The sequence below is a fragment of the Azonexus caeni genome (assembly GCF_048146105.1).
GTDB lineage: Bacteria > Pseudomonadota > Gammaproteobacteria > Burkholderiales > Rhodocyclaceae > Azonexus > Azonexus aromaticus_B.
Genome location: NZ_JBKJAD010000021.1, coordinates 1 through 57671, shown reverse-complemented (window position 1 = coordinate 57671; position 57671 = coordinate 1). Strand labels below are relative to the sequence as shown.

45 protein-coding genes and 1 tRNA gene (1 of these 46 running past the window's edge) are annotated in these 57671 nt (G+C 65.3%); 23 read left to right on the top strand and 23 right to left on the bottom strand.

What is annotated here, in order from left to right; all coding sequences use genetic code 11:
• The 7 genes in view from hfq to ACLIIZ_RS16955 are tightly spaced (at most 57 nt apart) and all read left to right on the top strand, a layout consistent with a single transcriptional unit that may run on beyond the window.
• Positions 1-128, top strand: partial view of an RNA chaperone Hfq gene (hfq, locus tag ACLIIZ_RS16985; protein ID WP_374328576.1) — the 3' portion only. It extends 109 nt beyond the left edge of the window; the window shows 128 of its 237 coding nt (coding positions 110-237); the start codon falls outside the window, past its left edge; its stop codon occupies positions 126-128.
• 57 nt (positions 129-185) lie between these two features.
• Entirely contained in the window at positions 186-1340 is a 1155-nt protein-coding gene (gene hflX, locus ACLIIZ_RS16980; protein ID WP_416693971.1) for a GTPase HflX, read from the top strand.
• A 37-nt stretch (positions 1341-1377) separates the two neighbouring features.
• Complete coding sequence (gene hflK, locus ACLIIZ_RS16975) at positions 1378-2673, top strand: FtsH protease activity modulator HflK (protein ID WP_416693969.1); 1296 nt, start codon at positions 1378-1380, stop codon at positions 2671-2673.
• Entirely contained in the window at positions 2673-3542 is an 870-nt protein-coding gene (gene hflC, locus ACLIIZ_RS16970) for a protease modulator HflC (protein ID WP_374328573.1), read from the top strand. The genes hflK and hflC overlap by 1 nt, the downstream gene beginning before the upstream one ends.
• 8 nt (positions 3543-3550) lie before the next feature.
• On the top strand, positions 3551-3736 hold the full coding sequence (locus tag ACLIIZ_RS16965) for a DUF2065 domain-containing protein (RefSeq protein WP_374328572.1): 186 nt from the start codon (positions 3551-3553) through the stop codon (positions 3734-3736).
• Positions 3733-4890 carry an ATP phosphoribosyltransferase regulatory subunit gene (locus ACLIIZ_RS16960; RefSeq protein WP_374328571.1) on the top strand — a complete coding sequence of 386 codons (1158 nt, stop codon included), beginning with the start codon at positions 3733-3735 and terminating at the stop codon, positions 4888-4890. Before ACLIIZ_RS16965 ends, ACLIIZ_RS16960 begins: the two co-directional genes overlap by 4 nt.
• Before the next feature lie 3 nt (positions 4891-4893).
• On the top strand, positions 4894-6201 hold the full coding sequence (locus tag ACLIIZ_RS16955; protein WP_374328570.1) for an adenylosuccinate synthase: 1308 nt from the start codon (positions 4894-4896) through the stop codon (positions 6199-6201).
• A 49-nt stretch (positions 6202-6250) separates the two neighbouring features.
• On the opposite strand, the gene ACLIIZ_RS16950 is transcribed toward ACLIIZ_RS16955, so the two are convergent.
• A complete protein-coding gene (locus ACLIIZ_RS16950) occupies positions 6251-6631 on the bottom strand; it encodes a hypothetical protein (RefSeq protein WP_416693966.1) in 381 nt (126 codons plus the stop codon).
• Positions 6632-6816: 185 nt separating this feature from the next.
• Positions 6817-6901 (bottom strand) — tRNA-Leu (locus ACLIIZ_RS16945).
• A gap of 40 nt (positions 6902-6941) precedes the next feature.
• Between ACLIIZ_RS16945 and rnr the strand changes: the two genes are divergently transcribed.
• The 4 genes from rnr to ACLIIZ_RS16925 all read left to right on the top strand — a co-directional run bounded on the left by rnr (position 6942) and on the right by ACLIIZ_RS16925 (position 11445).
• Positions 6942-9173, top strand: a complete 2232-nt coding sequence (gene rnr, locus ACLIIZ_RS16940) for a ribonuclease R (protein WP_416693964.1) — start codon at positions 6942-6944, stop codon at positions 9171-9173.
• Positions 9174-9251: 78 nt separating this feature from the next.
• A complete protein-coding gene (locus ACLIIZ_RS16935; protein ID WP_416693962.1) occupies positions 9252-9761 on the top strand; it encodes a bacteriohemerythrin in 510 nt (169 codons plus the stop codon).
• Between the two features lie 45 nt (positions 9762-9806).
• Positions 9807-10538, top strand: coding sequence for a 23S rRNA (guanosine(2251)-2'-O)-methyltransferase RlmB (gene rlmB / locus ACLIIZ_RS16930; protein ID WP_416693960.1), 732 nt, complete (start codon positions 9807-9809; stop codon positions 10536-10538).
• 4 nt (positions 10539-10542) lie between these two features.
• Positions 10543-11445 carry a DMT family transporter gene (locus ACLIIZ_RS16925; protein WP_416693958.1) on the top strand — a complete coding sequence of 301 codons (903 nt, stop codon included), beginning with the start codon at positions 10543-10545 and terminating at the stop codon, positions 11443-11445.
• 1 nt (position 11446) lies between these two features.
• Here ACLIIZ_RS16925 and ACLIIZ_RS16920 read toward each other — a convergent pair whose 3' ends face one another.
• The 3 genes from ACLIIZ_RS16920 to ACLIIZ_RS16910 are packed head-to-tail and all read right to left on the bottom strand — an operon-like array spanning position 11447 to position 17151.
• Complete coding sequence (locus tag ACLIIZ_RS16920; RefSeq protein WP_416693956.1) at positions 11447-12871, bottom strand: efflux transporter outer membrane subunit; 1425 nt, start codon at positions 12869-12871, stop codon at positions 11447-11449.
• A complete protein-coding gene (locus tag ACLIIZ_RS16915) occupies positions 12868-15987 on the bottom strand; it encodes an efflux RND transporter permease subunit (protein WP_416693954.1) in 3120 nt (1039 codons plus the stop codon). The genes ACLIIZ_RS16920 and ACLIIZ_RS16915 overlap by 4 nt, the downstream gene beginning before the upstream one ends.
• A 9-nt stretch (positions 15988-15996) precedes the next feature.
• Complete coding sequence (locus ACLIIZ_RS16910) at positions 15997-17151, bottom strand: efflux RND transporter periplasmic adaptor subunit (protein WP_416693952.1); 1155 nt, start codon at positions 17149-17151, stop codon at positions 15997-15999.
• A gap of 138 nt (positions 17152-17289) precedes the next feature.
• On the opposite strand from ACLIIZ_RS16910, the gene ACLIIZ_RS16905 reads away from it, so the two are divergent.
• Positions 17290-17907, top strand: coding sequence for a TetR family transcriptional regulator (locus tag ACLIIZ_RS16905; protein ID WP_416693950.1), 618 nt, complete (start codon positions 17290-17292; stop codon positions 17905-17907).
• 4 nt (positions 17908-17911) lie between these two features.
• Here the strand turns inward: ACLIIZ_RS16905 and rarD are convergent, their stop codons facing one another.
• Complete coding sequence (rarD, locus tag ACLIIZ_RS16900; protein ID WP_416693948.1) at positions 17912-18790, bottom strand: EamA family transporter RarD; 879 nt, start codon at positions 18788-18790, stop codon at positions 17912-17914.
• A 2-nt stretch (positions 18791-18792) separates the two neighbouring features.
• A complete protein-coding gene (locus ACLIIZ_RS16895; RefSeq protein ID WP_416693946.1) occupies positions 18793-19485 on the bottom strand; it encodes a DUF599 domain-containing protein in 693 nt (230 codons plus the stop codon).
• Positions 19486-19613: 128 nt separating this feature from the next.
• Between ACLIIZ_RS16895 and ACLIIZ_RS16890 the strand changes: the two genes are divergently transcribed.
• The 3 genes from ACLIIZ_RS16890 to ACLIIZ_RS16880 all read left to right on the top strand — a co-directional run bounded on the left by ACLIIZ_RS16890 (position 19614) and on the right by ACLIIZ_RS16880 (position 21809).
• Complete coding sequence (locus ACLIIZ_RS16890) at positions 19614-20906, top strand: PAS domain-containing protein (protein WP_416693944.1); 1293 nt, start codon at positions 19614-19616, stop codon at positions 20904-20906.
• 149 nt (positions 20907-21055) lie between these two features.
• Entirely contained in the window at positions 21056-21382 is a 327-nt protein-coding gene (locus ACLIIZ_RS16885; protein WP_416693943.1) for a thiosulfate sulfurtransferase GlpE, read from the top strand.
• A 58-nt stretch (positions 21383-21440) separates the two neighbouring features.
• Positions 21441-21809 carry a DUF302 domain-containing protein gene (locus tag ACLIIZ_RS16880; protein ID WP_416693942.1) on the top strand — a complete coding sequence of 123 codons (369 nt, stop codon included), beginning with the start codon at positions 21441-21443 and terminating at the stop codon, positions 21807-21809.
• Between the two features lie 10 nt (positions 21810-21819).
• On the opposite strand, the gene ACLIIZ_RS16875 is transcribed toward ACLIIZ_RS16880, so the two are convergent.
• On the bottom strand, positions 21820-22683 hold the full coding sequence (locus tag ACLIIZ_RS16875; RefSeq protein WP_416693941.1) for an HDOD domain-containing protein: 864 nt from the start codon (positions 22681-22683) through the stop codon (positions 21820-21822).
• A gap of 25 nt (positions 22684-22708) precedes the next feature.
• Positions 22709-23539: a response regulator gene (locus tag ACLIIZ_RS16870; RefSeq protein ID WP_416693940.1), complete on the bottom strand. Its 831-nt coding sequence runs from the start codon at positions 23537-23539 to the stop codon at positions 22709-22711.
• Positions 23540-24014: 475 nt separating this feature from the next.
• Here ACLIIZ_RS16870 and ACLIIZ_RS16865 point away from each other — a divergent pair, with 475 nt between their 5' ends.
• The gene (locus tag ACLIIZ_RS16865) at positions 24015-25679 is read left to right on the top strand and encodes an RNA-binding domain-containing protein (protein ID WP_416693939.1); all 1665 of its coding nucleotides are present in this window, start codon (positions 24015-24017) and stop codon (positions 25677-25679) included.
• 219 nt (positions 25680-25898) lie between these two features.
• Here the strand turns inward: ACLIIZ_RS16865 and cysN are convergent, their stop codons facing one another.
• The 3 genes from cysN to ACLIIZ_RS16850 form a co-directional block, all read right to left on the bottom strand.
• Entirely contained in the window at positions 25899-27170 is a 1272-nt protein-coding gene (gene cysN / locus ACLIIZ_RS16860; RefSeq protein WP_416693938.1) for a sulfate adenylyltransferase subunit CysN, read from the bottom strand.
• Positions 27170-28099 carry a sulfate adenylyltransferase subunit CysD gene (gene cysD / locus ACLIIZ_RS16855; RefSeq protein WP_121458453.1) on the bottom strand — a complete coding sequence of 310 codons (930 nt, stop codon included), beginning with the start codon at positions 28097-28099 and terminating at the stop codon, positions 27170-27172. Before cysD ends, cysN begins: the two co-directional genes overlap by 1 nt.
• A gap of 184 nt (positions 28100-28283) precedes the next feature.
• Positions 28284-29933: a methyl-accepting chemotaxis protein gene (locus ACLIIZ_RS16850; protein ID WP_416693937.1), complete on the bottom strand. Its 1650-nt coding sequence runs from the start codon at positions 29931-29933 to the stop codon at positions 28284-28286.
• Positions 29934-30178: 245 nt separating this feature from the next.
• Between ACLIIZ_RS16850 and ACLIIZ_RS16845 the strand changes: the two genes are divergently transcribed.
• Entirely contained in the window at positions 30179-31927 is a 1749-nt protein-coding gene (locus tag ACLIIZ_RS16845) for a potassium/proton antiporter (protein ID WP_416693936.1), read from the top strand.
• Positions 31928-31934: 7 nt separating this feature from the next.
• On the opposite strand, the gene ACLIIZ_RS16840 is transcribed toward ACLIIZ_RS16845, so the two are convergent.
• Both ACLIIZ_RS16840 and ACLIIZ_RS16835 read right to left on the bottom strand, forming a co-directional pair.
• A complete protein-coding gene (locus tag ACLIIZ_RS16840; RefSeq protein ID WP_416693935.1) occupies positions 31935-32810 on the bottom strand; it encodes a universal stress protein in 876 nt (291 codons plus the stop codon).
• Positions 32807-34456 (bottom strand): cation:proton antiporter, encoded by a 1650-nt coding sequence (locus tag ACLIIZ_RS16835; protein ID WP_416693934.1) that lies wholly within the window; start codon positions 34454-34456, stop codon positions 32807-32809. Before ACLIIZ_RS16835 ends, ACLIIZ_RS16840 begins: the two co-directional genes overlap by 4 nt.
• A 173-nt stretch (positions 34457-34629) precedes the next feature.
• On the opposite strand from ACLIIZ_RS16835, the gene ACLIIZ_RS16830 reads away from it, so the two are divergent.
• Genes ACLIIZ_RS16830 through trkA form a run of 4 tightly spaced genes read left to right on the top strand, consistent with a single transcriptional unit; the run spans position 34630 to position 39656 of the window.
• Positions 34630-36108, top strand: coding sequence for a DUF4118 domain-containing protein (locus ACLIIZ_RS16830; RefSeq protein ID WP_416693933.1), 1479 nt, complete (start codon positions 34630-34632; stop codon positions 36106-36108).
• Complete coding sequence (kdpE, locus tag ACLIIZ_RS16825; RefSeq protein ID WP_416693932.1) at positions 36105-36800, top strand: two-component system response regulator KdpE; 696 nt, start codon at positions 36105-36107, stop codon at positions 36798-36800. The genes ACLIIZ_RS16830 and kdpE overlap by 4 nt, the downstream gene beginning before the upstream one ends.
• Complete coding sequence (locus ACLIIZ_RS16820; RefSeq protein ID WP_416693931.1) at positions 36797-38251, top strand: TrkH family potassium uptake protein; 1455 nt, start codon at positions 36797-36799, stop codon at positions 38249-38251. The genes kdpE and ACLIIZ_RS16820 overlap by 4 nt, the downstream gene beginning before the upstream one ends.
• A gap of 16 nt (positions 38252-38267) precedes the next feature.
• The gene (gene trkA, locus ACLIIZ_RS16815; protein ID WP_416693930.1) at positions 38268-39656 is read left to right on the top strand and encodes a Trk system potassium transporter TrkA; all 1389 of its coding nucleotides are present in this window, start codon (positions 38268-38270) and stop codon (positions 39654-39656) included.
• A gap of 10 nt (positions 39657-39666) precedes the next feature.
• On the opposite strand, the gene trmA is transcribed toward trkA, so the two are convergent.
• On the bottom strand, positions 39667-40755 hold the full coding sequence (trmA, locus tag ACLIIZ_RS16810; RefSeq protein ID WP_416693929.1) for a tRNA (uridine(54)-C5)-methyltransferase TrmA: 1089 nt from the start codon (positions 40753-40755) through the stop codon (positions 39667-39669).
• A gap of 135 nt (positions 40756-40890) precedes the next feature.
• Between trmA and ACLIIZ_RS16805 the strand changes: the two genes are divergently transcribed.
• Positions 40891-42072, top strand: coding sequence for an MFS transporter (locus ACLIIZ_RS16805; protein WP_416693928.1), 1182 nt, complete (start codon positions 40891-40893; stop codon positions 42070-42072).
• Positions 42073-42212: 140 nt separating this feature from the next.
• On the top strand, positions 42213-46274 hold the full coding sequence (locus tag ACLIIZ_RS16800; protein WP_416693927.1) for a CBS domain-containing protein: 4062 nt from the start codon (positions 42213-42215) through the stop codon (positions 46272-46274).
• A 20-nt stretch (positions 46275-46294) separates the two neighbouring features.
• Here the strand turns inward: ACLIIZ_RS16800 and ACLIIZ_RS16795 are convergent, their stop codons facing one another.
• The 8 genes from ACLIIZ_RS16795 to ACLIIZ_RS16760 all read right to left on the bottom strand — a co-directional run bounded on the left by ACLIIZ_RS16795 (position 46295) and on the right by ACLIIZ_RS16760 (position 57371).
• Positions 46295-49348, bottom strand: a complete 3054-nt coding sequence (locus ACLIIZ_RS16795; RefSeq protein WP_416693926.1) for an ATP-binding protein — start codon at positions 49346-49348, stop codon at positions 46295-46297.
• 2 nt (positions 49349-49350) lie between these two features.
• On the bottom strand, positions 49351-50211 hold the full coding sequence (locus tag ACLIIZ_RS16790; RefSeq protein WP_416693925.1) for a PhnD/SsuA/transferrin family substrate-binding protein: 861 nt from the start codon (positions 50209-50211) through the stop codon (positions 49351-49353).
• 70 nt (positions 50212-50281) lie between these two features.
• A complete protein-coding gene (locus ACLIIZ_RS16785) occupies positions 50282-52594 on the bottom strand; it encodes an acetate/propionate family kinase (RefSeq protein WP_416693924.1) in 2313 nt (770 codons plus the stop codon).
• Positions 52595-52711: 117 nt separating this feature from the next.
• Positions 52712-53665 carry a branched-chain amino acid ABC transporter permease gene (locus tag ACLIIZ_RS16780; protein ID WP_416693923.1) on the bottom strand — a complete coding sequence of 318 codons (954 nt, stop codon included), beginning with the start codon at positions 53663-53665 and terminating at the stop codon, positions 52712-52714.
• 19 nt (positions 53666-53684) lie between these two features.
• The gene (locus ACLIIZ_RS16775) at positions 53685-54566 is read right to left on the bottom strand and encodes a branched-chain amino acid ABC transporter permease (protein ID WP_416693922.1); all 882 of its coding nucleotides are present in this window, start codon (positions 54564-54566) and stop codon (positions 53685-53687) included.
• A 58-nt stretch (positions 54567-54624) separates the two neighbouring features.
• Positions 54625-55839 (bottom strand): ABC transporter substrate-binding protein, encoded by a 1215-nt coding sequence (locus ACLIIZ_RS16770; RefSeq protein WP_416693921.1) that lies wholly within the window; start codon positions 55837-55839, stop codon positions 54625-54627.
• A gap of 28 nt (positions 55840-55867) precedes the next feature.
• Positions 55868-56590, bottom strand: a complete 723-nt coding sequence (locus ACLIIZ_RS16765; protein WP_416693920.1) for an ABC transporter ATP-binding protein — start codon at positions 56588-56590, stop codon at positions 55868-55870.
• A 13-nt stretch (positions 56591-56603) separates the two neighbouring features.
• On the bottom strand, positions 56604-57371 hold the full coding sequence (locus tag ACLIIZ_RS16760; protein WP_416693919.1) for an ABC transporter ATP-binding protein: 768 nt from the start codon (positions 57369-57371) through the stop codon (positions 56604-56606).
• Positions 57372-57671 lie beyond the last annotated feature (300 nt).

Here is a 57671-nt window from a genome sequence, read left to right as displayed (position 1 = left end):
TTGAGTCTTTTGACCAGTACGTCGTCCTCCTCAAGAACACCGTCACCCAGATGGTGTACAAGCACGCCATCTCCACGGTTGTCCCGGCGCGTCCGGTCAACATCCATCAAGAGCAGGCCGCAGAATAAGGCGGCTGATCTGGCAGCCTCCGATGTCCGGGGCTGTTTTCTCCGCAGGAATTTCCGATGCTTGAACGGCCGGCTGCCGGTGAGCGGGCCGTTGTCGTACAACTCGATTTCGGCCAGCTCGATGTCGAAGACCAGCTCGAAGAAGTTCGCCTGTTGACCGAATCCGCGGGAGGTGCGGTGGTCGGCGAAGTTCGCGGGCGACGTCAGTCGCCGGACCCGAAGACCTTTGCCGGCAGCGGCAAGGTGCAGGAAATTGCCGCCATGATCGCCGGCTGCTCAGCGCAGCTGGTGATCTTCAATCACGCGCTGTCGCCGGTGCAGCAGCGTAATCTCGAGCGCGACCTGAACTGCCGGGTGGTCGATCGCAACAGCCTGATCCTCGACATCTTCGCGCTGCGCGCGGCGAGCGCCGAGGGCAAGCTGCAGGTCGAACTGGCGCAGCTCGAACATCTGTCGACCCGCCTGGTGCGCGGCTGGACCCACCTCGAGCGGCAACGTGGCGGCATCGGCATGCGTGGTCCCGGCGAAACCCAGCTGGAAACCGACCGCCGTCTGCTTGGCAACCGCGTCAAGCTGCTCAAGGAGCGCCTGGCTCGCCTGGCGCGCCAGCGTGGCGTGCAGCGCAAGGCGCGGCGGCGCGGCGACGTGCTCAACGTTTCACTGGTCGGCTATACCAACGCCGGCAAGTCGACCTTGTTCAACACGCTGACCCATGCCGGTGTTTACGCCGCCGACCAGTTGTTCGCCACCCTCGACACGACCTCACGCAAGCTGTGGGTCGAAGGGGCAGGCAATATCGTCATCTCCGATACCGTCGGTTTCATCCGCGATCTGCCGCACTCGCTGGTCGATGCCTTCCACGCGACGCTGGAAGCGGCGGTCGATGCCGATCTGCTGCTGCACGTCGTCGATAGCGCGAGCCACGCCCGTGACGAGCAGATGGCCGAGGTCGACCGGGTGCTCGACGAGATCGGCGCGCGCGATGTGCCGCGCCTGGTGGTCTGGAACAAGATCGACCTGACCGAGGCCGGGCCCGGGGTCGAGCGGGACGAATATGGTAATATCGCCCGGGTTCGCGTCAGTTCGCGCACTGGCGAAGGCTTGGAACTATTGCGCGAAACCCTGGCCGAATACGCCCGGGCCAAGACCGCGTCGCGGCGCCAGGCGCAAGATGCGGAAGCCTGTCCGGCAAACCCTGATTTCATTGACTGAATCCCCAAAAATCATGATTCCTACGCTAGGTATACTCATGTCGATCAACGATCCGCGCTGGGGCAACCGCGGTGGCGACGACGGCCAGGACGGCGGCGGTCCGCGCCGGCCGAACGATGGTCCCCCGGATCTCGAAGAACTCTGGCGCGATTTCAACCGCAAGCTGTCCGGGATGATGGGCAAGAAACGGGGCGGCGGCAACGGTGGTGGCGACGGGCCGCGCATGCCGCCGGTCGACTTCGGGCCGAAGATGCTGGGTGGCGGGATCGGTGTCCTGCTCGGTCTGGTCGTCCTGGTCTGGCTGGCCTCGGGGTTCTACATCGTCGACGAATCGCAGCGCGGCGTCGTCCTCCAGTTCGGCAAGCGTTACGAGACGACCGAGCCGGGCCTGCGCTGGCGTCTGCCGTATCCGATCCAGTCGCATGAACTGGTCAATCTGACCGGTGTGCGCACGATCGAAATCGGTTATCGCGGTACCGAGCGCAACAAGGTGCTCAAGGAAGCCCTGATGCTGACCGACGACGAGAACATCGTGAATATCCAGTTCGCGGTGCAGTACATCCTCAAGGACCCGGTCGAGTACCTGTTCAACAACCGTCATCCCGACGAAGCCGTGGTCGGCGCCGCGGAAACCGCGGTGCGCGAGATTGTCGGCAAGAGCAAGATGGACTTCGTGCTTTACGAAGGTCGCGAACAGATCGCCAGCGAAGCGGCGAAACTGATGCAGGCGATCCTGGATCGCTACGATGCTGGCGTCTTGATCTCCAAGGTGACGATGCAGAACGCTCAGCCGCCGGAACAGGTGCAGGCTGCCTTCGACGACGCCGTCAAGGCCGGACAGGATCGGGAGCGCCAGAAGAACGAAGGTCAGTCCTACGCCAACGACGTGATTCCACGGGCGCGCGGTACGGCCGCGCGTCTGCTTCAGGAAGCGGACGGTTACCGGCAGCGGGTCATTTCGAACGCCGAGGGTGACGCCTCGCGCTTCCGCCAGATCGTCACCGAATACGCCAAGGCGCCGGAAGTGACCCGGCAGCGCATGTATCTCGACACCATGCAACAGATTTACGCCAATACCACCAAGGTTCTCGTCGACACCAAGGGGCAGGGCAATCTGCTCTACCTGCCGCTCGACAAGCTGATGAACGTCGCCGCCGGGACGGCTGCCCAGCAGGCTGGCGACGCGCACAATACGGCGGCGGCTGGCCGTCAGTCCTCGGCCTTCGCCGGCCAGGTGCCGCCGCAGCTCGAACAGGCGCCGGCGGTAACGAGCAAGTCATTGTCGTCCAGCGAACGTTCGCCGCTGGGCTCGCGTGATCGGGAGGCCCGCTGATGAATTCGCGTCTCAACCTGCTGGGAGGTGTCGTCCTCCTGATTCTCGTGGCGGTCTCGATGTCGGTGTTTACCGTCGATCAGCGCCAGTACGCCCTGGTGTTTCAACTGGGTGAGGTGAAGCGCGTGATCACCGAGCCGGGATTGAACTTCAAGGTGCCGATGATCCAGAACGTGCGTTTCTTCGATCGTCGTATCCTGACGCTCGACAGCGCCGATCCCGAGCGCTTCATCACCTCGGAAAAGAAGAACGTCCTGGTCGATTCCTACATCAAGTGGCGGATCATCGATCCCAAGCTCTATTACGTCTCGGTCGGTGGCGATGAAACGCGGGCCCGTACCCGCCTCAGCCAGACGGTCAATTCCGGCCTGCGCGAGGAATTCGGCAAGCGTCTGGTGCACGACGTGATTTCCGGCGAGCGGGACAAGATCATGGACCAGATGCGGGAAAAGGCCGATGTCGACGCCCGCCGCATTGGCGTGCAGATCGTCGACGTGCGCCTGAAGCGCGTCGAGTTGCCGGAAGAGGTCAGCGGCGCGGTCTATAGCCGGATGGAAGCCGAACGCAAGCGGGTCGCCAACGAACTGCGTTCCGAAGGTGCGGCCGAAGCAGAAAAGATTCGCGCCGATGCTGATCGGCAACGCGAGGTGATCATTGCCGAAGCCTATCGCGATGCCCAGAAGGCAAAGGGCGAGGGTGATGCCAAGGCGGCGGCGATCTATGCCGAAGCCTTTGGCAAGAATCCCGAGTTCTACGCCTTCTACCGCAGCCTTGAAGCTTACCGGAACAGCTTTGCCAACAAGAGTGACGTTCTGGTGGTCGAGCCTTCGTCCGATTTCTTCAAATACATGAAGAACGTCGGCCGCTGAGTTCGTCAATGGCTTCCAACCTGTTGCTGGCGTTCGCGCTGATGCTGGTGCTCGAGGGCCTGATGCCCTTCGTGGCACCGGCTGCCTGGCGTGAAACCTTTCGCCGCCTGATCCAGATGTCCGACGGCCAGATCCGTTTCATCGGCCTGACCTCGATGCTGGTCGGGCTCATTCTCCTCATTCTCTTCTCATGAACTGGCTGCTCCCCGAATATATTGCCGACGCGCTGCCGTCCGAAGCGGCGCGTATCGAAACCCTGCGCCGCTCGCTGCTCGACCACTGCCGTCTCCGTGGCTTCGAGCATGTGATGCCGCCGCTGCTCGAATATCTCGAATCGCTGCTCACCGGTGCCGGTCAGGATCTAGACCTGCGCACCTTCAAGCTGGTCGACCAGCTTTCCGGGCGCACCCTAGGCGTGCGCGCCGACATGACGCCACAGGCGGCGCGCATCGACGCCCATCTGCTCAACCACCAGGGGGTCACCCGCCTGTGCTACTGTGGCAGCGTGCTGCACACTCTGCCGGCGAACATTTCGGCTGGCCGCGAGCAACTCCAGCTAGGTGCGGAAGTCTATGGCTACGCCGGCGTCGAGGCCGATCTTGAAATCGTCCGCCTGATGGCTTCCGCCTTCGAGCGGGCGCGTCTGCCGCTGGCGCGCATCGACCTCGGGCACGTCGGAATTTTCCGCGCGCTGGTCGAAGCGGCCGCGCTGACTGACGACGCTGAAGCCGAATTGCTGGCCCTGCTGCGCGACAAGGATGTGCCCGGCCTGGCAGCGGCGACGGCGCAACTGCCGTCGCCCTACCGCGAAGCGCTGCTCGCCTTGCCGACGCTCTATGGCGGCAGCGAGGTGCTCGACCGCGCCGCCGAAGTGCTGCCGGCGTCGCTGCCAGCCTTGCGCGCCGCGCTGGAGCAACTGCGCCACCTGATCGAGAGCGCGCCGGAACTGCCGTTCTCGATCGATCTCGGCGACCTGCACGGTTACCATTATCACAACGGCATCGTCTTTGCCGCCTACGTGCCGGGCTATCCGGCGGCGATCGCTCGTGGCGGCCGTTACGATGGCGTTGGCAAGGCTTTCGGTCGGGCCCGTCCGGCCACCGGCTTCTCGCTCGACCTGCGCGAACTGGCGCGACTGCTGCCGCCGGTCAAGCCAGCGGGAGGCATCCTGGCGCCGTATGCCGGCGCTGACCGCGTGCTGGCCGGACATATCGCCGCCTTGCGCGAGCGCGGCGAGATCGTCGTTGAACTGCTGCCGGGCGAAATCGCCTGCGAAGGTCCGCAATGCGACCGCAAGCTGGTGCTGGTCGGCGGACACTGGATTATCGAAGCTATACAAGAGGACTAGAAAATGGCCAAGAATGTCATCGTCGTCGGCACCCAGTGGGGCGACGAAGGGAAGGGGAAGATCGTCGACTGGCTGACCGACCATGCCCAGGGCGTGGTGCGTTTCCAGGGCGGTCACAACGCGGGCCATACGCTGGTCGTCGGCGACAACGTCTACAAGCTCAACCTGGTGCCCTCGGGCATCGTCCGCGATGGCGTCGATTGCTACATCGGTAACGGCGTCGTCCTTGACATCCACCACCTGATCTCGGAAATTGCCGAGTTGGAAAAGGGCGGCATCAATGTCCGCTCGCGCCTCAAGATCAGTCCGGGCTGCCCGCTGATCCTGCCTTACCACTCGGCGATCGACAAGGCGCGCGAGGGGGCCAAGTGCGCCGACAAGAAGATCGGCACCACCGGCAAGGGTATCGGCCCGACCTACGAGGACAAGGTGTCGCGGCGCGGCCTGCGCGTCTATGACCTGTTCCATCCGGAGCGCTTCGCCGACAAGCTCAAGGAGGTGCTGGAGTATCACAACTTCGTGCTGACCCAGTACTTCAAGGCCGATCCGGTCGACTTCCAGACCGTCTACGACCAGGCCATGGCCGACGCCGAAATCATCCGGCCGATGGTCGTCGACGTCTCGGCGGCGCTGTACGACGCCAACAAGGCCGGCCAGAACATGCTGTTCGAAGGAGCTCAGGGTACCCTGCTCGACATCGACCACGGCACCTATCCCTTCGTCACCTCGTCCAACTGCGTAGCCGGTCAGGCGGCCGCCGGTGCCGGCGTCGGCCCCGGCATGCTGCACTACGTGCTGGGCATCACCAAGGCCTATTGCACCCGTGTCGGTGGTGGTCCCTTCCCGAGCGAGCTGGATATCGACACCGAAGGTACACCCGGCCACCAGATGTTCTCGGTGGGCAAGGAATTCGGCACGGTGACCGGGCGCAAGCGTCGTTGCGGCTGGTTCGACGCCGCGCTGCTGCGTCGTTCGGCGCGCATCAATGGGCTGACCGGCCTGTGCATCACCAAGCTTGACGTGCTCGACGGCTTGAAGGAAATCAAGATCTGCACTGGCTACAAGCTGGGCGACAAGGTGGTCGACCTGCTGCCCATCGGTGCCGATGACGTCGCCCTGTGCGAACCGATCTACGAAACCCTGCCCGGCTGGGAAGGCACGACTTTCCGCGTCAAGCGCTGGGAAGACCTGCCGGTCAATGCCCAGGCCTATCTGAATCGTCTCGAAGCGCTTTGCGAGGTGCCGATCGCCATCGTGTCGACCGGCCCCGAGCGTGACGAAACCATCCTGCGCGATCACCCGTTCAAATAGGACGGTAGCGCGCTGATACAGTAACGGGGCCGTTTGGCCCCGTTGTCGTTTAACGGGCCGGAACCGAAACCCAGCCTTCGGGGCAGGCGTTGGTATAGGGATAGTACTGGCCGGAAGAGCGGCAGTAATACCAGTTGCCGGCGGGCGGCGGGGAAACGATGTAGGCCGGTGGCGGGGCCGGCGGTGCTGCGCTGTTGATTGCCGCACCAATGGCGATGGCGCCGAGGGTGACGACGGCGGCTGGAGCGATCCAGTCGTAATGGCGATGCCGGTACCGGGGGGGCGGCGGCGGTGCGTAGTGGTAATGCCTCTGGATGTGGCGTGGCCGGTAGTTGTCGTAATAGCCGTAATGATCCGGACGGGCGTTGGCCTGACCGACCGCGCCGAGCGCCAGGGAAACGGCGATCAGGGTGCTGGCGATTGCTTTCATGATTGATCTCGCAGGGTGGTGTATGTGCTCAGGATAGCGAGCCGGCACCGCCCTTGCTGCAACCAGATGTTAGTAATTGTTAAGCGCCCGCATTCCCTGTGCTGTGAGACAATGCGCGCCATGCAAAGAAAGCGTCCGGAAATGAAAAAAGGCCTTGCCGAAGCAAGACCTTTCAACAAAATCGCTGGTGCCCAGGAAGGGACTCGAACCCCCACGGAGTTACCCGCTAGTACCTGAAACTAGTGCGTCTACCAATTCCGCCACCTGGGCACAGGTGCGAAGAGCCGCCATTATAGGGAAGAGAAAACCGATGTCAAGAAAAAAGATCAGCAAGATTCGCCGTGCCGACCCCTTCTACGAGCGCGAGGCACAGCGCTACGAATTTCCCCTGCCGTCGCGCGAGTACATCGCGCAGGTGCTGGCCGACGAGGGGCGGCCGCTGTCCTTCGATGAACTGTGCGGATTGCTCGACATCGCCAAGGATGAACGCGAGATGTTCCAACGCCGGCTTGGGGCGATGGAGCGCGAGGCGCAGCTGATGCGTAACCGCAAGGGCGACTACATCCTGCCCGAACGCGCTTCGCTGACCGCCGGGCGTATCCAGGGCCATCAGGACGGCTACGGCTTCCTGATCCCCGACGACGGTAGCGCCGACATCTTCCTCGACCAGCGCCAGATGGGCAAGGTGCTGCATGGCGATCGCGCCCTGGTCCGGGTCACCGGCCTCGATCGCAAGGGGCGCCCGGAAGGCAGCATCGTCGAGGTCACCGAACGCGCCAACAGCCGGGTCGTCGGCCGCGTCTTCGTCGAGCACGGTGTCGTCTTCGTCGTTCCGGAAAACAAGCGCATCGCCCAGGACATCCTGGTTCCGCCGGAAAAGAAGAGCAAGCTCAAGGCACAGTCCGGCCAGGTGGTGATGGTCGAGATCATCGAGCAGCCGAGCAAGCATTCGCAGCCGATCGGGCGCATCGTCGAGGTGCTGGGCAATTACGCCGATCCGGGAATGGAGATCGAGATTGCGCTGCGCAAGCACGATCTGCCCTTCGAATTCCCGAAAGCAGCGCTCGAGGAAAACAGGAAGATGCCCGACAAGGTGCGCAAAACCGACCTCAAGGGGCGCGAGGACTTGCGTGCATTGCCGCTGCTGACGATCGATGGCGAGACGGCGCGCGATTTCGACGACGCGGTTTTTTGCGAGAAGCAGGGGCGCGGTTGGCGGCTGGTCGTCGCCATCGCCGACGTTTCGCATTACGTGCAGCCGGGCATGGCGCTCGACCGCGAAGCGCTGGCGCGCGGCAACTCCGTCTATTTCCCGCGCCGCGTCATCCCGATGCTGCCGGAAAAGCTGTCCAATGGCATCTGTTCGCTGAATCCGGACGTCGAACGGCTGGCGATGGTTTGCGACGTGGCGATCAGCGCCGCCGGCAAGATCGGCAAATACCGCTTCTATCCGGCGGTCTTCCGTTCGCACGCGCGGCTGACCTACAACCAGGTCTGGTCCTGGCTGAGTGGCGAGAAAACGCCGGAAACCGAGGCGCAGCGCAACGTTTTGCCGCAGGTGCAGAACCTCTACAAGCTCTACCAGGCGCTGCACAAGGCGCGCGGCCAGCGCGGGGCGATCGATTTCGAGACCACCGAGACGATGATGCTGTTCAACGACCAGGGCAAGATCGAGAACATCGTGCCGGTGGTGCGCAACGATGCCCACCGCATCATCGAGGAATGCATGCTGGCCGCCAACGTCTGCGCCTCCGATTTCCTGGCCCAGCACAAGCAGACCTGCCTCTACCGCATCCACGAAGCGCCGTCTGAGGAGAAGCTGCGCAACCTGCGCAGCTTCCTCGGCGAATTCGGGCTTACCCTCGGCGGCGGCGACGATCCGCGGGCCAAGGATTACGCGCTGCTGCTCGAGAAGATCAAGCCGCGGCCGGATTTCCAGCTACTGCAGACAGTGATGCTGCGTTCGCTGAAGCAGGCGATGTACAGTCCCGACAATGTCGGTCATTTCGGTCTCGCCTACGAGCATTACACCCATTTCACCTCGCCCATCCGGCGCTATCCGGACCTGCTCGTCCACCGGGCGATCAAGGCTGTGCTCAGCGGCGGCAAATACGAACCAGGCCAGGCCTGGGACGAGATTGGCCTGCAGTGCTCGGCGACCGAGCGGCGTGCCGACGAGGCGACGCGCGATGTCGAGAACTGGCTGAAGACCTTCTTCATGAAGGAGAGGATCGGCGAAGTCTTCGACGGCACGATCTCGGCGGTCACCGCCTTCGGCATCTTCGTGGCGCTCGACCAGGTCTATGTCGAGGGCTTGGTGCATGTCTCGGAGCTGGGGCAGGACTATTTCCAGTTCGACAACGTCAAGCACCAGATGCTCGGCGAGCGTACCGGTGAGCGCTTCCGGCTCGGCGACCGGGTACGCGTCAAGCTGGTGCGTGCCGACCTCGAGTCGAACAAGATCGATTTCGTGCTGGTCCGCGAGGAGCGGGCAGTGGCTGCCGGCAGCAAGGGCAAGCGCAACCCGGCGCGCAAACGCTGAATCGCCTCCGCTCCCCGGCCTGGTTTAGAATGAATGCTCGGGGAATCGCCAGGAATAAGGATGATGGGGGAAACAAGCGTGCTCACCAAGCGGCTCGGGATCGATCCGCTCGCAGGTGAACTGCCGGCTTCGTTGGAAACAGGGCATGTCAGGATTGATCGCGACCATCGCCAGTTGCTGGCGCTGCTCGGCGAGTTGCGGCGCATCTGCCGCGATCCGGGTGGCTTGCCGGACTGCGCGACATGTTCGGCAGATCAGCAGTTGGCCTGCGAGGGAAGATTGATCGTGCTGCTCGGAGATTTGTTCTCCTGCATACTCGAACATTTCGCCGGCGAGGAACTGCTGATGCGCGACGCGCAGATGCAGCTCGCCGAAGGCGAGCACTACGCGGCGCACATCGAGGATCACGCGGCAATCGCCCAGAAGGTTCAGGAACTGGTCGCCCGTCTCGACATCGTGCATACGGTGGAGCGCATTCGCGAGCTGGATGGCTTGCTGGCCCGTTGGGTTGCCAATCACATCGAAATGCACGACGACCTGCTGGTTCGCTGGCTGGCGAAGCGCGGCATTCCGGGGGCTGCGGTATGAAGGTGGGCGGGGTAAAATGCGCCTCCCTGTCTGTTCGAGTTGCCCATGTCTTCCCGCCTGATCTACGGCTTTCATGCCATCACCGCCAAGCTGCGCCAGGACCCCGAATCCCTGCGTGAAATCCTGATCGATGGCGACCGCCAGGATGCGCGCGCCCGCGATCTGCTGCGCCACGCCGAACTGCAGGGGGTCCGTGTCATTCTTGCCGACGGCAAGCGGCTCGACGATCTGGCCGGCGGTGGCCGGCACCAGGGGGTGGTTGCCCGTCTCGACGGCGAGCGCAAGGCGGCCCACCTCGACGACGTACTCGATACGCTGGAGGAGCCGGCTTTTCTGCTCGTCCTCGATGGCGTCACCGATCCGCGCAATCTCGGCGCCTGCCTGCGCGTCGCCGACGCCGCCGGCGTCCATGCGGTGATCGCGCCGAAGGATCGCTCCGCCGGCCTCAACGACGTCGCCATCAAGACCGCCTGTGGCGCCGCCGAGAGCGTACCCTACGTGATGGTTACCAACCTGGCGCGGACGCTGCGCGAACTCAAGGAACGCGAAATCTGGGTGGTCGGTACCGCTGGCGAAGCCGCGCAGGACCTTTACGCCGCCGAGTGGCCGCAGGCCACAGCCTGGGTGATGGGCGCCGAAGGCGAGGGCATGCGCCGTCTGACCCGGGAAAACTGCGACCAGCTGGTCAGCATTCCGATGCACGGCAGCGTCGACAGTCTCAACGTTTCGGTCGCCGCCGGCGTCTGCCTGTTCGAAGCGCGGCGCCGCCGCGGTTGAGTTGATGTCGCATCGTCGCGCGGTCTGGCTGATGGTGCTGGTGACGCTCCTGTGGAGCATCGCCGGCGTCGTCGCGCGCCACCTTGAGGCGGCTGCCGGCTTCGAAGTCAATTTCTGGCGCAGCGCCTTCAATGCGCTGGCGCTGCTCGCCGCGCTGCGCTGGCTGCGCGGCGCTGCCGTCTGGTCGGCGCTACGCCAGGCGCCGCGCGTGGTCTGGGTGTCCGGGGTGTGCTGGGCGGTGATGTTCACCGCCTTCATGCTGGCGATCACGCTGACCACGGTGGCGATGGTGCTGGTGACGATGGCGATCGGGCCGATGGTCACCGCGCTGTTCGCCCGCATCTTCCTGAAGCAGCGCCTGCCGGCGCGGACCTGGGCGGCGATCGTTGTCGCCGCGCTCGGCATTGCCTGGATGTTCGGCGGCGGTGCCGGCGACGGCAGTCTGTTCGGGGCGCTGGTTGCCTGCGCGGTGCCGGTGGCGGCGGCGGTCAACTGGACGCTGCTGCAGAAGATCGGCCGGGCGAGCGCGGAGGGACCGGACATGCTGCTGGCGGTGCTGATCGGCGCCGTCCTGTCGGCTTTGTGCACCCTGCCGCTGGCCTGGCCCTGGCAGGCGACGGCGCACGACCTTGGCCTGCTGGCCTTGCTCGGCGTCGTTCAACTGGCGATTCCCTGCCTGCTCGTGGTAACCCTGGCGCGCGTCCTGCCGGCGCCGGAAGTGGCCTTGCTGGCTCTGCTCGAAGTGATTTTCGGTGTTGCCTGGGCCTGGCTGTGGGCCGGCGAGACGCCGTCGACCAGCGTGCTGGCCGGCGGTGCGCTGGTGCTGGCGGCACTGGTCGGCAACGAGGCGCTGGCGATGCGCCGGCGCCATGCGGACGGCGTCGCCGCCGTCCGTTCCCAAGTCTGAATCAGCCGGCGACTGGTTTCCAGCCGCCGCCGAGCGCCTTGAACAACTCCACCGCCGCGTTGAGGCGGGCCTGCCGGGTGGCGATCGCCGCCAGTTGCGCGTCGTTGGCGCTACGCTGGGCATCGAGCACTTCCAGGAAGCCCGAATAGCCGGCGTCGTAGCGTACCTTGGCCAGGTCATGCGCCTTTTGCGCGTTATCGACGCGTTGCTGCTGGGCGGTTTCGGCGGTGCCGTTCTCGCGCAGGTTGACCAGCGCGTCGCGCACTTCCTTGTAGGCCGTCTCCAGCGTCTTCTGCCAGGCGATCAGCGATTGCTCGTTGAGCGCCTTGGCCTGGTCGACGCGCGCCGTCGTCTTGCCGAAATCGAAGATCGGCATCAGCAGAGAAAGGCCGCCGGTCCACGTGCTGGCACCGCTGGAGAAGAGGTCGGAGAGGGTCTTGCTCTCGCTACCGAGGGCGCCGGTCAGCGTGAACTTCGGGTAGTAGCCGGCCTTGGCGACGCCGATGTTGGCGTTGGCGGCGACCAGTTGCTGTTCGGCCTGCTGGACGTCCGGGCGTGCCTCGATCAGGTCGGCCGGCAGGCCGGCCGGCGGTTGCGGTGGCAGCGGCAAGTGCTTGAGGTCGCCGGCGGCGATCTGCAGGTCCGGCTTGCCGGTGAGCAGCGCCAGTTGATGTTCGGCCAGCGCCCGGGCCCGGCGCAGGTCGGCCAGTTGTGCCTGCAGCGTGGCGACGGCGCCGTCGGCCTGGTACTGGTCGAGTGGCGAGACGAGACCGGCATCGACCCGGGTCTTCACCAGCCTGGCGCTTTCCTCACGGCTTTGCAGGGATTCGGCGGTGATTGCCAGCTGCGCGTCGAGGGCGCGCAGATTGAGGTAGTTGCCGGCGACCAGCCCGGCGACCGAGAGGCGGATGGCGTCGCGGCCGTAGCGGCTGGCCAGCAGGTTGGCGCGCGCCGCTTCGTTGCTGCGGCGGACGCGGCCCCAGATGTCGAGTTCGTAGGAGAGGCTGAGGCCGGCGCTGCGCGCGCGCAGAATGTCCGGCGAGTTGGCGTTCCAGGTGGCGGTCTTCTCGCTCAGTTTGCTGTTACTGCCGGCGCCCTGCGCGTTGATTTCCGGGAACAGCGAAGCGCCGGCCTCGCGGGCGGCGGCATCGGCCTGTTCGACGCGGGCGACGGCGCTGCGCAGGTCGGCGTTGCCCTGCAAGGCTTGATCGACCAGTTCGTTCAGGGTGGCGTCGTTGAACAGCGTCCACCAGCGCTCATTGACGGCGGGATTGGCGGCGGGCGCTGCGGCGACGGCGGTCGGCGCTTCCTTGAAGGCGGCCGGCAGCCAGTTGGCCGGGCGCAGGTAGTCCGGGCCGACGGCGCAGCCGGAGAGCAGCACGGCCAGCGCCAGCGGGGTCAGGCGGAATACGGAGCGGGACATCATGCTTTCTCCTCTTCGACGTCGAGATGCCTCGGATCGATCTGTTTGCCGCGCTCCAGCCATTTGAAGAAGAGCGGGATGAAAATGGTGGCGATGAAGGTCGCCGCGATCATGCCGCCGAAGACGCCGGTACCCATCGACTGGCGGGCCGCAGCGCCGGCGCCGGTGGCCTTGACCAGCGGGAAGACGCCGAGCACGAAAGCGAGCGAGGTCATGATGATCGGCCGCAGGCGCAGGCGGGCGGCTTCGACCGCCGCTTCGGCGACGCTCATGCCCTCGGCGTACTTCTGGGCGGCGAACTCGACGATCAGGATGGCGTTCTTCGAGGCGAGGCCGATCAGCACCACCAGACCGATCTGGAAGTAGATGTCGTTCGGCATGCCGCGCAGCCAGATTGCCGTCAGCGCGCCCATCAGCGCGAACGGCACAGCCATCACGACGGCCACCGGCAGCGACCACTTTTCGTACTGGGCGGCGAGGATCAGGAAGACCATGATGATGGCGAAGCCGAAAGCCTGCAGCGACGAGCCGGAGGTCTGCTTTTCCTGGAAGGCCTGGCCGGTCCAGGAAATCGCGTAGCCGTCGGGCAGCGTCGCCTCGGCCACTTCCTCGACGATGCGGATGGCGTCGCCGGAGCTGATGCCGGGCTTCGAATCGCCCATCACCTTGGCGGCGACGAAACCGTTGAAGCGCTCGACCTGTTCCGGACCGATCACGCTCTTGACGGTGCTGATCGCCGACAGCGGAATCATCTTGCCGCTGCTCGTGCTCTTCACGTAGACCTTGCCGATGTCGTCCGGCTTCATCCGGTAGTTGGCCTCGGCCTGCAACTGCACGCGATAGACGCGGCCGGCCTTGTTGAAGTCATTGACGTAGAGGGCGCCCATCGTGCTTTGCAGCGTCGAATAGACGTCGGCCAGCGGAATGCCCAGGGCGAGCGCCTTCGGCTCGTCGACCTCGACGAAGATCTGCGGCACGGTCGGCCGGAAGAAAGTCGAGATACGGGTGAATTCCGGATGCTTCTGCAACTCGCCCATGAAGCTCTGGACCACTTCGTGCAGCTTCTTGGCGTCGCCGTCCACGCGGTTCTGGACATAGACCTCGAAGCCGCCGGCGGTGCCGAGGCCCATGATTGGCGGCGGGTTGAAGACCAGACCCATGCCGTCCGGCTGCATCATGCCGATGCCCATGAACTTGCCGGCCAGGTCCTGCGCCTTGCCCTGGCGTTCCGACCAGTCCTTGAGCGGAATGAACATGGTGCCGGCGTTCGGCTTGTTGCCGCCGCCGATCAGGTCGAAGCCGGAAACGACGAAGGTGTGCTTGACCGCTTCGTCCTTGGCGATCATCGAGCGCATCCGCTCGCCGGTATCCTGGGTCCGCTTGAGCGTCGCCGCATCCGGCAGCATCAGCGCCGAGATCAGGTAGCCCTGGTCTTCGGCCGGCACGAAGCTGCCCGGGATGATGCGGAAGAAGAAGCCGGTGACGGCAATCACCCCGACGAAGACGAGCGAGCCGACGATGCCGTGCTTGAGCGTGAAGCTGACGGTGCGGGTGTAGTTGTTGGTGAGGCGCTCGAACAGGCGGTTGAACGGCGCGAACAGCTTGCTCTCGGTGTGTTGCGCCTTGAGCAGGATGGCGCACAGGGCCGGCGTCAGGGTCAGCGCAACGATGCCGGAGAGCACCACGGCGACGGCGACGGTGACGGCGAACTGCTTGTACAACTGGCCAGCGATGCCGCCAAGGAAGGCGACCGGGATGAACACCGCGCACAACACCAGGACGATCGCCACCAGGGCGCCGGAAACCTCGCTCATGGCCTTGATCGCCGCCTGACGGGGCGACAGCTTTTCCTCGGCCATCAGGCGCTCGACGTTTTCCAGGACGACGATCGCGTCATCGACGACGATACCGATCGCCAGCACCATCGCGAACAGCGTCAGCGTGTTGATCGAGAAACCGAACAGCCAGAGGCCGGCGAAGGTGCCGATCAGGGAGATCGGCACGGCGACCATCGGGATCAGCGTCGCCCGCCAGCTCTGCAGGAAGATGTACACCACGGCGATGACCAGCAGCGCCGCTTCGACCAGGGTCTTGACCACTTCGTTGATCGACGCCGAGACGAAGCGGGTGGTGTCGAAGGGAATGACATAGCTCATGCCCTCGGGGAATTTCTTCTGCAGCGTGTCCATCTTCTCGGTGACGCGCTTGGCGACGTCGAGCGCGTTGGCGCCGGTCTGCAGGAAAACGCCCATGGCGATGGTCGGCTTGCCGTCCAGGGTCACGCTCTGGTCGTAGCTGTAGGCGCCGAGTTCGATGCGCGCGACGTCGCGCAGGCGCAGCACGCCGCCCGGGCCGCTGGCGCGGATGACGATGTTGCCGAACTCTTCCGGCGTCAGCAGGCGGCCCTTGGCGGTCACCGTATAGACCAGTTGCTGGTCGCTCGGCGCCGGTTCCTGGCCGATCTTGCCAGCCGCGTTCTGGGCGTTCTGGGCCTTGATCGCGTTCGAAATGTCGGCGGTGGTCAGCCCCAGTTGCGCCATGCGGTCGGGCTTGAGCCAGATGCGCATCGAATAGTCCTGAGCACCGAAGATGGTGACATCGCCGACGCCGGGAACGCGCTTCAGTTCATCGACGATGTTCAGGCTGGCGTAGTTGGACAGGAACAGGGTGTTGTACTTGCCCGATTCGGAATCGAGGGCGATCACCTGCAGGATGTCGTTCGAACGCTTCTGGACGATCACGCCGTTGCGCCGGACTTCTTCCGGCAGGCGTGGCTCGGCCGCCTTGACCCGGTTGTTGACGCTGACCGCCGCGTCGTCAACGTCGGTGCCGACGTCGAAGGTGGCGGTGATGCTGATGCTGCCGTTGGCCGAGGCCGACGAGGTGAAGTAGGCGAGGTGCTCGACCCCGTTCAACTGTTCCTCGATCGGCGCGGCGACGGTGCGCGCCAGGGTTTCGGCGGAAGCGCCGGGGTAGGTGGCGGTGATCAGCACGGTCGGCGGCGCGATCTGCGGGTACTGCGCAATCGGCAGCACCTGCGCGGCGACCAGGCCGGCGATGACGATGATGATCGAAATGACCGAAGCGAAGATCGGTCGATTGATGAAGAACCTGGACATGATCGCCCCTTATTTCTGTGTCGCAGCGTTGCCGGCGGCCGGTGCCGCACCCGGTTTGCCGCCGGGGGCACCGCCTGCTCCGGGAGCGCCTGGCGCGCCGGGCGGATGCGGGGCGACAGGCACGCCCGGGCGCAGCTTCATCAGGTTGTCGACGATGACCTTGTCGCCAGCCTGCAGGCCGCCCAGGATGACCCAGTCCTTGCCGTGCCATTCGCCGGTCTTGACCGGGCGCGGCGCCACCTTGCTCTCGCCATCGGCAGTCATCACCAGCGTGCCCTGTTCGGTCTGCAGTACTGCCGCTTGCGGGACCAGGAAGACGCCGTCGCGCTGGCCGGTGAGCAAGCGGATGCGAACGAATTGGCCGGGCAGCAACTGGCCGTCGGGGTTGGCGAACTCGGCGCGTAGTGCTTGAGTGCCGAGTGTCGTGTCGATGTTCGAAGCGACGAAATTGAGCTTGCCCTTCTGTTCGTAAACCTGGCCGTTGGCCATCACCAGTTCGACGCCGCTGACCAGGTTTTCGGTGACGCGGCCGCCGGGCAGCTTGGCGAGGTCGCTCTCGCCGAGCGAGAAGCTGACCCACATCGGGTTGGTCTGGTAGATCGAGGTCAGCAGGCTGTCGCTGCCGGTGCTGACCAGGTTGCCTTCGGAGCGCACGGCGCGGCCGCTGGTGCCGCCGACCGGCGCGGTCACCGTGGTCCACGAGAGGTTCAGTTCGGCCTGGCGCAACGCCGCCTGTGCCATCGCGTCAGCGGAAGTGGCGTCGTCGTAATCCTTCTGGCTGATCGCCTTGGCGTCGGCCAGTCCCTTCAGCCGCTGCTTCTCGCGCGCCGTCTGCTCGGCACGGGCTTTCGCCTCGGCCAGTGCAATTTCGTAAGGCGCGCGGTCGATCTGGAACAGCGGCTGGCCGGACTTGACGACGTCGCCTTCCTGATAGAGGCGCTTGACCAGGATGCCGCCGACGCGGGCCCGGACTTCGGTCTCGCGGGCGCCTTCGGTTTGCGCCATGACCTCGATCGAGGTTGGCACCGACTGCGGTTGCATGTCGAGGACGGTGACCGGCATCGGTCCCATCTGCGGTGCGGCCGGTGCATTCTTGTCCGAACAAGCGGCGAGCAGCAGGCTGCCGACGAGGGCGGCGATCAGGGTAGGTTTGTTGGTATGCATGGTTGGGGTTCTCCGGCGGGGAAGTTTTGGGCTATTATATACAAACACGAATGTATGTAAAACGCCTCAGTGGCTTACAGCAAAGCATTTTTGTGTTGCAAATTGTAGTTGCTGCCGGCCGGCAGCAGGGAGAACGAGATGGTCAGAAAAACCAAGGAAGAAGCTGAGCAGACGCGCAAGGATATCGTCACCGCAGCGCGCAAGGTCTTCCACGAATGCGGTGTCAGCCGTTCGTCGCTGGACAAGATCGCCAAGGCGGCCGGTGTCACGCGTGGTGCCATTTACTGGCATTTCCAGGACAAGGCGGAAGTCTTTTTTGCGATGCGCGACGAGGTATTCGAGCCGATGCTCGGGTGCACCGACGCCGTGCTTTACGATCCTTCGCTGCTTAATCCTCTGGATGCGATCGAGGGTTCGATCAAGGAATTTTTCCGCGTCCTCGCGACCTGCCCGGATTTTCGCGAGACCTTCGAAATCATGATTTCGCGCTGCGAATACGTCGAGGAATTTTCCAGCGTTCAGGAAGAAGTTGGCCGGCCGGCGCTGGAATTCCTGGAAAAGATTCAACGCATGTACCGACTGGCGGCCGAAAAGGGCTACCTCCGTGCCGGATTGGAGCCCGAGGCTGTGGCCCACGATACCTGGGCTTTTACCAGCGGGCTATTGCACCTGACCCTGGGGTGTCGCAAAAACAGCGGTCTGGAAAGGGAGATTCCCCAGATGATTTCAGCGCATATGGATTTGCGCAGGGCCTGACGCTTCAGCGGTACTTGCGCCAGGCGCTGTAGCTGAACACCAGCAGGCCGATCCAGATCAGGCTGAAAGAGATCAGTTTTTCCGTTTGCAGCGCTTCGCCGAAGACGTAGATGGCGGTCAGGAACTGCATCGTCGGATTGATGTACATCAGCATGCCGACGGTCGCCAGGTCGAGGCGCTGCGTCGCCGCCGCGAAGGCGATCAGCGGCGCCGCAGTGAGGATGCCGGCGCCGAATAGCAGGGCGCCGGTGCTCCAGGGGGCGATTGTGAAGACTGTATGTCCGGCCTGCCATTGCCACGCTGCGTAGGCCAGGCAGAGCGGTAACATGAGCAGGGTTTCGAGGAACAGGCCGGACAGCGCGTCGACCGGTATCTGCTTGCGCACCAGGCCGTAGGTTCCGAAGCTGCCGGCCAGGAAGAGCGAGACCCAGGGCAGGCCGCCGTGGGCGGCAATCTCGTTGGCGAGTCCGGCCGCCGCCAGGGCGATCGCCAGCCATTCCAGGCGGTTGAGCCGCTCCTTCAGGAACACCAGCCCGAGCACCACGTTGACCAGCGGCGTCAGGAAGTAGCCAAGGCTGGATTCGACCACCCGGTGCTGTTCCACCGCCCACAGGAAAACCAGCCAGTTGCTGCCGATCAGCAGCGCCGCCAGCGTCAGCATGGCGAGTTGGCGCGGGCGGCCGAGGATTTGCCTGACCTTTGCCCATTGTTGTGCGACGACCAGGATCAGGCAGACGCAGACACAGGCCCAGAGTGCACGGTTGGCCAGGATGTCGATCGCCGAGACGTGACTCAGTTGGCGAAAATAGAGCGGAAAGAAGCCCCAGATGCCATAGGCGAGCAGACCATAGCCGATGCCGGCCAGTGGGGTTTTGTGGCTCATGCTCAAGCGTTGTCGCGCAGTACGGCGAGCGCCGCCGAACGGTAGTCGCGGCGGTAGAGGATGCCGCAGACGGCGAGCGCCAGGCCGCCGAGGATCAGCGGATGGAGCAGCCAGCCGGCGGCGGCGAGGCCGAAGTAATAGCCGCGGATGCCGCGGTTGAAATCGTCGCCGGCCAGCGTGTTGGTGCCGGCCACCCGCCGCGCGTAGCGGTCGATCGCGGGGTCGCCGGCGCTGCCGGTGGGGGCGGCGCCGACCAGGATGGAGAGGATGTTGAACTGGCGCAGCGACCAGGTGAACTTGAAGTAGGCGAAGACGAAACTGGCGAGCACCAGCATCAGCTTGATTTCCAGCAGCTCGCGGTTGCCCGGCCCGGCGAACGGCAGGTCGGCGGCGAAGCCGAGCAACTGGTCGGCAGCGCCGAGCGCGGCGACGAGGCCGGCGATGATGTAGATGGTGGTGTTGGCGTAGAAGGAGACGCTGGTCATCAGGTTGCCGATCAGCGTCGAGTCGGTGACGCGGACGTCGCGCTCCAGCATGCGGTAGGCCCAGTCGAGGCGGTAGCGCTGGCTGGTGCGGATCAGGCCGCCGGCACCGCCGGCGCTGTGCTCGGAAAACCAGGCGTAGCCTCCCCAGCAGGCGAAGAATACGGTCAGCGACAGCCAGTCGAGCGTGGAGAGGTGGGGCAGGGCGTGCATGGCGCCAGTTTGCCACAAGGGCGGTTCGGCGAGGGGAGGTGATCAGAGGTGAAATGGCGCAAAAAACAAAAGTGATGTTTTGAGTTGTTGATTTACAATAGCGTCGTTTTTGTTAATTAAGTTGATTCATGAGTGACTTGGCGAACGCCCACGAAAGTGCCTCGGACTTGATCGGCATCGAGGCCCTGGTTCAAGGGACCCCCGTGGCGACCTTCGTCATCGACAGCGAACACCGGGTCACCCACTGGAACCGGGCCTGCGAGTTGGTCACCGGGTTGCCGGCGGCGAGCATGATCGGCAGCAGCGATCACTGGCGAGGTTTCTACCCGGCGCCGCGACCGATCCTTGCCGATTACATCGTCGCCGGTGAGATCGAGCAGGCGATGGCCTGCTACGAAGCCGGGCATTGCCAGGCTTCGCAGATCGTCAAAGGAGCTTACGAGGCCGAAGGCTTCTTTCCCGTGCTGGGCGATGGCGGCTGCTGGCTGTATTTCACCGCCGCGCCGCTGTATGCCCCGGACGGCCGACTGCTCGGCGCCATCGAGACCTTGCAGAACATCACCGGGCGCAAGCAGGCGGAGTTGCGGCTGCAGGCACACAGCGACGAACTGGCACAGCAGGTTGCGTTGCGTACCGAGGAACTGCAGCAGCGCAATACCGAACTGGTCGACCTGCTGCGCGAGCGTTGCGAACTGGAGGAGCGCGTCGGCACGGCGAACAACGTCGCTTTTTCGGCGATGAGCAGCATGGGCGAGATGGGCGTGCTGCTGCACGCAATGCAGGGGTTCAACGAGAGTGCGACGGCGGAGCGCCTGGCCGGCGTCGTTCTCGACGCGCTTGCCAAGTACGGGCTGGAAGGGGCGGTCCAGGTCCGTCCGGTGGGCGGGGTGGCATGCACCCTGCCGGCAGGAGAACCACAAGTCGAGGCGATTTTCCGGCATCTGGCGGAGATGGGGCGGATCGTCAATTTCCACCGCCGGATGGTCGTCAACTTCCCGCAAATTTCACTTCTGCTGACCAATTTGCCGCAGGGCGAAGACGAGCGGGCCGGGCGTATCCGCGACAATGTCACGCTGCTCGCCGAGGCCGCCGAGGCGCGGCTGCAGGCCTTGCACAACGAGACGGGGCGGCAGGCCGGGGAGAGCCTGATCGCCGGAACGCTCGACGAGATCCGCGATTTGCTCGGTCAACTGGACAAGCGCCAGCAATCGTCGCTGACCGGCAGCCGCCTGGCGATCCACGCCATGGAAGAAAGCCTGGAGAAGCTGTTCGTCCATCTCGGTTTGACCGATCAGCAGGAAAGTGAGCTGGTCGCCACCGTTCGCGACGGACTCGATGCCCTGCTCGAAGCACAGTCAGGGCAAGGCGATTTTCATCAGGTTCTCAGCGGCATCACCCGTCGCCTCGGCAGCTTCGCCTGAGTGGCTGCTCCCGTTGTCGGTTTCGCCGCGAGTTTGTCGGCGAAGCGACAGAAAACGGAGCGAGGAAGACGGCGCCGGCACCAGATCCGGTCCGCCCGGGCTGGCGTCGCTCTTGCTTGGTCCAGGCATTCCAACAGCCCGTAGACCGCATGCGCCCCAGTGACCCCGTGACCTACCAATGCATCTCACCCGCCGCCGCGGCGGCGATGATCCGCAGCGAAGCCGCTGCCACAGTTTTCGACGTGCGCGATCTGGCCAGCTATCGCCAGGGCCATCTGGAAGGTGCTATGCATCTGCAGATGGAACGGGTGGCTGCCTGGCTCGGCCGTTTGCCCCGGGACGGGACGCTGATCATCTACTGTTACCACGGCAACGCCAGCCAGGTTTACGCGCAGATGTTCTGCGACTTCCGCTTCACGCGGGTTTACAGCGTGGACGGCGGTTACGAACGACTGGCCACCGCGCTCGCCGGCTGATTGGCGCGGCCGGCGCAATCGGCTACAGTGCGCACCGGTTTTTGTCGGGGAGCGGGCCGTGTACCACGTCGTCGAAAGCAGCAAGTCATTTCAGGAAATCCTCTTCGAACTGGAGCCGGCGGTACAGCGTCTGGGGCTGACCGTGCTCGCCGTGCACGATGTCGGTGCGGCGCTGGCGCGCCGCGACAACGGCTTCGACGAGGATTACGCGATCTACGACATCGTCGGCTGGCGGCAGGCCGAGGAAATGCTCCGCGACGACCTGCGCGCCGGGCTCTTCCTGCCCTGGCGGCTCGCCGTCTACACCGAGAACGGGGTTACGCGCCTGGGTTTCCTGCGCCAGCCGCCGGTCGCCGACCCAAGCCTGCAACGCGCTCTGGACGAAGGCGCAGCACGGCTGCTGCAACTGGTCGACGAAATGCGCTGAGCCGCCCGGCTCAGCCGCCTTCTGTCGCGCGCGCGGCGAGAACCATTTCTTCCGGGGCGCCGAGGCGTTCGAGCAGGTTGCCGCGGTCGAGGTGTACCAGTTCGCTGATCGCCGGCAGATCGTCCTGCAGGGCCGGGTTCTGCCAGCCGGTCGCGGTGTGCCGGGCGAGGTCGACGGCGAGATTGACGTTGCGCACGTTGGCGATGTCGGCGTCGGCCGGGTCGAGTAGCGACAGCAGCAGTTCCGGCAGCCCCCAGAGACCGATCAGTTCGCGCATGATTTCCTGCGGCGGGGCGCCGAAGACCTCTTCCTGAACCGCCCGCGTGCGCAGCGAGGGATGCGATGCCAAGCGCTCGCGCACCGTCGTCGCCAGGTTGGGGGCGAAGCAGTGCATGAGGATTTCGACGAAATCGTGGAGCAGCGCCGCCAGCGAGATTTCCTCGAAGCGGGTGTTCTGGCGCAGCAACGCCCAGTCGCGGGCCCAGATCGACGCTTGGCGCGAGCGGGCGATGACCTTGAGCAGGCCGAGCATCGCCTTCGGGTAGCCCTTGAGCTGATGTTCGATGATCGGCAGGTCCTGGCAGCTGTCGTAGAAGCGCTGGGTGCCGATCATCATCAGCGAGCGTTCGATCGTCGTGATCTCCGCGTTCTGGCTGCGCGAGCGGTTTTCCTTCATGAAGCGGAAGATGCGCAGCGTCATCAGCGGGTCGTGGACGATGATGTTGGCCAGCTCGCGGGTGTTGATGACGTCGGCGCTGTCGCGCAGTTCGGCCAGGCGGGTCGAGGTCAGGCGCAGGATCGGCAGCTCGACTTCCTTGAAGTGTTCCACCCAGGCCGCGGTGCCGGGGAAGGGAAAATCGATCATCAGGGTCATGCGGACCTTCCTTCCTGGCGTGCGATCATGGGGTGAACAACCTCTTCAGGAAATTCTCGACATAGGCCGGGCGGATCGGCTTCACCACGTAGCCGCGCGCGCCGAGCGCGGCAACCTGTTCGACCAGCTTGCGCGAGGTGTCGCCGGTGACCATGACGACGGCCGTTTCCGGACTGGCGGCGCGGATTTTCGGCAAGGCTTCCACGCCGGAGAGGACCGGCATGTTGACGTCGAGGAAGAGCACCTGCGGCTGGTGTTGCAGGGCGGCGCGGATCGCCTCCTCGCCATTCGCCGCCTGGGCGACGACGTTGAGGCCGAGTTCGGTGACGACGCCCTTGAGCAGCAGGCGGATCGAGCCGTTGTCGTCGACGATGACGGCGGTCGGCCGGCCGCCGTTTTCCCGGCGCGGCGCCGGTGTCGGGGCGCCTGGCGCTGCCGTTGCTGCTGCCGCTGCAGCCGGCGCGGAATCCGGGTCGCTGCCGGCTTGCGCCGCCTGCCGAGCGGCGGCAATCTGCTGCAGTTCGTCGAGCACCTGCTTCTGCCCGAAGGGCTTGCGCAGGAAGCCGGCGGCGCCGTAATCGGCCGCCCGCTGCTCGATTGCCTCGTCCTCGCTGGCGGTCATGAAAACGACGTCGATCTCCGGAAAACCGGTGTTGATCTCGGCCAGGATGTCGAGCCCGTCGCGCCCCGGCAGCAGGTAGTCGAGGCAGACGACCGCCGGCCGCGTGCGGCGGATCGCCTCGATCACCCTGTTGCCGTCCTCAAGTTGCCCGACGACCTGATGCCCCTGGCTGGCAAGCAGGGTAGCCAGCAGGCTGCGCATTGAGGCATTGTCATCGACGATCAGGATGTTCATGGCGATTGTGGCAAGGAATTTCACAGTATGTTAACCGCGAAAGCGGCGGAATGGCAGGGCGAAATGCCCCGTGGCTCTTGTTCTTTCGGCCTTTTCGCTACTCCTTATGCCGTGCCGGTTGCGTTACTGTTTTTGATGACTCGTTTGACGTCGCATGAGAATTTGATGAAGGCCCGCCGGTCGTTAGGTGTGCAGGGGACGGACAAGATGGTTTTGCCGTCAGGCGAGCGCAGGCGGCCATGTTTGCCGCCTTGCTGTGCAAGTCCCGGAATGATGAATCGAGGTTGTGATCGAACATGCAAGTTCTGGATGTTTCGGCTCGGATCAATACTGTGATAAAAGACTATCGAATAAATTGCTCAGCCAAAGTCCCCATGGGATTCATCGTTAGCGTTGGCTGCCTGATTGGAGCGCACCTGAAAAGGCGCTTGATCACCGGGATGGAGTGAATCAGGATGCGTGAAGGAAGTCAGCGATGAAAGTCATTGCTTTGGGGACAGTGCTGGAAGGACTGATCGCGACCTGGGAAAATGAAGTCGTAGAGTTCAAGCGCGTGGCCAAGGATTACGATACCGACCGGATCGGCGAGTATTTCTCGGCCTTGTCCAACGAGGCGAATCTGCGCGGGCTGGAGCGCGCCTGGCTGGTATTCGGGGTCGATAACCAGACGCGGGCGGTGGTCGGTTCGACCTACCGGTCGGAGCCGGAGCGGCTGCAAGGCCTGAAGATGCAGGTGGCGCAGAGTGCCGAGCCGAGCGTGACGTTTCGCGATATCCATGTGTTGCAGCATGCCGGCGGCCGGGTGGTGTTGTTCGAGATTCCCGCCGCACCCTGCGGTATGCCGATTGCCTGGAAAGGGCATTACTACGCGCGGGCCGGGGAAAGCCTGATGCCGCTCGGACTGGACAAGCTCGACGAGATTCGCCAGCAGACCCTGGCGGAAGACTGGTCGGCACAGGTGGTGGCGGGGGCGAGCGTCGAGCATCTGGATAGCGAAGCGCTGGCGATTGCACGCGCCTCCTTTGCCCGCAAATACGCCAACCGTTTTGCTGCCGACGAGGTGATGGCTTGGCCGCTGGCAAGCTTTCTCGACCGTGCCCGCCTGACGCAGGATGGCAGGGTCACCCGGGCGGCCTTGCTGTTGCTGGGCAAGCGCGAGTCGGCGTACCTGCTGCTGCCGCATCCGGCCCAACTGACCTGGAAGCTGGAAGGCGTTGAGCGCGACTACGAGCATTTCGGCCCGCCTTTCCTGTTGAATACCACGGCGCTGTACCAGAAGGTGCGCAATACCAAGGTGCGCATCCTGCCCGACGATGCCTTGCTCGCCGTCGAGGTGGCCAAGTATGACCAGAAGGTGGTGCTGGAAGCCTTGCATAACTGCATCGCGCATCAGGATTACCGGCGTAACGGGCGGATCGTCGTCGTCGAACAGCCGGACCGGCTGATTTTCGAGAACGAGGGCAGCTTTTTCGAGGGGCAGCCGGCCGATTACATCAGCGGCAACAAGACGCCGCACCGTTATCGCAACCCGTATCTGGCGCAGGCGATGGCCGAATTGAACATGATCGACACCATGGGTTACGGCATCCACGAAATGCATCTGGGGCAGGCACGGCGCTATTTTCCGATGCCGGATTACGACCTGAGCGAGGCAGGCGTGGTGAAGATGACGGTGCATGGCCGAGTCGTCGATCCGGCTTACAGCCGGGTGCTGATGCAGAAAACCGATCTGCCGCTGGCTGACATTCTGGCGCTGGACCGGGTGCAGAAACGCCTGCCGCTGGATCAGGCGATGGTCGATCATCTACGCCGGGCCGGCTTGGTCGAGGGGCGCAAGCCGAATCTGCATGTTTCGGCGCTGGTGGCTGGAGTCACTGCTGAAAAGGCGACTTACATCAGGACGAGAGCGCAGGATGATGTTTTCTACGCCAAGTTGCTGACGGATTATCTTGAGAGATTCGGCAAAGCGACGAGAGAAGAAGTCAATGATCTCTTGCTGAGCAAGTTGAGCGAGGGCTTGGATGAGGCTCAAAAGCTCAACAAGATCGGCAATTTGCTGACTAACCTGCGTCGAGCGGGAAAAATCGTCAACACAGGTTCGCGTAAGGCACCGGAATGGCGCTTGGTAAGGGGCTGGTGAATGTGCAGAATAAAAAGACGGTTTTTGCAGAATAAATGCAGAATAAAATTTTTAAGTTTTTGTTATTAAACAAATTTTCTGTGTTCTTTTGTGTCAGTGGCGCTAACGAATGCAGAGAAGCCGAATAGACTCGGCTGCGTAATGTGCTTTTTTGAGAATAAAGTCAAACGCCTCCGTGAAGGAGGCGTTTGACTTTTCGGACTGGCTTTGGAAGCTTCCTTACAGGATCATCCCGGCCCCGACCGTATTGTTGTTGCTCTCGTCGATGACGATGAAGGCCCCGGTGCCTCGGTTCTCGGTGTAGGGATCGACGAACAGCGGTTGCGCCAGCTTGAAAGTGACTTCGGCGATGTCGTTCATCGCCAGCTTGTCGGCGGGCAGGTTTTCCAGGGTGTTGACGTCGAGGCGGTGGTCGATGCCGGTCAGCTTGGCCTTGGAGTCGCGCGTCGTGTGGCGGATCAGGTAGGTGCGGGCGCGGTCGAGCGGGGCTTCGGCCAGCCAGCAGACGGTGGCGCGGATTTCCTTGACGGCGGCCGGGGCTTCGGCGGTCTTGACGATCATGTCGCCGCGCGAGCAGTCGATTTCGTCGGCGAGCAGGATCGTCACCGATTGTTCGGTGAAGGCTGCGCCGATATCGACGCCGCCAATCTGCACCGCCTTGACCGTCGATTCGAGACCATTGGGCAGCACGGTGACGGCGTCACCGACCTTGATGCTGCCGGATTCGACACGGCCCATGAAGCCGCGGTAGTCGTGCAGCTCGGGGTTGGCGGAATCCTGCGGGCGGCAGACGTACTGGACCGGGAAACGGAAGGGCTCGTCGTGCTCGGTGTGCGCGGCCGGTGCGGCTTCGAGGATTTCCATCAGGGTCGGGCCGTCGTACCAGGCGAGCTGTTCGCCGCGCTCGACGATCATGTCGCCGTTGAGCGCGGAGAGCGGGATGAAGCGCACGTCGTCGATGCCGACCTTGGCGGCGAAGGCGAGGTAGTCGGCCTTGATCTTCTCGTAGGTTTCCTGCGAGTAATCCACCAGGTCCATCTTGTTGATGGCGACGACCAGGTGCGGGATGCCGACCAGCGACGCCAGCTTGGAGTGGCGGCGGGTCTGCGTCAGCACGCCCTTGCGCGCATCGATCAGGATGATGGCCAGGTTGGCGGTGGACGCGGCGGTGACCATGTTGCGGGTGTACTGCTCGTGGCCCGGCGCGTCGGCGATGATGTACTTGCGCGTCCCGGTGGAGAAGTAGCGGTAGGCGACGTCGATGGTGATGCCCTGCTCGCGCTCGGCCTGCAGGCCGTCGGTGAGCAAGGAGAGATCGACCGCGCCGAGGCCGCGCTTCTGAGAGGTCTTCTCGATGGCGTTCAGGGTGTCGGCGAGGATGGTCTTGGTGTCGAACAGCAGGCGCCCGATCAGGGTGCTCTTGCCGTCGTCGACGCTGCCGCAGGTCAGAAAGCGCAGCAGGCCGTGATCTTCAACTTGATGGGCGCTCATCAGAAGTAACCCTCTTTCTTGCGTTGTTCCATGGAGGCTTCGCTGGTCTGGTCGTCCAGACGCGTGGCGCCGCGCTCGGTGATGGTGGTGGTGGCGGTTTCGACGACGATCTTCTCGACGGTGTCGGCGTCCGACTCGACCGGTGCCGTGCAGGAGATGTCGCCGACGGTGCGGAAGCGCACCAGCTTGTCGATGATCTGTTCGCCGGCCTTCGGCAGGTTGGTCAGCTCGCCGGAAACGAGCGGCACATTGACCGGCACGATGGCGCCCTGGCGAATGACCACCGGGCGGGTGTGGGCGAAATAAATGCTCGGCAGTTCCAGCTTTTCGCGCTCAATGTATTGCCAGACGTCCATTTCCGTCCAGTTCGAGATCGGGAAGGCGCGGATGTTCTCGCCCTTGTGGCTGCGGGCGTTGTACAGGTTCCACAGTTCCGGGCGCTGGTTCTTCGGGTCCCATTGGCCGAACTCGTCGCGGAAGCTCATGATGCGTTCCTTGGCGCGGGCCTTTTCCTCGTCGCGGCGGGCGCCGCCGATGCAGGCGTCGAAGCCGAATTCCTCGATGGCTTCGAGCAGCGTCACCGACTGGTGCTTGTTGCGCGATTCGCCTTCGTGCTTCAGCACCACCGTGCCGCGCTTCATCGAATCCTCAACGGAGCGGACGATCAGGCGCTCGCCCAGCTCGGCGGCGCGCTTGTCGCGGAAGGCGACCACTTCCTGGTAGTTGTGGCCGGTGTCGATGTGCATCAGCGGGAAGGGGAACTTGCCGGGGCGGAAGGCCTTTTCGGCGATGCGCAGCATGCAGATCGAGTCCTTGCCGCCGGAGAAGAGCAGCACCGGGTTGGCGCACTGGCCGGCCACTTCGCGCATGATGTGGATGGCTTCGGCTTCCAGCCAGTCGAGATGGGAGAGTGTCTTGCGTTGGGTCATTGCTGGGTAATCCGCAGGGATTGTCGAATGGAGCGCATTGTAGCAAGCGCTTAATATTCAATTAAGAACATGAGCGCATCTTGTTATTCTGTTTTTGAATAAATTGGTCGTGACGCCGTCCGCGGTGTTGACGAACGAAGCGGGGAAATGCCGCCGCCGTTCATCGGCCGGCGGCGTGGGCGTTTCAGGCGACGCGGAAGCCGGCAATCAGGCCGGTCAGGCGTTCCGACAGGCGATGCAGGTCGCTGGTCGACTGGCGGATGCTTTGCGTCGAGGCGTTGTTTTCCTCGACCATGTTCGAGATCCGTTCCATGCTCTGGGCGATCTCGGTCGAGGCGATCTTCTGTTCGGCGACCGAATCGGTGATTTCGGTGACGCCACAGCGCGCACGCTCGACAACCTGGCTTGAGCCCTGAAGCACATCCTCCACTTCGCCGGCCAGCGTGTTACTGGTTCGGATCGACGCTTCGCCGGCGGCGATCGCAGTCTGCACGGCCGAGGACTGATCCATGATCACTCGCGTCCGCTGGTCGATCTCGACCGCCGACTTGCCCGATTTCTCGGCCAGCTTGCGCACTTCGTCGGCGACCACGGCGAAACCGCGCCCGGCCTCGCCGGCACGCGCCGCCTCGATCGCCGCGTTGAGGGCGAGCAGGTTGGTCTGGTCGGCGATGTCGCGGACCTCGCGGGTCATGTCGGTGATCGCCTGGGTGCTGTGTACGAAATCATCGACGGTGCGGGCAATCTCATTGATGTTGTCCTGAATGCGCCGAATCTCGTCGACCAGGTGCGAGACCTTGCGCGTACCGAGCGCGGTCTGGGCGACGCTTTCCTCGGACTGGGCATTGACGTCGCGGGCGGTTTCGGAAACCGAGGTGATCGCCACCGTCAGCTCCTCGATTGCCGCGGCGCTGCTGCTGACAGCGTTGGCCTGGTGTTCGGAAACTTCGGCCAGGGCACCGGAGGTGTGCGCCAGTTGTTCGGAGGCGCTGGCGACTTCGCCGCTGGCCGCGTTGATTTCGCGGATCAGTTGCTGCAGGCGTTCCATCATCGAGTTGAAGGCGCGCGCCATGCGACCGATTTCATCCTCGTTGATGATCGCCGCGCGGTGCGTCAGGTCGCCACTGCCGGCGATGTGAGTCATCGTCGATTCGAGCCTGGCCAGCGGTCCGATGATCGAGCGGATGAAGAGCAAGGCCAGCGTCAGCAGGACAATCAGGGCGGCGACGGCAAAGACGCCGAGCCCCAGTCTGACCGAGGAATAGACTTCGTCAGCGCGCTCGCGGTTGCTGGCCTGCAGTTCGGTCGAGATTTTCTGCATCTCGTCGACCAGATCGTCGATGACCTTGGTCGGTTCACGGTCGATGCCGCGTACCAGTTTGTCGACGGTGCTCGCCGGATCGCTGCTGTTGCGGTCGTACTGGCGAAGTGCTTCATGGTAGCGCGGCGCCAACTGGCTGAAGGTGGCGGTTACCTGTTCGATCTTCAGGCGTTGGGCGACGCCGAGGCCGGCGGCGGTCTGGGCGACCCGGGTAAGCTGTTCGCGGACCAGCGCGGCTTCGGCATCGAAACTTTTCAGGTGCTTGGCGTAGGCTTCCGGATCCTTGCCGCGCAACAGGGTGTTCTTCCACTCCTGGACCATGATCTTGAAGCTGACCTGGGCGCTGCGGGCGCCGTCGATGGCTTCGATCATCGTCGCGCTGCGGGCGATCGATTCTTCGAGTTCATCGTGCAGCTTGGTGGCCTGACCCAGCGCGAAGAGACTGACACCAAGCAGGGCAAGTACGGCGACGGCGACGAGGATCAACAGCTTGTGCTTGATTTGGATGCGCATCGCAATACTCCTCCTGTGTGCGAATTTGCTGAATTGTACAGACGTTGACGGCTGGTTGTTGGTTCAATCGATTTTGATAAATTTGTGTTCCGGCTTCGCTTCGCCGAGCGCTGTTGCTCCTTTGCCGTGCGGTGATGGCGTCGGGATACAGACCACGCTCCCTCCGATAGATTGCCGCTGTCCCCTAGATTCCCGGTAACCAAAACGCGACAAAATCGCCGATACCCTTGTGATAAATTCGGGCTATGACAACGATCAGCACCCTGTTCCTGCTGGCTGGCCTGCTGCTCTTCATCAGTGTTCTTGCCAGCACCGTTTCGGCCCGCCTTGGCTTGCCACTGCTGTTGCTGTTCCTCGGCGTCGGCATGCTTGCCGGCGAGGATGGGCCGGGCGGCATCCTGTTCAGCGATTTCTTCACCGCGAACTTCGTCGGCCAACTGGCGTTGGCGGTGATCCTGCTCGACGGCGGCTTGCGCACCGATGCCGCAACCTTCCGCGTAGCCCTGAAGCCGGCCGCCGTGCTCGCCACCTGGGGGGTCATCGGTACCGTCGCCCTGCTTGGCGTGTTTGCCACCTGGGTACTCGACGTCGATTGGCGGCTCGGCCTGCTGCTCGCCGCCATCGTCGGCTCGACCGATGCGGCGGCGGTGTTCGCCCTGCTGCGTCATAGCGGCGTGCGGTTGAACGAGCGGGTCAAAAGCACGCTGGAAATCGAATCCGGTTCCAACGATCCGATGGCCATCCTGTTGGTCACCGTGCTGGTCGAAATCCTGCTTCATCCCGAGCGCGCCGGGGTCGCCGCGTTTGCCGTGCTGTTGCTGAAACAGGCCGGGATCGGCCTGCTCTTCGGCCTGGTCGGCGGCAAGATTCTGGCTGCCCTGTTGCGCCGATTGAACCTGGCCGAAGGCCTGTATGCGCTGCTGATCCTCTCCGGCGGCCTGCTCATCGTCGGCGCCGCCAACCTGCTCGACGGCAGCGGCCTGCTCGCCGTCTACATCGCCGGGGTGATTGTCGGCAACCGGCGCAGTCACGCCACCGAGCACGTGTTGCGGGTGATGGACGGGCTCGCCTGGCTGGCCCAGGCCGGCATGTTCGTTGTCCTTGGCCTGCTCGTGACGCCGTCGCACCTCGCCGATCACGCCTGGGAGGCGCTGGCCATGGCCTTGTTCCTGATGCTGGTGGCGCGGCCGCTGGCGGTGATGATCGGTCTGCTGCCTTTCCGCTATACGCGCAACGAGCTTGCCTTCGTCAGCTGGGTCGGTCTGCGCGGCGCGGTGCCGGTAGTGCTGGCGATCTTCCCGGTGGTGATGGGGGTGCCCGATTCCCGGCTGCTGTTCGACGTCGCCTTCTCGGTCGTTCTGTTGTCGCTGCTGGTGCAGGGGGCGACCATTCCGGCGGCGGCGCGGCTGCTCAAGGTCGAACTGCCGCCGGCCGACGAGCCGCATGACCGGCGCGAAGTCTGGGTCGGCGAGGAGGCGGCGCTGCCGTTGTTCGAATATCGGGTCGCCGCCGGCTCGGCGGCGGAAGGCCGCCATCCCGACGATCTGGCGGCGGAATTCGCCAGCGGCGAAGTCCGCTGCATCGCCGCCGTGCGTGACGGCAAGGCGCTCGAGATGGGCGGCGAATTGCGCCTGCGTCCCGGCGACGGTGTCTGGTTCCTGGCGCCGGAGACGACCGTCGAGCGACTGGCGCGCCTGTTCGGCGCGGCGACTCTGGATATCGGCCGCAACCTCAGCTTTTTCGGCGAATTCGCGGTAGCACCGGATTGCCTGGCCGGCGATCTTGCCGCCGCTTACGGTTTTGCGCTTGCCGACGGCGAGGCCGGGCAGCGGCTCGATGTCGTCCTGCTTGAGCGTCTCGGCCGCCCGGCGGTGGTCGGCGACCGGGTCGGCATCGCTGGCTTCGTGCTGGTCGTCCGCGCCATGGGCGACGATGGCAGGATTGCCGGGATCGGCCTGAAATGCCCGGTGGCGCTGCCCTTGCTCGAAGACTGAGGCAGCGTCAGACAGCGATCAGGACGTCGCCCTGGGATTCCATCAACAGGTGCGTGGTCGTGCTGCCGAGCAGCAGTTCCTCGATCATGTGCGTGCCGCGTTTGCCGACGACGATCAGGTCGCAGTCCTGTTCCTGCTCCTGTTCCAGCAGCAGGCTGGGCGCGTTGCCGTGCAGGGCGAATAGCTGGCAACTGGCCGGCAGTGCCTGCTGGCGGGCGAGGTCGCGCAGGCGCTGCATGCCGTCGAGCTGGGCCTGGATGCGGTAGCGCTGGATGATCTCGGGATCGACGCCGGCGTACTGCATTTTGCCCTCGAACGGCAGCTCGACGGCATGGACCAGGACCAGCGTCGCTTCCGGCGCCAACTGACGGACCTCGGCCAGCGCGGCGAGCGAGGCCGGCGAGAAGTCGATGGCAACCAGGACCCGGCGGTAGGGCTCGTGCGGTGCCTGCTTGACCACCAGCACCGGCTGCCGGCTCTTGCGCAGGAGGCGCGAGGCGGTCGAACCCAGCGTCAACTGGCGCAGGAATCCCTCGCCGCGGGCGCCGAGCACCAGCAGGCCGGCGTCGATCGCGGCGGCGTGGGCGGGCAGGGCGTCGGTCGGGCGGCCGCTGACGACGGCGCATTGGGCGGTGACGCCCCGGGCGTGGCGCGGTTCGGCGTTGAGCGCCGCCAGTTGGGCAGCGGCGGCCTCGGCCAGCGCCGCGTCGAGCGGCGGCGCGGCGCTGCCGAGCAAGGCCTGCAGGCCATCGAACAATCCGGGGGCAATGGCGTGCACCAGATGCAGCGGCCAGCCGTGCTCGGCGGCCAGCCGGTAGGCGCGGTCCACGGCATGGCGGGAGGGCGCCGAAAGGTCGGTGGCGGCCAGGATGCAGGGAGTCATGGGTGTTCCTCCTCGGGGCGGATCAGGGAGACGAAATGTTCGACCGTGTAATCGACGGCATCGCGCATCGGGTAGAGCACGGTCGGCGCGCCAGCCTGCTTCAGGCGCAGGCCGTGGGGGTCGTCGCGGGCGACGAAGGCGACTTCGCCGCGGAAGCGGCGTTCCTTCAGCGCCTGCAGGAAGGCGATGTTGGAATCGACGTCGGGCAGGGTGCTGACCACCCATTTCGCGTCGTTGAGCGGCAGTTCCTCGAGAAAGCCGGACTCCTGGGCGTCACCGTAATGCACCGGGATGCCCGCCTGGCGCATGGCGCTGACACATTCCGGGTCGAAGTCGATGCCGAGGACGCGGATGCCGGCTTCCTGCAACTGCTGGGCGAGGCGGCCGCCATAGCGGCCGAGGCCGAAGATCACGACTTCCGGCGCGTTGCGGTCGGCGCGCTCGTCTTCCACCGTCTGTTCGCGGAAGGGATTGCGCCGTTCGAAGAGCCCGAGGAAGGGCGCCAGCCGCTGGTAGAGGTGGTGCGAGTAAAGGATCATGTAGGTCGACAGGGCAATGGTCACCAGGCCGACCAGCGTCGTCAGGCCGAGCGCATCTACCCCGACATGGCCGAGCGAGATGCCCATGGCGACGAAGACGATGGAGAATTCGCTGATCTGGGCGACGGTCAGGCCGGCGAGGAAGCCGGTGCGCTTGCGGTAACCCATGTAGCCCATGATCGCCATGACGATCAGCGGATTGCCGATCAGCACGAAAAGGGAGAGCACGACCGCGGGCAGGATTTCGCCGCCGAGCGTCGAAAAATCGAGCTTGGCGCCGAGGTCGATGAAGAAGAAAAGCAGCAGGAAATCGCGGATGCCGGAGAGGCGCGCGTTGATCGCGTCGCGGTAGGCGGTCGAGGTGAGCGAGAAACCGGCCAGGAAGGCGCCTGCCTCCTTGGAAAAACCGGCCCCTTCGCCGAGCGCGGCGAGACCGGTGCCCCAGGCGATGGCGAAGATCAGCAGCAGTTCCTGCGAGTGCGCCATCGCCTTGACCAGACCGGGCAGCAGCCAGCGCATGAGGATGAAGAGCAGCGCGGCGGCGGCCAGGATGCGCCAGGCCAGCGACAGGACGACTTCGCCGGGCGCCGCCGCGCCGCCGCCGCGCAGGGCGCTCATCGCCATCATCGCCAGCACCACGGCGAGATCCTGGACGATCAGGAAGCCGACGGCAATGCGGCCGTGCAAGGCATCGAGTTCGCGCTTGTCGGAAAGCAGCTTGACGATGATGATGGTGCTGGAAAAGGTCAGGGCGATGGCGACGTAGAGCGCTTCCATGACGCCCTTGCCGAGCAGCAGGATGAGCGCGAAACCGCCGGCGATGGTGAAGGCGAGCTGGCCGAGGCCGGTGGCCAGTGCCACCGGTCCGATGTGGCGGACGTGATGGAGGTCGAGCTTGAGGCCGACCAGGAAAAGCAGCACGGCGATGCCGACCTGGGCCAGCAGGTCGATCTGGTCGTGGGCTGAAACCAGGCCCAGCACCGCCGGCCCGGCGACGATGCCGACGACGATGTAGGCGATGATCACCGGTTGCCGCAGGCGTACCGCAATGGCGCCGGCGATGGCGGAGATGATCAGCAGCAGGGAAAACTCGCTGAAGGCACTCATGTCGTTTTTCCGGTGGCGCCCCGAGACCGCGCTGGCTCGGGGAAGAAGCGTGCAGGGTGTGAGGCCGAGCTTAGCAGAGATCGCCGGCCGGCGAATTTTTTACGACATTTTTACGCGGCTGTTGCCAGAATGCGCGCACGCTTCGTTGTGCGTCATTTAGAGTGCCGCTGAACATGTCACGCCTCGCCACCGATCATCTCTCGCCGCGTCAGAAACTGGCACTGAGCGTCCTTGCCTGCGTGCTGGTCGCCATCGTCGCCGCGCCGCTGCGCGAGGTGCTCGACCTGGCCAACATGGCGATGCTCTTCCTGCTCGTCGTTCTTCTCGTCGCCGTCAGTCTCGGGCGCGGTCCGGCGGTACTGGCCTCGGTGTTCGGCGTCCTGTTGTTCGACATCTTCTTCGTGCCGCCGCATTTCTCGCTGGCGGTCGCCAACCTGCAATACCTGATCACCTTTGCGGTGATGCTGGCCACGGCGCTGATCACCGGCCACCTGACGGCGACCTTGAAGGAGCAGGCGGCCGAGGCGAAACGCCGCGAGCGGCGGACGCGCGCGCTTTACGAAGCGGCCAGCCGCCTGGCCGGGGCGCTCGATGTGGGACAGGTGCGCGAGATCGTCGATGGCTTTGTCGCCGGCGAGCTGGGCGGACGCTGTCATTTGCTGCTCGGCGACAGCCCGGCGGCGATCCGCACCGCTGCCAGCGGGTTTTCTGCGACGCTGGCGGAAGCGGTGCTGAGCGACGGTCTGCGCCGCAGCGATCAGGAAGCCGGCCAGCGGATCTATCTGCCCTTGCGGGCCCCGATGCGGGCGCGCGGCGTGCTGGTCGTCGACGCCAGCAAGCCGCCGGTCGAGGACGAACTGGCGCTGCTCGATGCGCTTGCTTCGCTGACGGCAATTGCTGTCGAGCGCCTGCATTACGTCGAGGTGGCGCAACAGAGCGAGTTGCAGATGGTGACCGAGCGACTGCGCAGCTCGATCCTGTCGGCCTTGTCGCACGATCTGCGGACGCCGTTGACGGTGCTGGTCGGGCTCGCCGATTCGATCGCCCTGGCGCCGGCGCTGTCGGCGCCGGTACTGGAAAACGCCGCCGCGCTGCGCGACCAGGCGGCCCGTCTGGCCGGTCTGGTCGGCAACCTGCTGGAAATGGCCCGTCTCAACGCCGGATCGGTGACCCTGCGCCAGGAGTGGCAGCCGCTCGAGGAGGTGGTCGGCAGCAGCCTGAAACTGCTCGGCGCCGCGCTCGGTCGTCACCGCTTGCGCATCGACCTGGCGCCGGATCTTCCCCTGCTGCGTTTCGACGCCGTGTTGATCGAGCGGGTGCTGTGCAACCTGCTCGAGAATGCCGCCAAGTATTCGCCGGCCGCCGGCGAGATCCGGCTGGCCGCCGAACTGGCCGGCGACTGGGTCGAGATTTCGGTCAGCGACGAAGGGCCTGGCTTCCCCGACCTCATCGCCGAGCAGTTGTTCGGCATGTTCGTGCGCGGCAGCGGCGAGTCGGCGATGCCCGGCACCGGGCTTGGCCTGGCGATCTGCCGGGCGATCGTCGATGCCCACGGCGGTCGCATCCGGATCGAGAACCTGGCGGGGCGGGGCGGTCGCGTCGTCGTCGCCCTGCCGCGCGGCGAACCGCCAGCGGTCGAGGAGGAAGCATGAGCGAGCAGGCGCCGCGCGTGCTGCTCGTCGAGGACGAGGCGCAGATTCGTCATTTCGTCCGGTTGGCGCTGGAAGCGGAAGGCTGCGCGGTGAGCGAGGCGGCGGGCGTGGCCGACGGGCTGGCGCGCGCCGGCGCCGACGATCCTGCCTTGGTCGTCCTGGATCTGGGGTTGCCCGACGGTGACGGTGTCGATTTCATCCGTTCCTTCCGCGCCTGGTCGGAACGACCGGTACTGATCCTGTCGGCGCGTACCGAGGAAAGCCACAAGATCGATGCCCTCGACGCCGGTGCCGACGATTACCTGACCAAGCCTTTCGGCGTCGGCGAACTGCGTGCCCGCGTCCGCGCCCTGATGCGGCGCCGCCAGCGCCAGGGCGGCGTTTCGCCCTGGCTCGAATTCGGCAATGTGCGGGTCGATTTCGCCCGCCGCCAGGTGACGCGCGACGGCGAGGCCGTCCACCTGACGCCGATCGAGTACCGCCTGCTCGCCATGCTGCTCGCCCACCCCGGCCAGGTGCTGACGCAGCGCAAGTTGCTGGCCGAAATCTGGGGCGCCTCCTACGTCGAGAGCAGTCACTACCTGCGCGTCTATGTTGGTCATCTGCGCCAGAAACTCGAGGACGACCCAACCCAGCCGCGTCATTTCCTGACCGAAACCGGCGTCGGCTACCGCTTCCAGCCCGACGCATGAACCGTTACGCTCCCGTCCTGCGCGCCCTGGGCATGGTCATCATGCTCTTCGCGTTGACCCTGTTGCCGCCGCTGTTCCTCTCCTGGGCCGCGGACGACGGCGCACAGAACGTCTACGACGAGGTTTTCGCGCTGACCCTGCTCTGCGGTCTCTATCTCTGGTACCGCTACCGCAACGTCAAGCGGGAAATGAATGTGCGCGACGGCTTCCTGATGGTCGTCCTGGTATGGACCGTGTTGCCCGCGTTTGCCGCGCTGCCTCTCATGCTGCAACTGGGCATCAGCCATACCGACGCCTATTTCGAGGCGATGTCCGGCCTGACGACGACCGGTGCCACCGTGCTTTCCGGCCTCGACCAGCTACCGTTGTCGATCAACCTGTGGCGCCACGAACTGGTCTGGGTCGGTGGCATGGGCCTGATCGTTCTCGCCATCGCCATCCTGCCGCTGCTCGGTATCGGCGGCCGCCAGATGTTCAAGGCCGAGACGCCGGGGCCGATGAAGGACGCCAAGATGACGCCGCGCATCGCCAGCACGGCCAAGGGGCTGTGGGTCGTCTATGTCGGCGTCACCATCCTCTGCGTGCTCGGCTACAAGCTGGCCGGCATGGACTGGTTCGACGCCGTCTGCCACGCCTTCTCGACCATGGGGCTGGGCGGTTTCTCGACGCACGATGCGAGTTACGGCTATTTCAACTCGCCGGCGATCGAGGCGGTGGCGATCGTCTTCATGCTGATCGCCGGCATGAATTTCGGCACCCTGTTCGTCGCCGTCAGCCGCGGCTCGCTCAAGCCCTACCTGAGCGATCCGGAAGCCGGCTGGTTCCTCGGCGTGTGTCTGGTCTCGGTACTCGGCATTGCGCTCTTCCTGCGTGCCAACGAGGTCTACCCGGATTTTGCAGAAGCGCTGCGGCATTCGGCGTTCAACGTCATCTCGATCGCCACGACCACCGGTTACGCCAGCGTCGACTTCGCCCAGTGGCCGTTGTTCGCGCCGTTGTGGATGCTGTTCCTGTGCAGCTTTGCGACCAGCGCCGGGTCCACCGGCGGCGGCATCAAGATGGCGCGCGCCCTGCTGCTCTACAAGCAGGTCTACCGCGAGATCGTCCGTGCCCTGCACCCGAACGCCGTCTACAGCGTGCGCATCGGCGGCCAGGTGGCGCCGTCGAGCATCCTGTTCGCGGTGCTCGCTTTCGGTTTCATGTACATGGTCAGCATCGTCTCGCTGACCCTGGTCATGGTATTCACCGGGCTCGACGTGATCACCGCCTTCACGGCGGTGGTCGCTTCGGTCAACAATACCGGGCCGGGGCTTGGCGAGGTCGGTCCAGCGACGACTTTCGCCGTGCTCGAGGATTTCCAGACCTGGGTCTGCATTTTTGCGATGCTGCTCGGTCGGCTGGAAATCTTCACCCTGCTCGTGGTCCTGACGCCGGCTTTCTGGCGACGTTGAACGAAGACAATACCGCATGAACATTCTCATCCTCGGTGCCGGCCAGGTCGGCGCCAGTCTCGCCGAAGCGCTGGTTTCGGAAGCCAACGACATCACCTTGGTCGATCTCGATGCCGGGGCGTTGGCGCAACTGGCCGACCGTCTCGACGTGCGCACGGTGACCGGCAACGCCGCCTTCCCGTCGGTGCTCGCCGAAGCCGGCGTCGAAACCGCCGACCTGATCGTCGCCGTCACCCAGTCCGACCAGTCCAACTTGGTCGCCTGCAAGCTGGCGCACAGCCGCTTTGCCGTGCCGACCCGGATCGCCCGCCTGCGTTCGCCCGATTTCCTCGACCCGACGCTGTTGTCGACCGACAACTTCGCGGTCGATTTCGCGCTCTGTCCGGAGCAGGAAATCAGCGACTACATCGGCAAGCTGGTTGAATACCCGGAAGCCCTGCAGGTGGTCGAGTTCGCCGAAGGGCGGCTGACCATGGTCGGCCTGCGCGCCTACGAGGGCGGCCTGCTGGTCGGCAAGCCGATCCGCGCCATGCGCGGCCACCTGCCGTCCGGCGTCGATGCGCGGATCGCGGCGATCTTCCGCGACACGCGGGCGATCAACATCGACGGCGACACCGTCGTCCACGCTGGCGACGAGGTCTTCCTGCTTGCCGCCACCGAGCATATCCGGACCGTGCTCAAGGAACTGCGGCGCATGCAGAAGCCGGTGCGCAAGGTGATGATCGCCGGTGCCGGCAACGTCGGCGCGCGCGTCGCCGGCCGCCTGGAAGGAAGCTGCGAGGTCAAGCTGGTCGAAAGCCGGCCGGCGCGCGCCGCGCTGGTCGCCGGCTGGCTCAACCGGACCCTGGTGCTGACCGGCGAGGCCACCGACGAGACGCTGCTGGCGCGCGAGGAGATCGGCAGCATGGACATGTTCCTGGCGCTGACCAACGACGACGAAAACAACATCATGGCCGCCTCGCTGGCCAAGCGCCTGGGCTGTCGTCGCGTGCTCGCCCTGATCAACCGCGAGGCCTACGCCGACATGGTCCAGGGCGGACCGATCGACATCGGCCTGTCGCCGGCCCAGGTGTCGATCGGCGGCCTCCTGACGCACGTCCGCCAGGCCGACGTGGCGCGCGTGCACAGCCTGCGCCGCGGCGCTGCCGAAGCGCTCGAGCTGGTGGTGCGCGGCGAGCGCGGCAGTTCGCGTGTGGTCGGCCGCCGGATCGAGGAACTGCCGGAAATCCACGGCGCCAGCATCGCCGCCGTCGTGCGCGGCGGGCGGGTGATCATCCCGCACCACGACACACTGATCGAAGCCGGCGACCACGTCGTCGTCTTCTGCACCCGCAAGCGCTACATCGCCGCCGTCGAGAAGCTGTTTCTGCCGACGGCCTCGCTGCTGCCCGGCTGGTTCCGCTGAAGGCGGCCGCTCAGCGGCGCTGCAGCAGCACCCCGCACTCCAGGTGGTGGGTGTAGGGGAACTGGTCGAAGACCGCCGCCGCGGCGATGCGGTGCGTGGCCTGCAGGGCGGCGACGTTGTCGCGCAGGGTCTGCGGATTGCACGAGATGTAGAGGATGTTGGCGAAGCCGGCGGCGATTTCCAGGGTCGCCGGGTCGAGGCCGCTGCGCGGCGGATCGACGAACAGGGTGCTGAAGTCGTGGCTGGCGAGGTCGATCTCGCGCAGGCGCTGGAAGCTTTCGCGGCCGGCCAGCGCGGCGCTCAGTTCCTCGCTCGCCATGCGGACGACCGCCGTGTTGGCGATGGCGTTGCGCTCCAGGTTGTGCAGCGCGGCCTTGACCGAGGTCTTGCTCACTTCGGTGGCGAGCACGCGGCGGAACAGCGGCGCCAGGGCGACCGTGAAGTTGCCGTTGCCGCAGTACAGTTCGAGCAGGTCGCCACCCAGACCGGCGGCCTGGGTCCGCGCCCAGGACAGCATCTGGCGGTTCACGCCGCCGTTCGGCTGGCTGAAGCTGCCTTCGTATTGCCGGTAGTGCAACTGGCGGCCGTCGAGTTCGAAACTTTCGTCGACCCAGTCGCGTTCGAGCACCAGCTTCTGCCCCTTGCTGCGGCCGATGATGGCGATGCCCAGGGTGCCGGCGAGCGCGCGCGCGGCGGCTTCCCAATCGGCGTCGAGGCGGCGGTGGTAGATCAGGGTGAGCAGCAGGTCGCCGCTCAGCGTGGCGAGAAATTCGACGGCGTAGAGCCGGCGCTGCAAGGTCTCGCTGGCCAGGGTGGCGTCGCGCAGGCGCGGCATCAGCGCGCAGATCGCCGCATCGGCGGCGGGAAAGTCGCGCATCAGTACCGGCTGGCGCGGGTTTTCCGGGTCGAACATGGCGTAGTCCCAGACCCCGTCATGGTGCCAGGCGCGGAACTCGGCGCGCAGCCGGTAGTGCAGCGGCTGCGAGGCGTGGGCGGTCGGCGGCGGCAGCTCGCAGGCGGCGAAATCGGCGGCAAAGGCGGCGAGCTTGGCGGCCAGTTGCTGGTCGTAGCGGGCAGGGTCGAGGTCGGGCAGGGGCATCGGGCGGCGCTCGGGACGGCGTGACGGAAAACGGCGGACTATACCGCGCCCGGCCCCCGTCCGGCAAAGCCGGTGTGCCGGGACGGGCGTTACCGGTAAGCGGCCCGTCAGGCAATCCGGATTATGATTCGTACCATGCTTTCCTCTATGCTTCATCGCCGACCGGTGGCGGTCATCGCGCTGGCCCAGCTATTCGGCACCTCGCTATGGTTTTCCGCCAACAGCGCGGCCGACGATCTGGCGCGCGACTGGGGCATCGGCGCCGGCGGCATTGGCGCCCTGACCGCCGCAGTCCAGCTCGGCTTCATTACCGGCACGCTGGTCTTCGCCCTCAGCGGACTGGCCGACCGTTTTTCCGCCAGCCGCATCTTCGCCGTCAGCGCCGTTCTGGGTGCCGTCGGCAACGCGCTGTTCGCGGCCGGCGCCAGCGGGCTCGGCAGCGGCCTGCCGCTGCGCTTCCTGGTCGGCGTCTGCCTGGCCGGCATCTATCCGCTGGGGATGAAGCTGGTAGTGAGCTGGGTTCCCGAGCGGGCAGGCAGCGCGCTGGCCTGGCTGGTCGGCATGCTGACCCTGGGCAGTGCGCTGCCGCACGGCATCCGCTTCCTCGGCAGCGAACTCGCCTGGCCGTGGCCGGTCGCCGCCTCGTCGCTGCTGGCCTTGCTCGCCGCCGGGCTGATCCTGCGCCTCGGCGACGGGCCGCACTTGCCGGCTGCCCGGCGCGGTGCGCGGCTGCACTGGGGGCGGGTCGTCGAGGCCTTCGCCATCCCCGAGTTCCGCGCTTCCGCCTTCGGCTATTTCGGCCACCAGTGGGAGCTTTACGCGTTCTGGACGCTGGTGCCGATGCTGCTGGTCGGCAGCGGCGTCGTGCCGGCCGGCAGCGCCGCCTTGTCCGGGCTGGCTTTCGCCGTCGTCGCGGTCGGCGGGCTGGCCTGCGTGCTGGGTGGCTACTGGAGCCGGCGCATCGGCAGCGCCCGCGTCGCGGCCTGGGCGCTGGCCGGCTCGGCCTGCTGCTGCGCGCTGTTTCCGCTGCTGGCCGGTGGGCCGTCCTGGCTGCCGCTGTTGCTGCTGCTCGCCTGGGGCTTCTGCGTGGTGGCCGATTCGCCGCATTTTTCGGCGCTCTCGGCGCGCGCCTGCCCGCCGGCCATGGTCGGCAGCGCGCTCGCCTTCCAGACGGCGATCGGCTTCGCGGTGACGCTGCCGGCCATCCATCTCGGTAGCGCGCTGGTCGATACGCTGGGTGTCGGCGTCGCCTGGCTGTTGCTGCCCGGTCCCCTGCTCGGCCTGGTCGGTCTGGCGCCGTTGTGGCGGCGGGGGTGAGGGCGGCTGTCCGGTAGCTATGACGAAAGGCGGCATTGGCGCCGGCTTGGGGCTAGAATGCCGCTTTGCACTTCGCACCCGGCCCGGTGGCCGTATCCGTCGCGGAAGTGCGATCAGGATTTGCCGGGGTTCCTGCCGCCATGACTTCTGTTTCCGCGCTACGCCTGAGCGATATCGCCAGCACCGCGGTGCTGACCGTTCCGCCTGATCTGCCGCTGTCGGCGGCGGTCGGGCGCTTCTCCGGACAACACGTTTCGTCGCTGATCGTCGTCGAGGACGGCCGGCCGCTCGGCATCCTCACCGAATGGGATTTGCTGCGCCTGCTACGCCAGGGGGCGTCCGGCGAGGCAACGGTGGCCGAGGTGATGAGCGCGCCGCTGATCACCGTGCGCCCGGAAATGGATTTCGCCGCCGCCCAGTTGCTGATGAACAGCCGCGGCATCCGCCATCTCGTCGTCGTTGACGGCGACGGTCGCCTGTTCGGTATCGTCAGCGAAAGCGATTTCCGGCGCCAGCTTAATCAGGACCTGTTCGAGCTGATCCGTGACCTGAAGGCGATCACCGAACGGGCCGAACCGATGGTCGAGCCGGCGTGCCCGATGCAGGCGGTCCTCGAACTGATGGCTGAACGCCGCCTCGATCACGTGCTGGTCGGCCGCGACGGCGACGCCGAGGGGATCATCACCGAGCGCGACCTGCCGCGGCTGATCGCCGTCTGGGGCGATCTCGACCGGCTGACCGCCGGCGACGTCATGTCGTCGCCGCTGCACGCCGTCGATGAGGACGTTTCGGTGGCCGAGGCGGCGCGCCGCATGGACGTCGAGCAGTTGCGCCACCTCGCGGTGCGGGCGCGCGACGGCCGCCTGATCGGCGTCGTCAGCCAGCACCGCCTGCTCGAACGCCTGGGTTCGGTGCTTGCCGAGAAGGGGCGCAGCCGTCTGGCCGGCCAGCTTGACATGGTGCTCGAGGCGACCGGCGTCGGCACCTGGGAATACGACCATCGGCGTGACCTGCTGACGCGTAGCGTCGCGCTAAACAGCGTCTTGCAGATCGCTCGCGACAACGTTTTCGAGGCCTTCGACGAGGCCCTGGAGCGGATCGAACCGGCCGACCGCGAGCGGGTCAGCGCCGCTTTTCGCGGCGGGCTGCTGGGGCCGGACGGGCAGTTCGCCGTCGATTTCCGGGCCCGCGACATCGCCGGTGGCGTGCGCTGGTTCAGCTCCCGGGGCAAGGTGATCGAGCGCGACAGTGAGGGCCGGCCGCTGTTTTCGGCCGGCGTGTCGATCGACATCGACGCCCAGAAACGCCACGAAAGCGAACTGCAGCGCAGCGAGGCGCGCTTTCGCAGCCTGCTCGAGAACGCGCCGCTGCCGATGTTCTACATCGACGCCGGGCAGCGCATCGTGTTCACCAATCGCCGTTTCCACCAGTTGTTCGGCTACGCCGCGGCGGAAATTCCCGATCTCCTGGCCTGGGCACAGCGCGCCTTCCCGGACCCGGCCTACCGGGCGGCGATCGACCGGCAATGGCAGGCCACGCTGCGTGCCGTGAAAAGTGGCGGCGAACTGCGCCAGCTCGAATGCGACGTCACCTGCCGCGACGGCCAGGTGCGCAGCGTCGGCATCTCGGCGGCGATGCTCGGCGACGATTGCCTGGCCTCGTTCATCGACTTCACCGAACAGCGTTTCCAGCAACGCCTGCTCGAATTCGGCAACGTCATCCTGCACCTGATCTCGATCGCTGCGCCGCTGCCCGACGTCCTGGCCAACATCTGCCGGCACATCGAGGCCGCCGGCAGCAGTCTGCATTGCGCCGTGATGCTGCTCGACGAGGATGGCGTCCATCTTCGACCGGGGGCGGCGCCCAGCCTGCCGGCCGCCTATGGAGAGACGATCGACGGCATGGAAATCGGCCCTGCCGCCGGTTCCTGCGGCACTGCCGCCTTCCTGCGCAAGGACGTCTTCGTCGCCGACATCGTCGGCGACCCACTGTGGTCGAATTACCGCACCCTGGCCGAAAAATTCGGCATGGCGGCCTGCTGGTCGTCGCCCATCCTCGCCACCGACGGGAGTGTGCTCGGCACTTTCGCCATCTACTGGCCAAGGCCGGCGCCGACGATCAGCCACACCGTGCGCCGTCATGTCGAGGCGGCGACGACGCTGGCGGCAATCGCCATCGAAAGTACCCGGCGCGAGGCGGCGATGCTGTCCATGCTCGAAGAACGGCGCCAGGCCGGCGCACTGGTGCGACGCCTGTCGCAGGCAATCGAGCAGAGTCCGGTGGCGGTCGTCATCACCGATCTGGAAGCGCGCATCGAGTACGTCAACCAGGCTTTCGTCAGGGTCAGTGGTTATTCGGCCGAGGAATTGCTGGGGCGCAATCCCCGCCTGCTGCAGAGCGGCCTGACACCGCGCAGCCAGTACGAGACGATGTGGGAAACCCTGCTGCGCGGCGAGATCTGGGAAGGACAACTGACCAACCGCAACCGGCAGGGCGAGATCTACTACGAATACGCGGTGATTTCGCCGATCCGCGAACCCGACGGCCGGATCACCCATTACCTGGCGGTGAAGCAGGACATCACCGAACGCAAGCGGATCGGCGAGGAACTCGACCGTCATCGCCACCACCTCGAAGATCTGGTGCGCCAGCGTACCGCCGAACTGGAGGCGGCGAAGGCCAGCGCGGAAGTCGCCAGCCGGGCGAAGTCGGCCTTCCTCGCCAACATGAGCCACGAGATCCGGACGCCGATGAACGCCATCGTCGGGCTTGCCCACCGCCTGCTGCGGCAGGCGCAGGGCGAGGTCGAGAAATCGCACCTCGGCATGATCAAGGCCTCGGCCGACCACCTGCTTTCGGTGATCAACGACATCCTCGACCTGTCGCGCATCGAAGCCGGCAAGCTGGCGCTGGCGCAGACCGATTTCAACCTGCCGGAACTGCTCGAGCGGACCCTGGCCCTGGTGCACGAGCGGGCGCAGAGCAAGGGGCTGGCGTTGCACCTCGACGCACCGGGCCTGCCGCTGCTGGTGCATGGCGATCCGACCCGGTTGTCGCAGGCCTTGCTCAACTACCTGAGTAACGCCATCAAGTTCACCGAGCACGGTTCGGTGCTGCTGCGCGTCCGTCTGCAGTCGCGCGACGGCGAGCGCCTCTACCTGCTGTTCGAAGTCTGCGATACCGGCATCGGCATCGACCGGGAAACCCAGGCTCGCTTGTTCAATCCCTTCGAGCAGGCCGATAGCTCGACCACCCGCCTGCACGGCGGCAGCGGCCTCGGCTTGGTGATCACCCGCGAACTGGCCGAACTGATGGGCGGTACCGCCGGTTGCGACAGCGAGCCGGGGGCGGGCAGCCGTTTCTGGTTCTCGGCCAGCCTGGGCGTGGCCAGCGGCACGCCGGCGTCACGCCCGCAACTCGCCGGGGAATCGGCGGAAGCGAGCCTGGTCCGCGATTGCCAGGGCGCCCGCATCCTCGTCTGCGAGGACAACCCGGTCAATCAGGAGGTGGCGCGCACGCTGCTCTGCGATATCGGCCTTTCCGTGGACACCGCGGCCAACGGCGAGGCCGGCCTGGCGCTGGTGACGCGAGAATCCTTCGACCTGGTGCTGATGGACGTGCAGATGCCGGTGATGGATGGTCTCGAAGCGACGCGCCGCATCCGCGCGCTGCCGCAGGGGCGGGAACTGCCGATTCTGGCGATGACCGCCAACGCCTTCGCCGAGGATCGCAAGACCTGCCTGGCTTGCGGCATGAACGATTTCGTCGCCAAGCCGGTCGATCCCGACGCGCTCTATGCCGCGCTGCTGCGCTGGCTGCCGCGCCGTCCGCCGCGTCCGGCGCCGCCGTCCGATCCCGAGGTGGCGCTGGCCAGCCTGCCGGGCTTCGACGCCGCGGCGCTGCTGCGCATCGTGCGCGGTCAGAGCGGGCGCGCGGTGAAGCTGCTGCGCATGTTCGCCGATGGCCACCATGACGACGCGGCGCGCCTGCGCTCCTTGCTCGCCGCCGGGGAGACACAGGCCGCACAGCAACTGGCGCATGCCCTGAAGGGCGCCGCCGGCAGTTTGTCGCTGCAGCTTGTCCATCGCCTGGCCGGCGAGATCAGCGATGGCCTGCGGCGCGACGAAGCGGTGACGATAGACGCGCTGGCCGCCGCGCTGGCCGGCGTCTGCGCTGGCATCGCCGAGCTGCCGGAAGGCTGAAGCGGCGGCGCTGGCGCCGCTCAGGCCTGGCCCGCCCGCGGCTGCAGGCGTTCGATCTCGCTTTTCAGCATCGCCGCGTTGACCGGCTTCGCCACGTAGCCGTCCATGCCGGCGGCGAGGCAGGCTTCGCGGTCGCCGGCCATGGTGTTGGCGGTCATCGCGATGATCGGCAGCGGCCGGCGGCCGCTGGCGCTTTCCCGCTGGCGCCACTGGCGGGTGGCTTCGAAGCCGTCCATCACCGGCATCTGCAGGTCCATCAGGATCAGGTCGATGTCGGGCAGGGCTTCCAGCAGGTCGAGGGCTTCCTGGCCATGGCCGGCAAGGCTGATCCGGTGTCCCTGTTTTTCCAGCAGCGCCCTGGCCAGTCGCTGATTGATCGGGTTGTCCTCGACCAGCAGGATGTGCAGTTCCCCGGTGTTGCCGGCCGGATTGGCCGCTTCCTCGTCACCGGCGCGGCGTTTGTCCGGCCGCCTGGCCTGCTCGCGGACTTCGCGTTCGGCGGCGATCAGTTCTTCCGGCAGCAGTGGCTTGGGCAACTCGCGCGAAGCGAAGCTGCGCGACGCGGACGGCGCCGCGGCGTTCATCGGCACCAGCGCCAGGACCACCGCGCCGACGTGCAGGCCGCTGCGGTAGAGCGGCATCTCGGCGAAATTGGCCGGCAGCCAGTCCTGTTCGGCGACCAGCACGTCGTAGCGTGCCGTCTCGCCCAGTCTGGCGCTTTGCCGCATCTGCTCGCGCAACGATTCGCTGCTGGCGCATAGCTGCACCTGGCGGCGCTGCTTGCGCAGGCCGGCGGCGAGCAGCTTGCGCAGGCGCTCGTTGCGCACGGCGAGCAGCCACAGGCTGTCGATGCCGGCTTCGGGCGCGGGCGGCGGCCCGGCGTCGCCATCTTCGGCGAGGGGAAATTCCAGTTCGAAGTGGAAGTTGCTGCCGGCGCCCGGGGTGCTGTCGACGGCCAGCTCACCGCCCATCAGGCGGACGATTTCACGGCTGATGGTGAGGCCCAGTCCAGTACCGCCGAAGCGCCGGGTGACGCTGGCGTCGGCCTGGCCAAAAGCTTCGAAGATGGTCGCCTGTTTGGCGTGGTCGATGCCGATGCCGGTGTCGATCACCGCCAGGCGCAGGCGGCACGGGTTCTTGCCGGTGGTGGCAAGGGCGATGCGCAGCGTCACTTCGCCGTGCTCGGTGAACTTGATCGCATTGCCGATCAGGTTGAGCAGCACCTGGCGCAAGCGGCCAGGGTCGCCGAGCAGCGCGTCGGGAACTTCGGGGGCGATGTCGACCAGTACTTCCAGGCCTTTTTCGGCAGCCCGCGCGGCGAGTACGCGGGCAGTGCCGAGCGCCAGCTCGCGCAGGCGGAAGGGTGTCACTTCGAGGACCATGCGGCCGGCTTCCATCTTCGAGAAGTCGAGGATGTCGTTGAGGATCAACATCAGCGATTCAGCCGACTGGCGGACCAGTTCGAGGTACTGGCGCTGCGTGGCGTCGAGCTCGCTGTCCAGGGTCAGCGCGGTGAGGCCGAGGATGCCGTTCATCGGCGTCCGGATCTCGTGGCTCATGTTGGCGAGGAAGGCGCTCTTCGCCTGGTTGGCGGCTTCGGCGTCGGCCATCGCCTGGCGCAACTGCAGTTCGTCCGCCTTGCGCCGGGTGATGTCGCGGAAAGCGGTGACCGAGCCGGCGATGCGCCGGCCGTCGTAGAGCGGTGTGCTGCTGACTTCGACCGGCAACGGGCTGCCGTCGGCACGCGAGAACTGTTCCTCGCCGAAGAAGTGCTTGCCCTGTTTGACGTTGCGGTAGATCGGGCATTCGTCGAGCGGGCCGCAACCCTGGTCGCCATGGCGGTGAAACAGGTAATGGCCGACCTGGCCGACCAGATCCTGGCGCGCGAAACCGAGCAACTGCAAGGCGGCGGCGTTGATCAGCATGACCCTGCCGTATTCGTCGAGGACGTAGAGACCGTCGCCCATGGTTTCGGTGACGGCGACCAGGTTGCGCTGCTCGCGCACGACCCGCTCGCGCGACTTGATCAGGCGCAGCAGCAGGAAGAGGAGGATGCCCAGGGTGACCAGCATGAGGGCGAGCTGGGTCAGGAATTCGCGGCGCAGGACGTCGATGTAGGGGGCCGGTGTGTAGGACAGGATGTAGGCGCTGGACAGGCCGGAGACATCCTTGATCGGCAGGAAGCTGACCACCCAGGGTTGCTCGTCGATGCTGAGGCTGATCGAGAAGGCACGGAAGTCGTCCATGCCCTTGCGCACTTCGGGCATCCTGTACAGCTTGCGGTTGATCGCCTTGAGTACGGGCGAAGGTGCTGGCGGGCTGTCCGGCAGGACGACCTGCGGGTCCTCGACGAGGAAGTCGGGATGGATGTCGGATTCGCCGTACAGCCAGCGCTCGGACTCGAACAGCACGGGCAGCGTCGTCGCCTTGGCCAGCACGAAATGAAACTCGCGCGATGGCTGTAGCTGATGCATGGCATCGCTGATGACGCGGAAGCCGATGCTGGTTTCAACGCTGCCGAGCAGGCGCTCGCCGTCGAGCAGCGGGTGTACGAAGCGGAAGCCGGACTTGACGCGGCCGGCCTCGAAGCCCTGGACGGCTTGCCGGGTTTGCAGGGCCTTGCGGATCGAGGGGCGGATGGCGAGCAGATTGTCGCCGTATTTCTGCGGTTCGTGGAAGCGCAGGAAACTGTTGCCATCGGCGGTCTGGAAATGGAGCTGGCGGATGCCGAGCTGGCGCAGGTTGCGGTAGCTTGGCGCGAGCAGGCGGTAGAGCCGGGCGCGGTAGGGAATCTGCGCCTCGCCCCGGGTGTGCGAGGCGGCATCCATCAGACGCAGCACTTCTTCCTGCTTGATCCGCTCAAAGAACAGGATGCTCGTCGCCTTGGCGTAGGTCTGCAGGCTGGCTTCGTAGATCGTGCTCAGCGCCTGGATGTGTTGTTCTTCGTGCAGGCGTTGCTTTTCGAGCTGACTGTTGTGCAGCAGCCAGGTGCCGATCAGCGGCAGCGCCAGGAAGGCGAGCAGCGCCCAGCGGTGGCCGAAGCGCTTGCCTGCCTTGACCAATGCGTCGGACATGCTCAGAAGTTGCCTTTTTCCGGGATGCTGGCTTGCCGCCGCAGGCGCCGGACGACATCGTAGTCGGCATCGCTTGCCACAATCGCGCCATGGCGCAACTGTGCTCCCCAGGTGGCGAGCAGGGCCTGGTCGCGGCCCTTGGCGTCGAGGCTGGTCAGCGCCTGGCGCAGTTCCTCGATGCGCTGCGCGGACAGGCGGCGGCTGTTGGCGATCAGCGCGAAGGCGGGCAGCGGCGCGGTCTCGGCCAGCACGCTGACGCCCAGATGGGCGTAGCGCTGGGCGATCGCTGTCTTCATGCCACCGAAATCGAAATCGCCGCTGGCGACGGCGAGGGCGACCTCGTCATGCTTGTCGAGGTAGCGGAAGCGCTGGTTCTCGAGCTTTTCGCCGCGTTCGCGCAGCATCCCGTCGACGGCCAGAAAGCCGCAGGTCGATAGGGGTTGGGTCAGGGCGAAGGTCTTGCCGCTCAGCGGTTTGGTCAGTTTGGCGCCGGCGCCGATCAGGGCGCAGGAATAGGTCGCCTGGCCGTTCTTCTCCAGGAAATGCACCAGCGGCTCGGCCTGCGGATAGTTTTCGCGCAGGCTGACATAGGGCAGCGGGCCGAGGTAGGCGAGGTCGATCTGGCCGGTGCGGAAGCGTTCGAGGATTTCGCCGTAGGAGGTCGAATAGCGGATCTCGACCTTGGTGCCCAGACGTCTTTCCAGGTAATCGAGCAGCGGCTTGAACTGCTTGATCACTTCTTCCGGCTGCTCCATCGGCAGTGGCGCGAAGTACAGCGTCTGCGCCAGTAGCGGACGGTAGCCGAGCAGGGCCAGGAAAAAGACGAACAGGAAGGCGCAGCGGCGGGACGCGGGGAAGCGCATGATCGGCGTCGAATCGGGACAAAGCCTCATTCTACGCCGATCGCCCGGCAATCCGCTGGGCGGCCGGGGCTTACGCCCGGCTCTGGATTTCCTCGATGTAGCCGAGCATGCCGGTCTGGATGTTGCCGGCGTTGCCTTCGTCGGTGTCGATGTGCATGGCCAGCCGGAAAGCCGGGTTAACGCGCACCACGACGTCGCCGAAGATCAACTGGCGCTCGCCTTCGACGCGGACGCGGACGACGGTGTTGTCGCGCACCCGGAAGCGGATCGCGTCATCCGGCGACATGTGGATGTGGCGTTGCGCGCAGATCACGCCGCGTTCGATCTGGCTGCTGCCGTAGGGGCCTTCGAGCGTCAGCCCGGGGGTGCCGGCGAGGTCGCCCGACTGGCGGATCGGCGGCTGGACGCCGAGCTTGAACTGCTCGGTCATCGCGATCTCGACCTGGGTTTCCTTGCGCGTCGGGCCGAGCACGCGGACGTTGGCGATGCGCCCCTTGGGTCCGACCAGATGCACCTTTTCCTCGCAGGCGTACTGGCCGGGCTGCGACAGTTCGTGCATCGGTGTCAGCTGGTGGCCGGGGCCGAACAGCGCCTCGACGTCGGCTTGCGCCAGGTGCACGTGGTGGGCCGAGATTTCGACCGGGATCGGCGCCTCTTCGGCCTGCGCTTCCAGCAGCAGTTCGTTGCGTTCGATGGCGCGCAGGGTTTCCCAGGCGACCAGGCGTTCGTCGTCGTTGGCGACGACGAGGATCTGCACCGGCGAATCGTCGGCGGAAATGACCGCGTAGGAATCGAACTTGCCGAGATGGCGGTTCTTCTCCTCGTCGAGCTTGATGCCCATGTAGCCGAGGCCCTGGCAGGCCAGGCTGCGCACCGTGGCGCTGGTTTCGCCGATGTCGCCGGTGAAGGCGAGGACGTCGATGCCGCCCATCGCCGCCGCATAGGCGCCGATGTTCTTGCGCACCTGGTAGCAGAAGGCCTTGTGCGCGAGCAGCGCGCGGTGGTGGCCGTCGGCGGCGGCGGCCTCGATCTCGTGAATGTCGTTGGAAATGCCGGAGATGCCCTTCAGGCCGCTGTCGCAGTTGATCAGCGTGGACAACTGGGCCGGCGACATCTGGTGTTGTTCCATCAGGTGGATCATCACCGCCGGGTCGATGCTGCCCGAGCGGCTGGGCATGATCAGGCCGTCGGTCGGCGTCATGCCCATCGTCGTGTCGACCGAGCGGCCGTGGTCGATGGCGCACAGCGAGGCGCCGATGCCGAGGTGGCAGGAGACGATTTCCAGCTCGCCGAGCGGCCGCTGCAGGACTTCCGCCGCCTTCAGCGAGACGTAGCGGTGCGAGGTGCCGTGGAAGCCGTAGCGGCGGATGCCGTGCTGCTTGTAGAGGTCGTAGGGCAGGCCGTAGAGGTAGGCGTAGGGGGCCAGCGTCTGGTGGAAGGCGGTGTCGAAGACGGCAACCTGCGGCACGTTCGGGAACTGCTTCAGTGCGACGCGGATGCCGGCGACGTTGACCGGGTTGTGCAGCGGCGCGAAGACGGCGAGTTCCTCGATGTCGGCGATCACCGCCGGGGTGATCACCGCCGAGCTGGAGAAGCGGTTGCCGCCATGGACGACGCGGTGGCCGATGGCGACGACGTCCTCCGGGTGGAAGGTGAAGGCCTTGCCGAGGCGGGCGGTGGCTTCGCTCATCACCTTGAACAGGTCGGACAGCTTGAACGGCTCGTGTTCGAGGGTCTGCCGCTGCGGCCCGACCATGACCGTGATCTGCGCGTGCTGCTGGTCGGCGTTGTCGATGATGCCGTGGATGTCGGCGCCGCTTTCCTCGGTGTCGTAGATGCCGAAGTGGATCTGGCTGATGCCGACGTTGAGGGCGACGACCTTGCCCGGCTGGCGGGTGGTCAGCGACAACAGGTCGCCGGCGCCGGCCTTGGCCTGACCGTCGGCGGCGAGTTCGCCAACGCTGATCGCCCGCGTCCGTTCGGCGAGCAGCCGCGACAGGTAGGCGACCGCCTTGGGATTGACCAGGATATGCGAGGCGAAGACTTCCTGCGGCACCATCAGAACGAAGCAGCGGTTGCCGGCGATCACGTCGGCGGCAATGCGGTCGCCGGTGAGCAGGGAGAGCACGCCGAAGACGTCGCCCGGGCCGAGCTGGGCGATGACCGTGCGGGTGCCGGTGTTGTCGGCATTCGAAATCTCGGCATGACCACTGATCATGATGCCGAAATGGCGGGTTTCATCGCCGGTCTCGAGCATCGCCTCGTTGCCCTCGAAGGTGGCAAGCCGGGACTTGATGACGATTTCCTCGACCTTGTCGGCCGGGAAGCTGGCGAACAGGGGTACCTGTTCGAGGAAGAAGCGTTTCAGGTCGATTTCGCTCATGCTGATCCCACCATTTTTTGCCTAGTATAGTGGGCGAAGACTACCATTGTGTTGCGGTGCAGCATAGAGGGGTTTCCACAGGTTTTACCGGCAGCCGGTGCGCGGCTACCGGCTGCTTCAATTCACCCCGGAACGCTTGATCAGCGCCTGCAGCTCGCCCACCATGCCGCGCCGGAAGGCGAGCACGCAGAGAACGAAGATGACGCCCATGATCACCGTCACCCAGGAGCCGACCGAATCGGCCAACTGGGTCTGCAGGGAGACGATGGTGGCGGCGCCGACGATCGGCCCGAGGATGGTGCCCAGGCCGCCGAGCAGGGTCATCAGCACCACTTCGCCGGAAGCGTGCCAATGCACGTCGGTCAGCGAGGCGAGCTGGAACACCAGGGTCTTGGTCGCCCCGGCGGTGCCGGCCAGCGCAGCCGAGATGGTGAAGGCGATCAGCTTGAATTTCGTGACGTCGTAACCGAGCGAGATGGCGCGCGGTTCGTTTTCGCGGATCGCCTTGAGGATCTGGCCGAACGGTGAATGGATGGTGCGGTAGATGACGAAGAAGCTGAAGCAGAAGATGGCATACACCAAGTAGTACATGGCGATGTTGTCGGAAAGATCGACGACGCCGAGCAAGTGGCCGCGCGGCACGCCCTGCAAGCCGTCCTCGCCGCCGGTTTCCTTGATCTGGACGCAGAGGAAGAAAACCATCTGGGCCAGGGCCAGGGTGATCATCGCGAAGTAGATGCCGGTGCGCTTGATCGCCAGCCAGCCGAACAGCCAGCCAAGCAGCCCGGCGGCGACGGTGCCGGCAAGGATGCCCAGCTCCGGCGTCAGGCCGACGTCGCGCACCACCATGCCGCAGACGTAGCCGGCGGTGCCGAGAAAGGCGGCATGACCGAAGGAGAGCAGGCCGACGAAGCCGAGCAGCAGGTTGAAGGCGCAGGCGAACAGCGCGTAGCAGAGGATTTTCATCAGGAAGGTCGGGTACACCGCGTAGGGGGCGACCAGGCCGATGGCGAAGAGGACGCCGAGGAGCAGCGGCATTTTCGACTCGGGGAAGGCGGCGGGCGCATTCATGTGCTTTTCCTTTGACGGCTCAGGTCTTGCCGAACAGCCCGGCCGGGCGCACCAGCAGGACGATGACCATGATGACGAAGACGATGACGCTGGACGCTTCCGGGTAGAACACCTTGGTCAGGCCCTCGATCAGGCCGAGGCCGAGGCCGGTGAGAATCGAGCCCATGATCGAGCCCATGCCGCCGATGACGACGACGGCGAAGACGACGATGATCAGGTTGGAGCCCATCAGCGGATTGACCTGGAAAACCGGGGCGGCGAGCACGCCGGCAAAGGCGGCGAGCGCCACGCCGTAGCCGTAGGTGAAGGTGATGAGCAGCGGCACGTTGATGCCCAGGGCCTGCACCATCTGTGAGTTCTCGGTGCCGGCGCGCAGGTAGGCGCCGAGCTTGGTGCGCTCGATCATGTACCAGGTGCCGAAGCAGACGGTGAGCGAGGCGACGATGATCCAGGCGCGGTAGATGGGGAGGAACATGAAGCCGAGGTTGAGGCCGCCGGACAGCAGTTCGGGAACTTCGTAGCTTTCGCCGGAGATGCCGTACTGGTCGCGGAAGATGCCTTCGATGATGAGCGCCAGGCCGAAGGTGAGGAGCAGGCCGTAGAGGTGGTCGAGCTTGTACAACCGGCGCAGCATCAGGCGTTCGATGACGACGCCGACGGCGCCGACGATCAGCGGCGCGGCGATCAGCGCCACCCAGTAGTTGATGCCGAAGCGGGTCAGCGCGATCCAGGCGACGAAGGCGCCCATCATGTACTGCGCGCCGTGGCAGAAGTTGATGATGTTGAGCAGGCCGAAGATGATCGCCAGCCCGAGGCTGAGGATGGCGTAGAAGGAGCCGTTGATCAGCCCGACCAGCAACTGGCTGCCGAGCAGGGCGGTGGGGATGCCGAAGATTTCCATGGGGCGCTCCAGGCCCGTTGCCGAGCGGCGCCGGCAACGGGCATTGCGATGGCTGCTCTTATTTCTTGATCAGCGGGCAACGCGACTGCGCCAGCGGCTGGAAGGCCTCGGCCGCCGGGATCGTCGCCTTGATCGTGTAGTAGTCCCACGGGTACTTGGAGTCGGCCGGTTTCTTGACCTGCACCAGGTACATGTCGTGCACCATCCGTCCGTCGTCGCGGATCTGCCCGTTCTTGGCGAAGAAGTCGTTGATCGGCGTCTTCTTCATCATCGCCATCACCTTGCTGGTGTCGTCGCTGCCCGCCGCCTTGACCGCCTTCAGATAGTGATAGATCGACGAATACTGGCCGGCCTGGACCATGGTCGGCATTTTCTTCTGCTTGTCGAAGAAGCGCTTCGACCAGGCGCGGGTTTCGTCATTGCGGTCCCAGTAGAAGCCGGTGGTCAGGAACATGCCCTGGGTCGGCTTGAGGCCGAGCGAATGGACGTCGGTGATGAACATCAGGAGGCCGGCCAGCGACTGCGTGGGCGTGATGCCGAATTCGGCCGCTTGCTTGATCGCGTTGGTGGTGTCGGCGCCGGCGTTGGCCAGGCCGATGACCTGGGCGCCCGAGGCCTGCGCCTTGAGCAGGAAGGACGAGAAATCGGAACCGGGGAAGGGGTGGCGCACCGAGCCCAGCACCTTGCCGCCATTAGCGGTGACCACGGCCGACGAATCCTTTTCCAGAGAATGACCGAAGGCGTAGTCGGCGGTCAGGAAGAACCAGTTCTTGCCGCCTTGCTGGGTCACCGCCTTGGCCGTGCCGTTGGCCAGCGCGTAGGTGTCGTAGGTGTAGTGCACGGTGACGTCGTTGCACTGCTCGTTGGTGATCGGCGTCGAGGCCGGGCCATTCATGATGGCAATGCGGTCCTTCTCCTTGGCGACTTTCATCACCGCCAGCGCGGTCGAGGTGGTGACCAGCTCGGTGACGGTGTCGACGTTTTCGCGTTCGATCCACTCGCGCGCCTTGTTGGAGGCGATGTCGGCCTTGTTCTGGTGGTCGGCGGTGACCATCTCGATCTTGAAAGCGGGCTTTTCCCTGGCGATGAAGTCGTCGATCGCCATGCGGGTGGCCAGCACGGCGCCGGAGCCGGCGAGGTCGGAATAGGTGCCGGACAAGTCGGTGAGTACGCCGATCTTGACCGAGCCGCCGGAAATCTGGGCCGAGGCCCCGGTGGACAAGGCGGCCAGTGCGGCGGCGCAGGCGGTAATCGCAAATTGCTGGGTTCTCATGGGTGTCTCCTCCTGGTGGGCGGCTCGGCTAGACGCCGAGTGTCTGGTGCAGCCAGTCCATCTTCCCGGGCAGTTCCTCGTGGCTGATGGTGGCGATGATTTCACCGTGTTCGAGCACGTAATGGCGGTCGGCCAGCGGTGCCGCGAAACGGAAGTTCTGTTCGACAAGGACGATGGTGAAGCCGCGTCGCTTCAGTTCGACGATCACCTCGCCCAGCTTCTTGACGATGACCGGGGCGAGGCCTTCGGTGATCTCGTCGAGCAGCAGCAGCTTGGCGCCGGTGCGCAGGATGCGGGCCATGGCCAGCATCTGCTGCTCGCCGCCGGACAGCTTGCCGCCCGGGCTGGCGCGGCGTTCCTCGAGATTGGGGAACATCTGGTACAGCTCGTCGACCGACATGCCGCCGCTCGAGATGATGGGCGCCAGGGTCAGGTTCTCCTCGGTACTGAGCGAGGTGAAGATGGCGCGCTCCTCGGGGCAGTAGCCGACGCCGTGGTGGGCGATCTTGTGGGTGGGTTCGTGGATCACCTCGTTGCCGCTGATCATGATCGAGCCGGTGCGCCGGCCGACCAGGCCCATGATCGACTTCAGGGTGGTGGTCCGCCCCGAGCCGTTGCGGCCGAGCAGGGTCACGCATTCGCCCTTGGCGACGCTGAGATCGAGACCGTGCAGGATGTGCGATTCGCCGTAGAAGGCGTGCAGGTCGCTGAGGCGGAGGTATTCGGGGTGCGGTTTGAAGGCGCTGGTCATGGTCGTCGTCCGCTCAATGGTGCGCGTCGTTCATGTTGTCGGAGCCGACATAGGCTTCCAGTACCTGTGGGTTCTTCGAAACCTCCTCGTAACTGCCCTCGGCCAGCACGCTGCCGCGGGTGAGCACGGTGATGCGGTGGCAGAGGTGGGCGACCACCGACAGGTTGTGTTCGACCATCAGGATGGTCCGATTGGCCGACACCTTGCGGATCAGTTCGACCACCCGCTCGATGTCCTCGTGCCCCATGCCCTGCGTCGGTTCGTCGAGCAGCATCATCTCCGGCTCGAGCGCCAGGGTCGTGGCGATTTCCAGCGCCCGCTTGCGGCCGTAGGGCATTTCTGAGGTCATGGTGGCGGCGAAGCTGCCCAGGTCCACCGCTTCGAGCAGCGCCATCGCCTCGTCGTTCAGACGGTTCAATGTCTTGGCCGACTTCCAGAAGTGGAACTCGGTGCCCAGCTTGCGCTGCAGGCCGATGCGCACGTTTTCCAGCACCGTCAGGTGCGGGAAGGTGGCGGAAATCTGGAAGGAACGGACGAAGCCCCGGCGGGCGGTGAGCGCCGGCGGCTCGTGGGTGATGTCCTGGCCGTTGAAGTGGATGCTGCCGGCGGTCGGCGGCAGGAACTTGGTGACCAGGTTGAAGACGGTCGTCTTGCCGGCGCCATTGGGGCCGATCAGGGCGTGGATGCTGCCGCGCTCGACTTGCAGATTGACGTCGGCAACGGCGGTGAAGCCCTTGAATTCCTTGGTCAGACCACGGGTTTCAAGAATCACGTCGCTCATCGTGTACCCCGCTGACTGGCGCCATCTGGCGGGGGGAGGTGCAGTGTATCGGTGTCGGGCAGGACGACCATCGTTGTCTCCTGGTGATTATGGATACCGCAACTGTTTTATCGATGAGGAATTATTGCATGCTCGGAATGGGCTGGGGGCGGGAAATTGGCTGGGGTTTACCCTTAAGGAGACGCTGATTTATTCCGATTTTCGGAACGACGATAGCGTTGGGATGAGAAAATGCTGAAAGCGTGACAGCGGGTAGGCGAGATGACAAAGCAAGCGAGCTTTTCTGAACTGGAATATGCG

Bases quoted from the DNA above. Each gene is read 5' to 3' on its own strand.
- hflX (WP_416693971.1), top strand. From the start codon at position 186: ATGCTTGAACGGCCGGCTGCCGGTGAGCGGGCCGTTGTCGTACAACTC.
- hflK (WP_416693969.1), top strand. From the start codon at position 1,378: ATGTCGATCAACGATCCGCGCTGGGGCAACCGCGGTGGCGACGACGGC.
- hflC (WP_374328573.1), top strand. From the start codon at position 2,673: ATGAATTCGCGTCTCAACCTGCTGGGAGGTGTCGTCCTCCTGATTCTC.
- ACLIIZ_RS16965 (WP_374328572.1), top strand. From the start codon at position 3,551: ATGGCTTCCAACCTGTTGCTGGCGTTCGCGCTGATGCTGGTGCTCGAG.
- ACLIIZ_RS16960 (WP_374328571.1), top strand. From the start codon at position 3,733: ATGAACTGGCTGCTCCCCGAATATATTGCCGACGCGCTGCCGTCCGAA.
- ACLIIZ_RS16955 (WP_374328570.1), top strand. From the start codon at position 4,894: ATGGCCAAGAATGTCATCGTCGTCGGCACCCAGTGGGGCGACGAAGGG.
- ACLIIZ_RS16950 (WP_416693966.1), bottom strand. From the start codon at position 6,631: ATGAAAGCAATCGCCAGCACCCTGATCGCCGTTTCCCTGGCGCTCGGC.
- rnr (WP_416693964.1), top strand. From the start codon at position 6,942: ATGTCAAGAAAAAAGATCAGCAAGATTCGCCGTGCCGACCCCTTCTAC.
- rlmB (WP_416693960.1), top strand. From the start codon at position 9,807: ATGTCTTCCCGCCTGATCTACGGCTTTCATGCCATCACCGCCAAGCTG.
- ACLIIZ_RS16925 (WP_416693958.1), top strand. From the start codon at position 10,543: ATGTCGCATCGTCGCGCGGTCTGGCTGATGGTGCTGGTGACGCTCCTG.
- ACLIIZ_RS16920 (WP_416693956.1), bottom strand. From the start codon at position 12,871: ATGATGTCCCGCTCCGTATTCCGCCTGACCCCGCTGGCGCTGGCCGTG.
- ACLIIZ_RS16915 (WP_416693954.1), bottom strand. From the start codon at position 15,987: ATGTCCAGGTTCTTCATCAATCGACCGATCTTCGCTTCGGTCATTTCG.
- ACLIIZ_RS16910 (WP_416693952.1), bottom strand. From the start codon at position 17,151: ATGCATACCAACAAACCTACCCTGATCGCCGCCCTCGTCGGCAGCCTG.
- ACLIIZ_RS16905 (WP_416693950.1), top strand. From the start codon at position 17,290: ATGGTCAGAAAAACCAAGGAAGAAGCTGAGCAGACGCGCAAGGATATC.
- rarD (WP_416693948.1), bottom strand. From the start codon at position 18,790: ATGAGCCACAAAACCCCACTGGCCGGCATCGGCTATGGTCTGCTCGCC.
- ACLIIZ_RS16895 (WP_416693946.1), bottom strand. From the start codon at position 19,485: ATGCACGCCCTGCCCCACCTCTCCACGCTCGACTGGCTGTCGCTGACC.
- ACLIIZ_RS16890 (WP_416693944.1), top strand. From the start codon at position 19,614: ATGAGTGACTTGGCGAACGCCCACGAAAGTGCCTCGGACTTGATCGGC.
- ACLIIZ_RS16885 (WP_416693943.1), top strand. From the start codon at position 21,056: ATGCGCCCCAGTGACCCCGTGACCTACCAATGCATCTCACCCGCCGCC.
- ACLIIZ_RS16875 (WP_416693941.1), bottom strand. From the start codon at position 22,683: ATGACCCTGATGATCGATTTTCCCTTCCCCGGCACCGCGGCCTGGGTG.
- ACLIIZ_RS16870 (WP_416693940.1), bottom strand. From the start codon at position 23,539: ATGAACATCCTGATCGTCGATGACAATGCCTCAATGCGCAGCCTGCTG.
- ACLIIZ_RS16865 (WP_416693939.1), top strand. From the start codon at position 24,015: ATGAAAGTCATTGCTTTGGGGACAGTGCTGGAAGGACTGATCGCGACC.
- cysN (WP_416693938.1), bottom strand. From the start codon at position 27,170: ATGAGCGCCCATCAAGTTGAAGATCACGGCCTGCTGCGCTTTCTGACC.
- cysD (WP_121458453.1), bottom strand. From the start codon at position 28,099: ATGACCCAACGCAAGACACTCTCCCATCTCGACTGGCTGGAAGCCGAA.
- ACLIIZ_RS16850 (WP_416693937.1), bottom strand. From the start codon at position 29,933: ATGCGCATCCAAATCAAGCACAAGCTGTTGATCCTCGTCGCCGTCGCC.
- ACLIIZ_RS16845 (WP_416693936.1), top strand. From the start codon at position 30,179: ATGACAACGATCAGCACCCTGTTCCTGCTGGCTGGCCTGCTGCTCTTC.
- ACLIIZ_RS16840 (WP_416693935.1), bottom strand. From the start codon at position 32,810: ATGACTCCCTGCATCCTGGCCGCCACCGACCTTTCGGCGCCCTCCCGC.
- ACLIIZ_RS16835 (WP_416693934.1), bottom strand. From the start codon at position 34,456: ATGAGTGCCTTCAGCGAGTTTTCCCTGCTGCTGATCATCTCCGCCATC.
- ACLIIZ_RS16830 (WP_416693933.1), top strand. From the start codon at position 34,630: ATGTCACGCCTCGCCACCGATCATCTCTCGCCGCGTCAGAAACTGGCA.
- kdpE (WP_416693932.1), top strand. From the start codon at position 36,105: ATGAGCGAGCAGGCGCCGCGCGTGCTGCTCGTCGAGGACGAGGCGCAG.
- ACLIIZ_RS16820 (WP_416693931.1), top strand. From the start codon at position 36,797: ATGAACCGTTACGCTCCCGTCCTGCGCGCCCTGGGCATGGTCATCATG.
- trkA (WP_416693930.1), top strand. From the start codon at position 38,268: ATGAACATTCTCATCCTCGGTGCCGGCCAGGTCGGCGCCAGTCTCGCC.
- trmA (WP_416693929.1), bottom strand. From the start codon at position 40,755: ATGCCCCTGCCCGACCTCGACCCTGCCCGCTACGACCAGCAACTGGCC.
- ACLIIZ_RS16805 (WP_416693928.1), top strand. From the start codon at position 40,891: ATGCTTTCCTCTATGCTTCATCGCCGACCGGTGGCGGTCATCGCGCTG.
- ACLIIZ_RS16800 (WP_416693927.1), top strand. From the start codon at position 42,213: ATGACTTCTGTTTCCGCGCTACGCCTGAGCGATATCGCCAGCACCGCG.
- ACLIIZ_RS16795 (WP_416693926.1), bottom strand. From the start codon at position 49,348: ATGTCCGACGCATTGGTCAAGGCAGGCAAGCGCTTCGGCCACCGCTGG.
- ACLIIZ_RS16790 (WP_416693925.1), bottom strand. From the start codon at position 50,211: ATGCGCTTCCCCGCGTCCCGCCGCTGCGCCTTCCTGTTCGTCTTTTTC.
- ACLIIZ_RS16785 (WP_416693924.1), bottom strand. From the start codon at position 52,594: ATGAGCGAAATCGACCTGAAACGCTTCTTCCTCGAACAGGTACCCCTG.
- ACLIIZ_RS16780 (WP_416693923.1), bottom strand. From the start codon at position 53,665: ATGAATGCGCCCGCCGCCTTCCCCGAGTCGAAAATGCCGCTGCTCCTC.
- ACLIIZ_RS16775 (WP_416693922.1), bottom strand. From the start codon at position 54,566: ATGGAAATCTTCGGCATCCCCACCGCCCTGCTCGGCAGCCAGTTGCTG.
- ACLIIZ_RS16770 (WP_416693921.1), bottom strand. From the start codon at position 55,839: ATGAGAACCCAGCAATTTGCGATTACCGCCTGCGCCGCCGCACTGGCC.
- ACLIIZ_RS16765 (WP_416693920.1), bottom strand. From the start codon at position 56,590: ATGACCAGCGCCTTCAAACCGCACCCCGAATACCTCCGCCTCAGCGAC.
- ACLIIZ_RS16760 (WP_416693919.1), bottom strand. From the start codon at position 57,371: ATGAGCGACGTGATTCTTGAAACCCGTGGTCTGACCAAGGAATTCAAG.